The 56,894-nt window shown below is 73.2% G+C and carries 47 protein-coding genes (2 of these 47 cut by a window edge); 15 read left to right on the top strand and 32 right to left on the bottom strand.

Annotated elements, in window-relative coordinates; genetic code table 11:
• The 3 genes in view from crcB (AB0M16_RS07690) to crcB (AB0M16_RS07680) are tightly spaced (each overlapping or abutting the next) and all read right to left on the bottom strand, a layout consistent with a single transcriptional unit that may run on beyond the window.
• Positions 1-248, bottom strand: partial view of a fluoride efflux transporter CrcB gene (gene crcB / locus AB0M16_RS07690; protein WP_365339910.1) — the 5' portion only. It extends 100 nt beyond the left edge of the window; only the first 248 of its 348 coding nucleotides appear in the window; it begins with the start codon at positions 246-248; the stop codon falls past the left edge of the window.
• Entirely contained in the window at positions 245-595 is a 351-nt protein-coding gene (locus AB0M16_RS07685; protein ID WP_365339908.1) for a DUF190 domain-containing protein, read from the bottom strand. Before AB0M16_RS07685 ends, crcB (AB0M16_RS07690) begins: the two co-directional genes overlap by 4 nt.
• Positions 592-1,014, bottom strand: a complete 423-nt coding sequence (gene crcB, locus AB0M16_RS07680; protein ID WP_365339906.1) for a fluoride efflux transporter CrcB — start codon at positions 1,012-1,014, stop codon at positions 592-594. Before crcB (AB0M16_RS07680) ends, AB0M16_RS07685 begins: the two co-directional genes overlap by 4 nt.
• 461 nt (positions 1,015-1,475) lie before the next feature.
• Here crcB (AB0M16_RS07680) and AB0M16_RS07675 point away from each other — a divergent pair, with 461 nt between their 5' ends.
• Positions 1,476-2,687, top strand: coding sequence for a transposase (locus AB0M16_RS07675; protein ID WP_365339904.1), 1,212 nt, complete (start codon positions 1,476-1,478; stop codon positions 2,685-2,687).
• A 76-nt stretch (positions 2,688-2,763) separates the two neighbouring features.
• On the opposite strand, the gene AB0M16_RS07670 is transcribed toward AB0M16_RS07675, so the two are convergent.
• From AB0M16_RS07670 to AB0M16_RS07650, 5 genes are all read right to left on the bottom strand, one after another.
• The gene (locus tag AB0M16_RS07670; protein WP_365339902.1) at positions 2,764-4,794 is read right to left on the bottom strand and encodes a GAF domain-containing protein; all 2,031 of its coding nucleotides are present in this window, start codon (positions 4,792-4,794) and stop codon (positions 2,764-2,766) included.
• A gap of 348 nt (positions 4,795-5,142) precedes the next feature.
• Complete coding sequence (locus AB0M16_RS07665; RefSeq protein WP_365339900.1) at positions 5,143-6,042, bottom strand: AfsR/SARP family transcriptional regulator; 900 nt, start codon at positions 6,040-6,042, stop codon at positions 5,143-5,145.
• 380 nt (positions 6,043-6,422) lie between these two features.
• Positions 6,423-7,073, bottom strand: coding sequence for a ScbR family autoregulator-binding transcription factor (locus AB0M16_RS07660; protein WP_365339898.1), 651 nt, complete (start codon positions 7,071-7,073; stop codon positions 6,423-6,425).
• A gap of 279 nt (positions 7,074-7,352) precedes the next feature.
• Positions 7,353-7,826 (bottom strand): anthrone oxygenase family protein, encoded by a 474-nt coding sequence (locus tag AB0M16_RS07655; protein ID WP_365340233.1) that lies wholly within the window; start codon positions 7,824-7,826, stop codon positions 7,353-7,355.
• A gap of 18 nt (positions 7,827-7,844) precedes the next feature.
• Positions 7,845-9,356 (bottom strand): von Willebrand factor type A domain-containing protein, encoded by a 1,512-nt coding sequence (locus AB0M16_RS07650; protein ID WP_365339896.1) that lies wholly within the window; start codon positions 9,354-9,356, stop codon positions 7,845-7,847.
• A gap of 211 nt (positions 9,357-9,567) precedes the next feature.
• Here AB0M16_RS07650 and AB0M16_RS07645 point away from each other — a divergent pair, with 211 nt between their 5' ends.
• Complete coding sequence (locus AB0M16_RS07645; RefSeq protein WP_365339894.1) at positions 9,568-10,278, top strand: DNA-binding response regulator; 711 nt, start codon at positions 9,568-9,570, stop codon at positions 10,276-10,278.
• Between the two features lie 28 nt (positions 10,279-10,306).
• On the opposite strand, the gene AB0M16_RS07640 is transcribed toward AB0M16_RS07645, so the two are convergent.
• Positions 10,307-11,158: an ABC transporter permease gene (locus tag AB0M16_RS07640; protein WP_365339892.1), complete on the bottom strand. Its 852-nt coding sequence runs from the start codon at positions 11,156-11,158 to the stop codon at positions 10,307-10,309.
• Positions 11,155-13,809, bottom strand: coding sequence for an alpha/beta fold hydrolase (locus tag AB0M16_RS07635; RefSeq protein WP_365339890.1), 2,655 nt, complete (start codon positions 13,807-13,809; stop codon positions 11,155-11,157). The genes AB0M16_RS07640 and AB0M16_RS07635 overlap by 4 nt, the downstream gene beginning before the upstream one ends.
• Before the next feature lie 126 nt (positions 13,810-13,935).
• On the opposite strand from AB0M16_RS07635, the gene AB0M16_RS07630 reads away from it, so the two are divergent.
• On the top strand, positions 13,936-14,355 hold the full coding sequence (locus AB0M16_RS07630) for a GNAT family N-acetyltransferase (protein ID WP_365339888.1): 420 nt from the start codon (positions 13,936-13,938) through the stop codon (positions 14,353-14,355).
• A gap of 52 nt (positions 14,356-14,407) precedes the next feature.
• Entirely contained in the window at positions 14,408-14,908 is a 501-nt protein-coding gene (locus AB0M16_RS07625) for a hypothetical protein (RefSeq protein WP_365339886.1), read from the top strand.
• Here AB0M16_RS07625 and AB0M16_RS07620 read toward each other — a convergent pair.
• From AB0M16_RS07620 to iolC, 5 genes are read right to left on the bottom strand one after another with little or no spacing between them, the layout of a single operon-like run.
• Positions 14,898-15,536 (bottom strand): DUF4291 domain-containing protein, encoded by a 639-nt coding sequence (locus tag AB0M16_RS07620; RefSeq protein ID WP_365339884.1) that lies wholly within the window; start codon positions 15,534-15,536, stop codon positions 14,898-14,900. The two genes, AB0M16_RS07625 and AB0M16_RS07620, sit on opposite strands and share 11 nt — an antisense overlap.
• A gap of 52 nt (positions 15,537-15,588) precedes the next feature.
• Positions 15,589-17,091 carry a CoA-acylating methylmalonate-semialdehyde dehydrogenase gene (gene mmsA / locus AB0M16_RS07615; protein WP_365339882.1) on the bottom strand — a complete coding sequence of 501 codons (1,503 nt, stop codon included), beginning with the start codon at positions 17,089-17,091 and terminating at the stop codon, positions 15,589-15,591.
• An 11-nt stretch (positions 17,092-17,102) separates the two neighbouring features.
• Positions 17,103-18,971 (bottom strand): 3D-(3,5/4)-trihydroxycyclohexane-1,2-dione acylhydrolase (decyclizing), encoded by a 1,869-nt coding sequence (gene iolD / locus AB0M16_RS07610; RefSeq protein ID WP_365339879.1) that lies wholly within the window; start codon positions 18,969-18,971, stop codon positions 17,103-17,105.
• Positions 18,968-19,786 (bottom strand): 5-deoxy-glucuronate isomerase, encoded by an 819-nt coding sequence (iolB, locus tag AB0M16_RS07605; RefSeq protein ID WP_365339877.1) that lies wholly within the window; start codon positions 19,784-19,786, stop codon positions 18,968-18,970. The genes iolD and iolB overlap by 4 nt, the downstream gene beginning before the upstream one ends.
• Before the next feature lie 10 nt (positions 19,787-19,796).
• On the bottom strand, positions 19,797-20,810 hold the full coding sequence (iolC, locus tag AB0M16_RS07600; RefSeq protein ID WP_365339875.1) for a 5-dehydro-2-deoxygluconokinase: 1,014 nt from the start codon (positions 20,808-20,810) through the stop codon (positions 19,797-19,799).
• 155 nt (positions 20,811-20,965) lie between these two features.
• On the opposite strand from iolC, the gene AB0M16_RS07595 reads away from it, so the two are divergent.
• Together AB0M16_RS07595 and AB0M16_RS07590 are read left to right on the top strand one after the other, a co-directional pair.
• Positions 20,966-21,883, top strand: a complete 918-nt coding sequence (locus tag AB0M16_RS07595) for a sugar phosphate isomerase/epimerase (protein WP_365339873.1) — start codon at positions 20,966-20,968, stop codon at positions 21,881-21,883.
• A gap of 223 nt (positions 21,884-22,106) precedes the next feature.
• Positions 22,107-22,304: a MarR family transcriptional regulator gene (locus tag AB0M16_RS07590; RefSeq protein WP_365339871.1), complete on the top strand. Its 198-nt coding sequence runs from the start codon at positions 22,107-22,109 to the stop codon at positions 22,302-22,304.
• 86 nt (positions 22,305-22,390) lie between these two features.
• Here the strand turns inward: AB0M16_RS07590 and AB0M16_RS07585 are convergent, their stop codons facing one another.
• Entirely contained in the window at positions 22,391-24,643 is a 2,253-nt protein-coding gene (locus AB0M16_RS07585) for an MMPL family transporter (RefSeq protein ID WP_365339869.1), read from the bottom strand.
• Between the two features lie 165 nt (positions 24,644-24,808).
• Between AB0M16_RS07585 and AB0M16_RS07580 the strand changes: the two genes are divergently transcribed.
• The gene (locus tag AB0M16_RS07580) at positions 24,809-25,450 is read left to right on the top strand and encodes a TetR/AcrR family transcriptional regulator (protein ID WP_365339867.1); all 642 of its coding nucleotides are present in this window, start codon (positions 24,809-24,811) and stop codon (positions 25,448-25,450) included.
• Here the strand turns inward: AB0M16_RS07580 and AB0M16_RS07575 are convergent.
• Positions 25,428-26,690 (bottom strand): cation:proton antiporter, encoded by a 1,263-nt coding sequence (locus AB0M16_RS07575; protein WP_365339865.1) that lies wholly within the window; start codon positions 26,688-26,690, stop codon positions 25,428-25,430. The two genes, AB0M16_RS07580 and AB0M16_RS07575, sit on opposite strands and share 23 nt — an antisense overlap.
• Positions 26,691-26,928: 238 nt before the next feature.
• Between AB0M16_RS07575 and AB0M16_RS07570 the strand changes: the two genes are divergently transcribed.
• Both AB0M16_RS07570 and AB0M16_RS07565 read left to right on the top strand, forming a co-directional pair.
• Complete coding sequence (locus AB0M16_RS07570; protein ID WP_365339863.1) at positions 26,929-27,147, top strand: cation transporter; 219 nt, start codon at positions 26,929-26,931, stop codon at positions 27,145-27,147.
• A 66-nt stretch (positions 27,148-27,213) separates the two neighbouring features.
• On the top strand, positions 27,214-29,460 hold the full coding sequence (locus AB0M16_RS07565) for a heavy metal translocating P-type ATPase (RefSeq protein ID WP_365339861.1): 2,247 nt from the start codon (positions 27,214-27,216) through the stop codon (positions 29,458-29,460).
• A gap of 362 nt (positions 29,461-29,822) precedes the next feature.
• Here the strand turns inward: AB0M16_RS07565 and AB0M16_RS07560 are convergent, their stop codons facing one another.
• Positions 29,823-31,112, bottom strand: coding sequence for a citrate synthase (locus tag AB0M16_RS07560; RefSeq protein WP_365339859.1), 1,290 nt, complete (start codon positions 31,110-31,112; stop codon positions 29,823-29,825).
• 179 nt (positions 31,113-31,291) lie between these two features.
• A complete protein-coding gene (locus AB0M16_RS07555; RefSeq protein WP_365339857.1) occupies positions 31,292-33,505 on the bottom strand; it encodes an ATP-dependent RecD-like DNA helicase in 2,214 nt (737 codons plus the stop codon).
• Positions 33,506-33,646: 141 nt separating this feature from the next.
• Here AB0M16_RS07555 and AB0M16_RS07550 point away from each other — a divergent pair, with 141 nt between their 5' ends.
• The gene (locus AB0M16_RS07550; protein WP_365339855.1) at positions 33,647-34,120 is read left to right on the top strand and encodes a DUF937 domain-containing protein; all 474 of its coding nucleotides are present in this window, start codon (positions 33,647-33,649) and stop codon (positions 34,118-34,120) included.
• A 162-nt stretch (positions 34,121-34,282) separates the two neighbouring features.
• Here the strand turns inward: AB0M16_RS07550 and AB0M16_RS07545 are convergent, their stop codons facing one another.
• From AB0M16_RS07545 to AB0M16_RS07535, 3 genes are read right to left on the bottom strand one after another with little or no spacing between them, the layout of a single operon-like run.
• Positions 34,283-35,056 (bottom strand): sugar phosphate isomerase/epimerase family protein, encoded by a 774-nt coding sequence (locus AB0M16_RS07545; RefSeq protein ID WP_365340231.1) that lies wholly within the window; start codon positions 35,054-35,056, stop codon positions 34,283-34,285.
• Between the two features lie 26 nt (positions 35,057-35,082).
• Positions 35,083-36,246 (bottom strand): dihydrodipicolinate synthase family protein, encoded by a 1,164-nt coding sequence (locus AB0M16_RS07540; RefSeq protein WP_365339853.1) that lies wholly within the window; start codon positions 36,244-36,246, stop codon positions 35,083-35,085.
• A complete protein-coding gene (locus tag AB0M16_RS07535; RefSeq protein WP_365339851.1) occupies positions 36,243-37,394 on the bottom strand; it encodes a Gfo/Idh/MocA family oxidoreductase in 1,152 nt (383 codons plus the stop codon). Before AB0M16_RS07535 ends, AB0M16_RS07540 begins: the two co-directional genes overlap by 4 nt.
• Before the next feature lie 130 nt (positions 37,395-37,524).
• Between AB0M16_RS07535 and AB0M16_RS07530 the strand changes: the two genes are divergently transcribed.
• Positions 37,525-38,568, top strand: a complete 1,044-nt coding sequence (locus tag AB0M16_RS07530) for a LacI family DNA-binding transcriptional regulator (protein WP_365339849.1) — start codon at positions 37,525-37,527, stop codon at positions 38,566-38,568.
• 98 nt (positions 38,569-38,666) lie between these two features.
• Here the strand turns inward: AB0M16_RS07530 and AB0M16_RS07525 are convergent, their stop codons facing one another.
• From AB0M16_RS07525 to AB0M16_RS07515, 3 genes are read right to left on the bottom strand one after another with little or no spacing between them, the layout of a single operon-like run.
• Complete coding sequence (locus AB0M16_RS07525; protein ID WP_365339846.1) at positions 38,667-39,197, bottom strand: SAM-dependent methyltransferase; 531 nt, start codon at positions 39,195-39,197, stop codon at positions 38,667-38,669.
• A 57-nt stretch (positions 39,198-39,254) separates the two neighbouring features.
• Positions 39,255-39,827 (bottom strand): AAA family ATPase, encoded by a 573-nt coding sequence (locus AB0M16_RS07520; protein WP_365339844.1) that lies wholly within the window; start codon positions 39,825-39,827, stop codon positions 39,255-39,257.
• A complete protein-coding gene (locus tag AB0M16_RS07515) occupies positions 39,824-40,747 on the bottom strand; it encodes an EamA family transporter (RefSeq protein ID WP_365339842.1) in 924 nt (307 codons plus the stop codon). The genes AB0M16_RS07520 and AB0M16_RS07515 overlap by 4 nt, the downstream gene beginning before the upstream one ends.
• A 178-nt stretch (positions 40,748-40,925) precedes the next feature.
• Here AB0M16_RS07515 and AB0M16_RS07510 point away from each other — a divergent pair, with 178 nt between their 5' ends.
• Positions 40,926-41,837, top strand: a complete 912-nt coding sequence (locus AB0M16_RS07510) for a LysR family transcriptional regulator (RefSeq protein WP_365339840.1) — start codon at positions 40,926-40,928, stop codon at positions 41,835-41,837.
• Positions 41,838-42,145: 308 nt separating this feature from the next.
• Positions 42,146-43,918, top strand: a complete 1,773-nt coding sequence (locus AB0M16_RS07505; RefSeq protein WP_365339838.1) for a glycoside hydrolase family 3 protein — start codon at positions 42,146-42,148, stop codon at positions 43,916-43,918.
• Between the two features lie 71 nt (positions 43,919-43,989).
• Here AB0M16_RS07505 and AB0M16_RS07500 read toward each other — a convergent pair whose 3' ends face one another.
• The gene (locus AB0M16_RS07500) at positions 43,990-45,435 is read right to left on the bottom strand and encodes an aminopeptidase (protein WP_365339836.1); all 1,446 of its coding nucleotides are present in this window, start codon (positions 45,433-45,435) and stop codon (positions 43,990-43,992) included.
• Between the two features lie 87 nt (positions 45,436-45,522).
• Positions 45,523-45,915: a hypothetical protein gene (locus AB0M16_RS07495; RefSeq protein WP_365340229.1), complete on the bottom strand. Its 393-nt coding sequence runs from the start codon at positions 45,913-45,915 to the stop codon at positions 45,523-45,525.
• Positions 45,916-46,113: 198 nt separating this feature from the next.
• On the opposite strand from AB0M16_RS07495, the gene AB0M16_RS07490 reads away from it, so the two are divergent.
• Positions 46,114-48,741 (top strand): DUF6185 family protein, encoded by a 2,628-nt coding sequence (locus tag AB0M16_RS07490; RefSeq protein WP_365339834.1) that lies wholly within the window; start codon positions 46,114-46,116, stop codon positions 48,739-48,741.
• 13 nt (positions 48,742-48,754) lie between these two features.
• Here the strand turns inward: AB0M16_RS07490 and AB0M16_RS07485 are convergent, their stop codons facing one another.
• The 5 genes from AB0M16_RS07485 to speB form a co-directional block, all read right to left on the bottom strand.
• Positions 48,755-49,117 carry a hypothetical protein gene (locus tag AB0M16_RS07485; protein ID WP_365339832.1) on the bottom strand — a complete coding sequence of 121 codons (363 nt, stop codon included), beginning with the start codon at positions 49,115-49,117 and terminating at the stop codon, positions 48,755-48,757.
• 152 nt (positions 49,118-49,269) lie between these two features.
• Complete coding sequence (locus tag AB0M16_RS07480) at positions 49,270-53,022, bottom strand: ABC transporter ATP-binding protein (RefSeq protein ID WP_365339829.1); 3,753 nt, start codon at positions 53,020-53,022, stop codon at positions 49,270-49,272.
• Positions 53,023-53,166: 144 nt separating this feature from the next.
• A complete protein-coding gene (locus AB0M16_RS07475; RefSeq protein WP_365339827.1) occupies positions 53,167-53,592 on the bottom strand; it encodes a hypothetical protein in 426 nt (141 codons plus the stop codon).
• Positions 53,593-53,693: 101 nt separating this feature from the next.
• Positions 53,694-55,376 carry a thiamine pyrophosphate-binding protein gene (locus AB0M16_RS07470; RefSeq protein WP_365339825.1) on the bottom strand — a complete coding sequence of 561 codons (1,683 nt, stop codon included), beginning with the start codon at positions 55,374-55,376 and terminating at the stop codon, positions 53,694-53,696.
• Between the two features lie 103 nt (positions 55,377-55,479).
• On the bottom strand, positions 55,480-56,457 hold the full coding sequence (gene speB / locus AB0M16_RS07465) for an agmatinase (RefSeq protein WP_365339823.1): 978 nt from the start codon (positions 56,455-56,457) through the stop codon (positions 55,480-55,482).
• A gap of 119 nt (positions 56,458-56,576) precedes the next feature.
• Here speB and AB0M16_RS07460 point away from each other — a divergent pair, with 119 nt between their 5' ends.
• A protein-coding gene (locus tag AB0M16_RS07460) for a PucR family transcriptional regulator (protein ID WP_365339821.1) crosses the window boundary here: on the top strand, positions 56,577-56,894 show its start. The gene runs 1,152 nt beyond the window's last position; the window shows 318 of its 1,470 coding nt (coding positions 1-318); its start codon is at positions 56,577-56,579; the stop codon falls past the right edge of the window.

Below are 56,894 nucleotides of genomic sequence, written 5' to 3'. Positions count from 1 at the left end.
AGCTTCAGCGTCTCGTACGAGAAGGTCGAGTACGTGGTGAGCGCACCGCACAGGCCGGTGCCGAGGAGCAGTCCGAGGCGGGCGGAGGCGACGCCGGTGAGCAGGCCCAGCGCGAGCGAGCCGACGACGTTCACCACGAACGTGCCCCAGGGGAACACGGAGTCGTGCCGGGCCTGGACCGCGCGGTCCGTGAGATAGCGCAGCGGCGCGCCGACGGCGGCGCCCGCGACGACGAGCAGCCAGTTCACCCGCGTGGCTCCCCCGGCCCGTACCGGACGACCTCGCAGGCGTCGAGCAGCACCAGGCCGCCCTCCGCCGTGACCTCCTCCAGCTCCGGCAGGAAGGCCCGCACCCGCTCCTCCGTGTCCACGATCACGACCGCCACCGGCAGGTCCTCGCCGAGCGAGAGCAGCCGGGTGGTGTGGACGAGGGAGGAGGCTCCGAAGCCTTCGACGCCGCGGAAGACCGACGCGCCCGCGAGACCGGCGGTGTGCGCGCGGTGCACGATCTCCGTGTACACCGGACGGTGGTGCCAGGTGTCCTGCTCGCCCACGAACACCGTCAGGCGCAGTGCCCGCCCTTCGAGCCGGGTCATCGGGCCCTCCTCTCGGGGGCGGCCCGCAGGACGGCCCGGGTCGCCACGACGGCCGCCCAGACGGCGGCGAGGGCGGTGACCGCGGTCGCCGACAGGTAGAGCATGCCGCGCGTGACGTCACCGTCGGCCAACAGCCGCTGGGAGTCCAGCGCGTAGGTCGAGAAGGTGGTGAACCCGCCGCACACGCCGGTGCCGAGGAAGGGCCTCAGGAGCGGGTGGGGCGGGGTGACGGTCTCGGTCGCGAGGACCATGAGCACGCCGAGGACGGCACAGCCCGTCGCGTTCACGGTGAGGATCGTCCAGGGGAAGGCGCCGGCCGGGGTCGGCCAGGCGAGGGTCGCGGCGTAGCGGGCGGTGGCGCCGAGCGCGCCCCCGAGGGCGATCACCCCGACCACCGGCAGCTGCGTGCGGAATGCCATGGCACCAGGTTAGGACCTGTCCGGCGCCCGTTCCGCAGACGACCGGAGCCCGGCGCTGCCCGCACCCGCTCCGCGCGGACGAACCGGCCCGGCACTGTCCGGCGCCGAATCCCGCGGGCGCCCTGCCGGGCGCGCACGGGCCCGTGCGGACGGGCACGGGCCACGTGAGCGAGGCGCACAGGCACGGCCCCCGGCCTGGGGCATTAACCGGGGCCCGGCCCGTGCAGCCTCGAAACGATGGTCCGGGCCGGGCCGTGAGCGGGTCAAAGCCGGTCCGGCGAGTCTGTCAGATCCCCCCTGGGGTATCGGGGATCCCCGGAGGGATCCGCGGGGGGTTGTGGTCCGGCCACCATCAGGCGGCCGATACGGGTGCCGGGTACACCTCGTGCCGGGCGGCACGGAGGCGCGAACGTGGAGCGTGCAGCGGGAGGGAGCTGCGCAACCCGTAGGGCAGGAGTGTCGTGAGTACATCCGTCGCAACCAGGTTCAGGACCGTCGCCGCGCACCGTGACGCGGCCGGCGAGGACGTGTACGGCGAACTCTGCGCCGCGCTCTTCTCCGGATTCCCGCGCCGTGACCAGCGCCTGAAGGCAGAGCAGTACCTGCGCGGTCTGCTGACCGCGCAGGGCCGCAAGTCCATCCGCAACATCGCCGCGCAGATCGGCGGTCCCGCCGCCGAGCAGAGCCTGCACCACTTCATCTCCAGTTCCACGTGGGACTGGCGGCCGATGCGGGCCGAACTGGCCCGCTTCCTGCAGCAGAGCAGCTGCCCGCAGGCCTGGGTGGTCCGGCCGATGCCGATACCGAAGGCCGGCCAGCACTCGGTCGGCGTCGACCGGCGCTTCGACCCCGAGCGGGGCCAGGTCTTCCGCGGCCAGCAGGCCTTCGGCGTCTGGTTCGCCTCGGAGGACATCAGCGTCCCCGTCAACTGGCGCCTCTTCCTGCCCGACCCGTGGGTCAAGGACCGCACCCGGCGCGATCGTGCGGAAGTGCCCGAGGGCGCGGCCGAGGAGACGCTGGAGGAGTGCGCGGTCAACGCGGCCCTCGACGCCGCCCGCTGGCCGGACGTGGCCCGCAAGCCGCTGCTGCTCGACATCCGCGGCGGCACCGGACGGGCGGCCCTGCACCGGCTCGCCCTCGCCGGTGTCCCGGTGGTCGCCCAGATCGACCCGAGCTGCCGGCTGACCGTCGCGGACCGCTCACTGCCCGGCTTCGGCTCCGGACCGCTCACCGCGCTGCAGATCCTGGAGTCGCTGAAGGGCCTGCGCCGCCCGGTGAGCTGGGTGGACTCGGCGGCCGGGATCCGCACCTCGCGCACCTCGCTCGCCACCGCCGTCCGGGTCACCCTGCCCGTGCCGGCGGGCGAGCGGCAGCGGCCGCTGCTCCTGCTCGGCGAGTGGGACGACCCGCGGCGCTCCCCCGCCCGGCTGTGGATCACCGACCTGACGGGCTCGGCGGTCGGCCCGCTGCTGCGGCTGACCAAGCTGTCGCGCCGGGTGGAGCGGGACTTCCGCCAGGTCGGCGAGGGGGCGGGCCTGCGGGACTTCGTGGGGCGCTCCTTCCGCGGCTGGCACCGGCACATCACGCTGGCCTCCGCGGCCCACGCGGCGACCGTGCTGGCCGCCGACTGGGACACCTCGTACGGCTCCGTCCACGGCCGTTCGGCGGGCTGATCCCGGACTGGGGCCCGGAAGTTGGGGCTTCCGGGCCCCGTACGCACTCAGGCCACCCGCTCCGCTGCAGGGCGTCCTACGGGGCGTCCTGCAGCGGAGCGGGTGGTGCGGGCGGGCGCGTGTCGGCCACCAGGTCGGCGCGCCGACGGGCAAGGACGTCACGGGTGCGCTGGAGCCGGAGGGCCAGCTGCACCTCCAGGACCTGGCCGGGCTTCTGCCACTCCGCACCGAGGAGTTCACCGATCCGCTCCAGGCGCCGCGAGACCGTGTTGGGGTGCACGTGCAGTGCCTCGGCCGCGTTGGTCGGGCTGGCCCCGGACGCGAAGTACGCCTCCAGGGTGCGGGTGAGATCGGTGAACCGCTCGGCGTCGTAGTCGAGTACGGGCCCGATGGCCGACTCGATGAAACCGTCGACGTCGTGGTCGTCGGACAGCAGCAGCCCGAGGAAGCCCAGGTCGTCCATGGAGGCCGCCGCGCCCGTGCCCCCCAGCGCGCTCAACGCGTCCAGGCAGCGCATGGCCTCCTGATAGAGCCGGCCCACGCTGTCCGGGCTCCAGCCGGGACCGGCCGCGCCCACCGACACCGGGTGCCCGAGCAGCGGCGCCAGCTCGCCCGAGACGGCCTTCGCTGCCGCCGAGGCGTCCAGGCCGGGCAGCAGCAGCACGATGCAGCCGCCCTGGACGGTCTTCAGCCCGGCCATCCGGTACGCGTACGAGGACGCCCACACCACGGCGCGGCCCTGCTCGCCGCCCTCGGGCCTGGCGACGACGAGGACGTGCGGCTTGCGCAGGTCGATGCCGAGCCGGCGGGCGCGCTGGGCGATCTGCTGGGGGGCGTGCTGGGGCTCGGCGAGCAGGTCGTCGAGGAGTTCGTCGCGGACGGGGCCCTCGGCGACGGCGGTGGAGCGCTGCATGAGGAGCAGGAAGGCGACGGACTGGGCGGCGAGTTCGAGCAGCCGCTCGTCCTCGCCGGTGAGCGGGGTGGCGGCGCGCACGACGAGGACGCCCAGGTCCTCGGAGCCGGCGATGACGGGCGCGACCCAGGTCCGGTCGGCCTCGGGGCCCCCCTCGGGGGTGGGCTGCCCGGTCGCGCCCCCTGTGAGGACCGGGCGACGGCCGGCGTGGGCGTCGAGGGAGGCCTTGGCGACCGCCTCCTCGTCGAGTCCGGAGATCCCCCCGGTGGAGGCCAGCGCGCGGCCGCCCGGGTCGCGGATCAGCACGCAGGCGTCGAGGGCGTCCCCGGCCGCCTTGGCGACGTTGCCGAGGTCGCCGCCGGCCAGGATCAGGTTCATGATCCGGCTGTGCGCCTCGCCGATGTAGCGCATGCGGGTGAGTCGGGTGCGGGCCCGGGAGCTGTCCCGTTCGAGTTCGGTGACCTCGGCCCGGGTCTGGTCGAGCAGCCCGGCCTTCTCGGTGGCGACGGCGGCGAGGTCGGCGAGCGAGCCGACGAGTCCGAGCTCGCCGGCCGTGAAGCGGCGGGTGCGACGGTCGGCCCCGTAGAGCAGGCCGAGGCAGGTGTCGCCCGCGCGCAGCGGTACGGCGAGGAAGGCGCGCAGGCCCTCGCTCGCTACGAGCTCGTCGATCGCGGGCAGCCGGGCGAAGCGCTCGTCCGCGAGATGGTCCTCGGTCCAGACGGGCGCGCCGAGCGTGCGGGCGAGACCGCCGATGCCGTCCTCGTCCAGGGCGCCGGGCCAGCCGGCCGCCGGGTCGGGCGCGGCCAGGTCGCCCTCGGTGGCGTGCAGGACGCGCAGCCCGTGCGCGTCGCGCAGGGTCACGAAGGCGACGTCGAGGTCGAGGAGCCGCTCGGCCCGGCGGACGATGACCCGCAGCAGGCCGTCCAGGTCGTACGGGAGGGTCAGATCGCGGGCCGTGTCGGCGAGCGCGTCGAGGCCCGCGTCGCGCTGCTCGCGGCGGGCGAGCGCGTGACCGACCCCGGTCGCGAGCTGAACGGCCCTTTCCAGCTCGGCCCTTCGGGCTTCGGACAGGCCGTCCGCCCGGGCTCTGTCGAGGAGTTCGACGAACCGCTCCTGCGGTGCCTGCTGGGCGAGAAGCTCCAGCACGGCGAGCGCATCGGCGCCCCCGCCCCCGTCCGCGCCGTGGTGGGACATGACTCAACTCCCGCTGCTGAGCAGAACCGGGCGCCGCAGTGGAAACCCGTACCGCTGGCCGAACCTAAATCGGTCGTGGATGACGGTCAACGGTGAGATCGACCACTTCATTCCTGTTCGCTCCTCTTCGGCCCGTTCCGCTCCCCCGAAGGTGCCCGGACCACCTGTGCGGCCGTCGAGTGGTGTGCCACGCCCACCTTGCCGGGCCGTCGGCGGGCGGGTCACCGTGGGCCCATCGCGCCCGACGGAGCGTCAGGAGCGGGCGGGGCCGGGCGGGTCCGGGCACCCCGGGAGCGCCGACCCCGGGGTGCCCGGTCCGGTCGGCGGCCCGCCGGAGCGGACGCCGCGTCAGACCGGCGCACCGGCCGCGGCCGGTACACCGAGGCCGACGCCGACCCCCACGCTGACGCCCGCGCCCGCCGGCAGTCGGGCCCAGGAGCCCAGGGCCTGCGCCGGCACCCGGGGGCGGGTCGCCTCCCGGACCGTCAGGAGCGAGCGATGGAGCCGGCGCAGCCGCGCCGAGGGCTCCCGGCCGCCGTCCGCCTGGAGGCCGGCGCACAGCCGGCGGTAGGCCTCCAGGGCGTCGTCGGTGCGGCCGGAACGCAGCAGGGCGACCATGAACTGGGCGTGCAGCGACTCGTTGGCGGGGTGCCGGGCGGCGAGCACGGCGAGTTCGGGAACCATCTCGGCGTGCCGACCGAGGCCCAACTGGGCTTCCACCCACTGGTCGAGCACACTGAGCCGGGAGGCCTCCAGGCGCTCGATCTCGGCGCGCAGCCGCGGCCCGGCGTCGACGCCGGCGTACGGCTCACCACGCCAGAGCGCGAGGGCCTCGCCGAGGCGGAGCGCGGCGCGCGACAGGTCGCCCCCCTCCATGGCGCGGTATCCCGCTCCGGCCGCGCGCTCGAACTGCCAGACGTCGTGGGAGCCGCCGCCGGTGTCGAGACGGTAGCCGCCGGACTGGGCGGCCAGCACGGTCTCGGCGGTGCGGCCGGCCGCGTCCTTGCGGCCGCGGGGCAGCGCCGCGGCGATCAGGGACCTCAGCCCGTGGATGTGGGAGTGGAGTTCGGCGCGCGCTCCACGCGGGGCGCCGGACGGCCACACCTCCTCCATGAGGACGGAGACCGGGACGATCTGGTCGGCACCGGCGGCGAGCAGGGCGAGCAGTCGTCGCGGCGCGGCGGCGGTCGGGGTGATCGACACCCCGTTCTCGCCCACCGACAGTCCCCCCAGGATCCGGACGTCCACCTTGCCCCCTCAGTGTCTGCGCACGGGATGACCCTGGACGATTAGAAAAGAGACCGCGGTGCATGTCAATAAGAAACCGGGCGGTACGGAAACACTGGACCCTGAGGACTGGATTTTCGTCCCTTTTGCCACGACTTGCTCCCCTCAACAGTGCGTGAAGCCACAGGGAAACGTACCCGCGAATCCAGTTACTGGACCCACGGGTATGCTTTGAGGAAGGTTTTCAGGCATGAGCGCGGGTCGCTTCCAGCCAGGGCGTTCAACAAACCGCCAAGGCGGTTTTCTTTGAGGACCGACGTCGCCCATGATGCCGCGTGGAGCGGCTCACCAGAAGGGTGCCCGCGGTGAAGACTTGTGGCCGGGAGTCGACTCGTCGGCGGCTAGGAGGTGACGTCCTCGCCGAGGCCGAGGGCCCTCGCGCCGCGCCCGGGCTCCAGATCGAGCATGGTGAGGACGGACGGGACCACGATGCTCGGCAGTAAGTGGTGGTACAGCGACGACGCCCAGTGCTCCATCGAGGTGCGGTCGCCCTCCAGGGCGTGCGCCATCAGGTTGAGCCCCGCGTAGGCGCCCACGACCAGGGGGGCCACCTCCGCCGGATCGGCGTGCGGCAGCAGTTCACCGCGCTCCTTGGCCTCGTTGAGCAGGCCCAGGAGGATCTCGGTCCACTCCCGGTACGGGCCGCTGCGGTTGAGGTCGTGGCCGCCCTGGTCGAGGGTGAGCCGCACACTGCCGCTCAGCACCCGGTCCCGGGTCAGCCGGTGCGCGAACACCATGCCGACGTCCACGAACTCCTGCACCTTCGACAGCTGCGGTCGCGCCGTGGGCACGACCGACACCTGGGCGTCGATCACCGCGTGCGCGAGGTCTTCCTTGGAGTCGAAGTGGAAGTAGAGCGCGCCTTTGGTGACCTGGGCGCGCGCCAGGATGTCGGAGAGCTTGGCGGCCTCGTAGCCCCGCTCGTCGAAGACGGCGGCGGCCGCCTCCAGGATGGCCTTGCGAGTGCGGATCGCCCGATCCTGCTTCGCCATGGAGTCCCGTCCCTCTCCGTTGCCCGAACCGGCATCCCGGTGGCCCGAGAAAACAAACCTAGGGGTACCTTATTTTCCGGCGACTGGAAGATACCCGAAGGCCCGTGCGCCGGGAACCGGAGCATCGCGCCAGACCCGTCCACAAGCCTCTCACCTGGGACTTCACCGAGATGCCCGAGTACGAGAACGTCAGGTCGGGGCCACGGACCCGACCTGACGCCCCGTCGGTGATCGCCGCGCGTCACGCAGGGCGACGGGAAAACCGACCCTTCGGTCGCCTCAGCCGGTGACGACGGCCGAAGCGGTCAGCAGACCGAAGGCCGCCAGGATCAGCAGGGTGCGGACGACGTGGAAGGCGTTCCAGCGCTTCTCGAAGGCCACCCGCACGGCGGCGGCCGGCTCGCCGGTCCGCTCCGAGGCCGCCAGGGCGGTGTTGAGCGGGATGTTGCCGGCGACGGTGACCAGGTGGTTGGCCACCGCGCACACCAGTCCGGCGACCACCAGCCACTTCTGGGTAACGGTGCGCCCGTCGACCGGCACGAACAGGGCGGCGGCCGGGAAGACCACGACCCCGAGGAAGACCACCAGGAACACCGGCCTCGGCACGTACTCGTTGATCCGCCGCATGGCGGTGACGAACTCCTCGTCCGCCAGCCGGGCGAGCGCGGGCATCACACCCGTGCGGAAGATCAGCATGAATCCGGCGTAGAGGCCGGTGGACACGACGGCGAGGGCGAGCAGCAGGGCGGCCATGGGCATCATCATGACCGATCACCCCGCGTACGGGTCACCGGAACCGCCCAGTCCGTCGGCCTGCCGGATCGCCTCGGCCAGCTCGCGCACCGACGCCGAGCGCGCCCGCTCGGCCAGCGAGCCGGCCCGGGCGGCGAGGCTCGACAGGGACGGCGCGCCCGGCATCGTGCCGCCGCGCAGCCGGTCGGCGAAGTAGGCCGCGACGGCGGTCAGTTGGAGGCTGTCGTGGCCGTCGCCCCAGATCGGCGCGGTCAGCGCGGCGGTGTCCACCGCGCCGGAGCGCTCGTGCGGGGCCCGGGTGGCCGGGTCCAGCCAGCGCACGGTGGCGGTGGCGACCCTCCCGTGCGCCTCCGGCTTCAACTGGACCGCGTACAGGGCCGTCACCGTGTGCCCGGCCCCGACCTCGCCGCCGTCGACCCGGTCGTCGCGGAAGTCCTCGTCCGCGACCTTGCGGTTCTCGTAGCCCATCAGCCGGAAGCTCCGCACGGTCCTCGCGTCGAAGGCGACCTGCGCCTTGGCGTCGCGGGCGCGCAGCTCCACATGCCCCGGCAGCTGGTCGACGAAGACCTTGCGGGCCTGCTCGGGCGTGCCGACGTAGGTCGTGTGCCCGTCGCCCTTGTCGGCGAGCTTCTCCATGAAGGCGTCGCCGTACTCGCTGCCGACGCCGACGCCGAACAGGGTGATCCCGTACTTCCGGCGCTCCGTGTCGATGCGTTCCAGGATGCCCGCCGCGTCCGTGTCACCCGTGTTGGCGAGCGCGTCGGAGAGCAGCACGACCCGGTTGGTGGCGCCCTTGCGGTGCCCCTCGACGGCGACGTCGTAGCCGGTGCGGACGCCGGCCTCGACATTGGTGGACGAGCTGACCCGCAGCCCGTCGACGATGTCGTGGATCCGCTCGCGGTGGCCGCCGACCCGGGTCATGGGCAGCCGGGTCTCGGCCTCGTCGCTGAAGGTGACGAGAGCGAGGGAGTCGTCGTCGCGGAGCCGGTCGGCGAGCAGCCCGAGCGACTCCTTGACGAGGTCGAGCCGGCCGGGCTCGCCCATGGAGCCGGAGACGTCCACGACGAACGTGAGGTTGGCGGGCGGCCGTTCCCCGTCGCTCGGCCGGGTCGCGAGGCCGACCCGGACGAGCGCCCAGCCGTCGGCGTCCGAGCGGGCACCGTCGAGGGTGACGCTGAAGCCGTTGTCCTTCGGGCGCGGATAGTCGGGCCTGAAGCTGTTGACGAACTCCTCGGGCCGCACCTCCGCCGGGTCGGGCAGGCGCCCCTCGGCGAGCGAGCGCCGGGCGTACCCGTAGGAGGCGGTGTCCACGTCGAGCGCGAACGTGGACAGCCGCTCGGGCGCCTCGGGCGCGCCTGAGGGCGCCCCGGAACGCCGGGCGTCGGGCGCGGGCGCGCCCCGGTCCCTCGCCGCACCGTCGGCGCTGGTCCGCCCGCCTCCGCCTGAACCCGCCGAGCAGCCGGTCAACAGCAGCGCACCGCCGAGCAGTCCGGCGAGCGCGACGCGGAAGGCCTTCCTTGCCATGTCCATCTCCCCCCATTGCAGAGCCACTTGTGAATGTGACGTCCGAGGAGGCCGGACGGAGCAGACGAAGGAGTTGCGGAAGGATCTCAATGCGGCAACGGCGGCGGGGGCACACCGCAGTGGCAGGGACTCGCCAGCTTTGTCAACAGGGGTTGTCACCGTACGCAGTCACGTGCGTACATGGAGTGGCACACCGATCGGGCGGGGGTGGTCAGCGGTGGCAGAGACTGCGGGCTCCGTGATGCTCGCCCGTTCGGCGATGGGCCGTGCCGGCCCGGAGCTCCAACGCCCTCCCGGGCGCCCGGTGCGCGGCACGCGCCGGGTCAGCGCCGCGCTCGCGGGCCTGGCCGCCTCGGCGCGGCACGAGCTGCTGACCTTCGACGACCCGGCCGCCTCCGCCTCGCGTGCGATTCCCGAGCCGTTCCTGGAGTTGGCAGGAGCGTGCATGCGAGCGGCGGCGGAACGGGCCGGCGAGGTCCGCCGCATCGTCCCGCGACACGCCCTCCCCCAGGTCGCCGGCGCGATCCGGGTCCCGGGCCGGGCGAGGGTGGCGGACGCGATCCCGTTCAAGATGATCCTGGTGGACCGCACGGTCGCGGCCGTCCCCCTGGACCTGGAGCTCCACTACAACGGCCTGCTCCTGATCCGCGACCCCGTCGTCGTCCAGGCCCTGGTCCGCGCCCACCACATCTCCTGGGCCGCGGGCCAGGAACTGGCAGGCCTCACACCCCCGGCCCGCGAACTCCCCCCACAGCTCCGCCCGGTCCTCGAAGCCCTCCTCGCCGGCCTCACCGACGAAACGGCCGCGGCCCGCCTGGGCATGTCCCCCCGCACGTACAGCCGCCGCGTGGGCGAACTGATGGCCGCCCTGGGCACGACGAGCCGCTTCCGCGCGGGGGCGGAAGCGGCTCGTCGGGGGTGGGTGTGAGGACGACCGGGCGGCAGCGCCCGGTCGCCTACGACACGATGTCCTTCCGCGCGAACCCCCGGAACGCCAGCGCGAAGAGGATCACCGCGTACGTCACCGAGATCGACGCTCCCTTCGCCATGCCCGCCCACTCCAGTTGGGGCTGGAGGGCGTCGGCCCAGGCGAATTGCCAGTGGGCCGGGAGGAAGGCGCGCCAGTCGCCGAGGGCGGTGACGGCGTCGAGGACGTTGCCGACGATGGTGAGGCCGACGGCGCCGCCGACCGCGCCCAGGGGGGCGTCGGTGCGGGTGGAGAGCCAGAAGGCGAGGCCCGCCGTGACGAGTTGGGAGACGAAGACGAAGGCGACCGCCACGGCGAGGCGGAGCACGGCGTCGGAGGCGGGAAGGGCACCGCCGGTGGGGAGTTTCAGGGGGCCCCAGCCGTAGGCGACCGTGCCGGCGGCCAGGGCGACCAGCGGGAGGAGGAGCATCGCGGCCGCGCTGAAGGCCAGGGCCACCGTGAGTTTGGACCACAGGAGGCGGGCGCGCGGGACCGGGGCGGCGAGGAGGTAGCGCAGGGACGACCAGCCGGCTTCCGAGGCGACCGTGTCGCCGCAGAAGAGGGCGACCGGGATCACCAGGAGGAAGCCCGCGGAGACGAAGAGGCAGGTCGCCGCGAAGTTGGCGCCCGAGGCCGTCGCCGTGTCCATCAGGGTGATCCGGGTGTTGTCCGCGCCGTCCGGGCCGCCGCCGATGGCGAAGGCGGCGATCAGGATGAACGGGAGGGCGGCCAGGATCCCGGCCATGACCAGGGTGCGGCGGCGCTTGAGCTGGCGTACGGCCTCGACGCGCAGCGGCAGGGTGCGGCCGGGGGCGTAGCCGAGGGCGGCTGCGGTGGTCATGCGGTCTCTCCTCCGATCAGGGTCAGGAACGCGTCCTCCAGGCGCCGGTGCGGGCCGACCCCGGTCACCGGTACGTCCAGGCGGACGAGTTCGCCGACCAGGAAGGTGGCGGTCCGCCCGTTCAGGCGGACCAGCAGGCCCGCGTCGACCCGTACCGCGCCCAGCTTCTCCACCACCGCGTCCGGCACCTCGCCGTCCAGGGTGACGAGGAGGGTGTCGTCGGAGCCGGTGATCTCCTCGACCGGGCCGGCCTGGACCAGGCCGCCGCGGTCCATCACCACCAGGTGCGTGCAGGACTGTTCGACCTCGGCGAGGAGGTGGCTGGAGACGATCACCGTGCGGCCGGCGGCGGCGTAACGGATCATCACCTCGCGCATCTCGCGGATCTGCGGCGGGTCGAGGCCGTTCGTCGGCTCGTCCAGGATCAGCAGGTCCGGCAGGCCGAGCATGGCCTGGGCGATGGCGAGCCGCTGCCGCATGCCCTGCGAGTAGGTGCGGACGGCGCGCTCCAGGGCGCCGCCCAGGTTGGCGATGCGCAGGGCCTCGTCGATGTGGGCGTCCTCGGCGGGGCGGCCGGTGGCCCGCCAGTACAGGTCCAGGTTCTCGCGGCCCGACAGGTGCGGCAGGAAGCCCGCGCCCTCGACGAAGGCGCCGACCCGGGAGAGCACCGGGGCGCCGGGGCGGACGGCCTGTCCGAAGACGCGGATCTCCCCCTCGTCGGGGGTGATGAGGCCCATCAGCATGCGCAGGGTGGTCGTCTTGCCGGCGCCGTTGGGGCCCAGCAGGCCGAGGACCTGGCCCTGTTCGACGCGGAAGGACAGGTCGCGCACGCTGTAGCGGTCGCCGCCCGCGTACTTCTTCGACAGACCCGTGATCTGGAGGGGGACGTCGGCGAGTTCCCGGTCGGGCGGCGGGGCGGTCGTGCGGCGCCGTGCCGTGAGCAGGAGTGCGGCGGCGAGCACGACGCCGAGCAGCGGGAGGCCCCACACCCACCACGGCAGCCCCGCCGCCTCGGTCGCCACCGCCGGTGCGGTGGGCACCGTCAGCGGGCCCGCGACGGCGACCGTGTACGTGGCGGGGGCGGCCGGGGAGGCGTAGCCGAGGTCGGTGGCGGCGAGGACCAGTCGCAGCCGGTGCCCGGAGGCCACCTCGTGGTCGACCGCGGGGAGGGTGAGGTCCACGGTGCGGCCCTTGGCGGCGCCGTCGACCCGTACCGGCGTGACGAGCTGGGCGGGCAGCACCTGCTGTCGGCCGTCCGGCCCCACGTCGTACACCTTGGCGAAGAGGACCGCCGAGCCGTCGGGGGCGGTCGAGGTCACGCGGACCGTGACGGTCGGGGCGCCCGTGATCCGGATCGGCTGCGACTGCGGCCGGGCGTCGAAGGCCGCGAACTGGCCCGGGAAGTCGAGGGAGAGCCCCACCCCGAGGGAGGAGAGCTGGGAGAGGCCGCCGCCCAGGCCGGGGACGGCGGAGAGGGCGGGCGGGCCCGCGCCCGCCGGATTGGCGAAGGAGCGCTGCGGTCCGGAGAGGGCGACGGCCACGGGGCCGGCGCCGAGGCCGGGGTAGCGGTCGGCGGTGGCGCCGCGCAGGGTGGCGCGCCCGTCGGTGGAGTCGACGCCTCCGGTACGGCTGACGCGGAAGGCGGGCCCGGTGTCGACGGAGGTGTCCTGCTTCAGGTAGCGGTCGAACCAGCTGGTGATGCGGGCCTGGACGCGGCCGGTCTCGCGGTCGCCGCCGTCGTGGCCGCCGGCCGTCCAGTCGACGGCGACGGGGGCGCCGTTGGCGGCGACGGTCCGTGCCATGGCGTCGGACTGGGCGAGCGTGAAGAGGGAGTCGGCCCGGCCCTGCACGATCAGCGCGGGCACCTTGATGCGGGCGCCGACGGCGGAGGGGCTGCGGGCCTCCAGGAGGGCGCGGGCGGCGGCGTCCGGCTTCCCGGAGACGGCGACGCGCTGGTAGAGAGCGCAGACCTCGGGGCTGAAGCGCCCGCAGGGGTCGCCCCTGTCACCGCCCGTCGGGTCGCTGCCCGTCGAGAAGAAGATGCCGGCCCAGAGCTTCTTGAAGACGCCGTTCGGGAAGAGGGCGTCGGCGAGGTTCCAGTACGTGATCTGGGGCGCGACGGCGTCGACGCGCGGGTCGTACCCGGCGGCGAGCAGGGAGATCGCGCCGCCGTAGGAGGCGCCGGTGACGCCGACGCGCGGGTCGCCGGGCCGGTCGAGGAGCACCTCTGGGCGTGCGGCGAGCCAGTCGACGAGTCCGCGGACGTCCTTGACCTCGCGCTGCGGGTCGTTGAGGCCGATCTGTCCGGTGGAGGCGCCGAAGCCGCGGGCGGACCAGGTGAGGACGGCGTAGCCGTCGCGGGCGAGCTGTTCGGCCTGGGCGCGGACGTCGTCCTTGGAGCCGCCGAAGCCGTGGCCGAGGAGGACGGCGGGGCGGCGGCCGGCGGCGCCGGCGGTGAAGTACGAGGTGTCGAGGCGGACACCGTCGAGGTCGAGCGTCCGGTCGGCGCGGGTCACGGGCGCGGGTCCGTCGGAGGCGACGGCGTTCCAGGTGGCGCCGCCGCCCGCGAGCACGGCGAGGACGGCGGCGACCGCGGCCCACCGCGGCAGACCGGGTCGCGGAAGGCCCTTCCGGGGAAGTCGCAGCTGCATGGGTCGAGCCTAGGCGCCGCGGCGGGCGCGGCTCGGCTGCCCAGGGGCGGAGAGGCGCGGCCTCCTCAGGTCGTACGCCGTACGGTCCCGTACACCAGACGCGGTACGCGTGAGCGGGAGGTACGGGTGGAGATCCGGCGGGCGACGACGGTGGCGGAGCTGATGGCGGCGGGCCGGTTGTACGACGCGCCGCCCCGTGAGGAGTGGGCAGCCGGCTTCCTGGCGGCCCCGGGGCACGTGCTGCTGATCGCGTACGCGGCGGACGGCTTCCCGGCCGGCTTCGTGTCGGGGATCGAGATGCGGCACCCGGACAAGGGCGTGGAGATGTGCCTGTACGAGCTGTCGGTGGACGAGGGGCACCGACGCCGGGGCGTGGGGCGGGCGCTGACGGAGGCGCTGGCGGCGGAGGCGCGGGAGCGCGGCTGCTACGGGATGTGGGTGGGTGTGGACACGGACAACGAGGCGGCCCTGCGGACCTACGGGGCGGCGGGGGCGGCGGACGAAGGGGTGTTCGCGATGCGGGGGTGGACGTTCGGGGAGGATTGACGGACCGGTCGCCGAGCGCGGGCGCCGGATCGAGGCAAGGGAGGGGACGAAGTTGTCCGACCTGGAGTTCCACGCCCGTGTCGCCGCCCACGGCGACGTCCTGGGCGTGGGCATCGGCGCGCGACCCGAGGAGTGGGAGGCCCGGCTGGGCGCCGATTACGTCGACGACAGGAGCGGGGCGCTGTTGCGCCGGGACCACGGGCTGGTGGAGCTGACGTTCCAGGAGGAGCGCGGCTCCTGGTCGTGCCTCGGGTTCACCGTCCAGGTCCACCGGCTGCGGTGGGACCCCGGGTCCGCCGTGCCGGCGGCCCTGTGGGACGCGTACGGCGGCTTCGGCCGGTCCGTGCGTTTCGGCGACCTGACGGCCGCGGTCGCCGCCCTGGGCCGTACGGTCGAGCCGGACGACGACGGCACGGCCGCCGACTTCCGCCGCTACCGCGTTCCCGGGTCCGGCGTCCGCGTCCTGGTCCGCCTCGCTCCCGGCACGCCGGAGGCGGAGTGCCCGGTGGAGAAGCTCGACGTGTCCCCGGCCTGGTGGGGCGTCACGGGCTGACCGGGGCCGGGTGCCCGGGGCCCGCGGGTACGAGCCGGCCGAGGAGCTCGTCCCCCGCCGGGTACGGCCGCTCCTCGGGCAGCAGCCGCTCGGCTTCCGCCGAGCGCCCTTCGCGGACGAGGGCGTGGATCTCGTGCGCGAGGGGGGTCACGTCCCGGATGCCGGCGGTCCACTCGTCGGCGTAGCGGCGGGAGGCCTCGCCGGCGAGGCCGAGCTGGAGCGAGCGGTGGGGCAGCGGCCGGTGGTGCAGATCGCGCTCGGGGTCCCACTGGACGCGGGCCGGGGCGCTCTTCAGCTCCCGCTTCCAGGCGGTCCGGTCGGGGTGGAGCCCGCGGACGTAGTGGGACAGGCAGGCGTGCCGCAGGGCCCACTCGAAGCCCTCGCGGGTGATCTCGACGGCGAGGACGGTCTCCTGGCCCTCCTTCAGGCCCCAGCCGCAGCGGTAGGCCATCCACAGGAACGAGGGCTTGATCCAGGTCATCCGGTCCCGCTTCCACGCGGCCGGGAAGCGGCCGTCGCGGGCCGCCGGGAGGCCGATCGACGGGCGGTAGGCCTGGTAGACGGTCACCGTCGTGTCGGTGTGGGCGGCGCGGATCTGGTGCTTCGGGGGCTGAACGGGAACGGACATGGCCCCCAGGGTGCGTCGGGACGCACCGTGGGGGCCAGTGGATTTCCGGGGATCAGTGGTTGCGCGGGAAGCCCAGGTCCACGCCGGTCGGCGCCTCGGACGGGTCCGGCCAGCGGGTCGTGACGACCTTGCCGCGGGTGTAGAAGTGGACGCCGTCGTTGCCGTAGATGTGGTGGTCGCCGAAGAGCGAGTCCTTCCAGCCGCCGAAGGAGTGGTAGCCCACGGGGACCGGGATCGGGACGTTCACGCCGACCATGCCGGCCTGGATCTCCATCTGGAAGCGGCGGGCGGCGCCGCCGTCGCGGGTGAAGATCGCGGTGCCGTTGCCGAACGGCGAGGCGTTGATGAGGGCCACGCCCTCCTCGTAGGTCTCGGCGCGCAGCACGCACAGGACCGGGCCGAAGATCTCGTCCTGGTAGGCCTTGGCCGTGGTCGGCACGTGGTCCAGGAGGGACAGGCCGATCCAGTGCCCGTTCTCGTGGCCGTCGACGGTGTAGCCGGTGCCGTCGAGGACGACCTCGCAGCCCTCGGCCGCGGCGCCGTGCACGTACGAGGCGACCTTGTCGCGGTGGACGGCCGTGATGAGCGGGCCCATCTCGGAGGTCGGGTCGTTGCCGGGGCCGATCTTGATCTTCTCGGCGCGCTCGCGGATCTTCTGGACCAGCTCGTCGCCGACGGAGCCGACGGCCACGACCGCGGAGATCGCCATGCAGCGCTCGCCGGCCGAGCCGTACGCGGCCGAGACCGCCGCGTCGGCGGCCGCGTCGAGGTCGGCGTCGGGCAGCACCAGCATGTGGTTCTTGGCGCCGCCGAGCGCCTGGACGCGCTTGCCGTTGGCGGAGGCGGTGGTGTGGATGTGGCGGGCGATCGGGGTCGAGCCGACGAAGGAGATCGCGGAGACGTCCGGGTGCTCCAGGAGCCGGTCCACGGCCACCTTGTCACCGTGCAGGACGGTGAAGACGCCGTCCGGCAGGCCCGCCTCGGCGAGCAGCTCGGCGATCTTCAGGGACGGCGACGGGTCCTTCTCGCTCGGCTTGAGGATGAAGGTGTTGCCGCAGGCGATGGCGAGGGGGAACATCCACATCGGCACCATGGCCGGGAAGTTGAACGGGGTGATGCCGGCCACCACGCCCACCGGCTGGCGGATCGCGGCCACGTCCACCCGGTTGGAGACCTGGGTGGAGAGCTCGCCCTTCAGCTGGGTGGTGATGCCGCAGGCCAGGTCGACGATCTCCAGACCGCGGGCGACCTCGCCGAGCGCGTCCGAGTGCACCTTGCCGTGCTCGGCGACGATCAGCTCGGCGATCGCGTCGCGGTTGGCGTCGAGCAGCGCACGGAACTTGAACAGGATCGTGGTGCGCTGGGCCAGCGAGGAGGTGCCCCAGGTCTCGAAGGCGGCCTTGGCGGAGGCGACGGCCGCGTCGACCTCCTCGACGGAGGCGAGCGCCACCTGCGTGGTGACGGCGCCGGTGGCCGGGTCGGTGACCGGGCCCCAGTTGCCCGACGTGCCCTCGACGGTCTTGCCACCGATCCAGTGGTTGACGGTCTTCGTCATTACGTACTCCTTCAGAGATGGCGGCGTCGGGCGGTGACGTGCCGGTCGTACTCCTCGCGGGCCTTGACCGCCGACGGGCGGGTCGAGGTCTCGGCCACGGGCACATCCCACCACGCCTGGGCGGGGGGCGCGCCCGACACACTGTCTGCCGTTTCGGTCTCGACGTAGACACATGTGGGAACCGTCGCCCCGCGCGCTTCCGCGAGGGCTTCCCGCAGGTCACGCACGGTGCGGGCGCGCAGCACCCGCATGCCGAGGGAGGCGGCGTTGGCCGCCAGGTCGACCGGCAGCGGCGGACCGGTGAAGGAACCGTCGTCCGCCCGGAAGCGGTAGTCGGTGCCGTACCGCTCGGCGCCGACGGCCTCGGACAGGCCGCCGATCGACGCGTATCCGTGGTTCTGCAGGATGACCACCTTGACGGGCAGTCGCTGCTGCACGGCGGTGACGATCTCGGTGGGGTTCATCAGGTACGTCCCGTCGCCGACGAGCGCCCAGACGGGCCGGCCGGGCGCGGCGAGCGCGACGCCGACGGCCGCGGGGATCTCGTAGCCCATGCACGAGTACCCGTACTCGACGTGGTACTGGTCGGCGGACCGGGTCCGCCACAGCTTGTGGAGGTCGCCGGGGAGGGAGCCGGCCGCGTTGATCAGGATGTCGTCCCCGGTGCACAGGGTGTCGAGTACGCCGAGCACCTGGACCTGGGTGGGGCGGGCGGTCTCGTCGGGGACGGCGTGGGCGGCGCGGACCCGGGCCTCCCAGCGGAGCTTCTCCTCGGCGCACTCGTGCGCGTAGGGCGCGGTGACGTGGTGCTGCTCCAGCAGCGAGTGCAGCTGTTCCAGGCCCTCCCGGGCGTCCGCGACCAGCGGGAGCGCCGCCATTCTGTGGCTGTCGAAGGCCGCGACGTTGAGGTTGACGAACCGCACGCCGGGGTGGCCGAACAGGGTCGAGGACGCGGTGGTGAAGTCGCTCCAGCGGGTGCCGACCCCGATCACCAGGTCGGCCGTGCGGGCCAGGTGGTCGGCGGCGGCGGTGCCGGTGTGGCCGATGCCGCCCATGTCCTGGGGGTGGTCGTGGGGCAGCGCTCCCTTGCCGGCCTGGGTCGAGGCGACCGGGATGCCGGTCCGCCCGGCGAAGTCGGAGAGCGCCTCCTCGGCCCCGCTGTACTTGACGCCCCCGCCGGCGACGATCAGGGGACGGGCGGCCCGGCCCACGGCCTCCGCCGCCGCGCCCAGCTCGTCCTCGTCCGGCGCGGGGCGCCGCACCCGCCAGGTCCGCTCGGCGAAGAACCTCTCGGGCCAGTCGTATGCCTCGACCTGTACGTCCTGCGGGAGGGCGAGGGTGACGGCGCCGGTGTCCGCGGGGTCGGTGAGGACCCGCATCGCTTCGAGGGCGGCCGGGATCAGGGCCTCCGGGCGGACGATCCGGTCGAAGTACCGGGAGACGGGCCGCAGGCAGTCGTTGACGGAGACGTCGCCGGCGTACGGGACCTGGAGCTGCTGCAGGACGGGGTCGGCGGGGCGGGTGGCGAAGGCGTCGCCGGGCAGCAGCAGGACGGGCAGCCGGTTGATCGTGGCGAGGGCGGCGCCGGTGACGAGGTTGGTGGCGCCGGGGCCGATGGAGGTGGTGACGGCGTGCGCCCGGAGCCGGCGGGACTGGCGGGCGTGGCCGACGGCCGCGTGCACCATGGCCTGTTCGTTGCGCCCCTGGTGGTACGGCATGAGCTCGGCGTACTCGACGAGGGCCTGGCCGATCCCGGCGACGTTGCCGTGCCCGAAGATGCCCCAGGTGGCGGCGATCAGGCGCTGCCGTACGCCGTCGCGTTCGGTGTACTGCGCGGCGAGGAAGCGCACCAGGGCCTGGGCGACGGTCAGCCTCGTCACTGGTATCCCTCCGTGTGGTCGGGGTGGAAGCGGATCCGCCACTCCCGCTCGGGGCCCGGGCCGGCCATGACGTTCAGGTAGTACAGCGGGTGCTCGGGCCGGGCGACGGACGGACCGTGCCAGCCGTCCGGCACGAGGACGACGTCACCGGTGCGCACCTCGGCGAGCAGTTCGGCTCCGCCGGGCCGGGAGGGAGTGATCCGCTGGTAGGCGTAGCCGTGCGGGCCCGCGACCTCGTAGTAGTAGATCTCCTCCAGGAGGGACTCCTCGCCGGGGAGGTGCTCGTCGTGCTTGTGCGGCGGGTAGGAGGACCAGTTGCCGCCGGGGGTGACGACCTCGACGGCGATCAGCCGGTCGCAGGCGAAGGCGTCGGCCGCGGCGAAGTTCCGCACCTCGCGGGTGCGGTTGCCACTGCCCCGGGTCTCGACGGGAACCTCCGGCGCGGGGCCGTAGCGGGCGGGGAGTCGTCGCTCGCACTTCGCTCCTGCCAAAGCGAAGCGGCCTCCCGCACCGGAGGCGATCTGGGCGTGTGCGTCCCTGGGCACATAGGCGAAGTCCGAGACCCCGTCGAACGCGCTGGCGCGGCCCACGAGTTCGAGGATTTCCCCGTCGACGCGCACCGTACCGCCCCCGGACAGCGGAAGCACCACCCATTCGCTGTTCCCGGTCTCGAACGTGTGGGTCCCGCCGGGCGGAAGGTCGAGGACGCGCAGCGCGCTGTGCGTCCAGCCGGCCCCCTCGGGGTCGATGTCGACGGCGTACGGGCCGCGTGCGGCCGTGCCGGCGGGGAGGTGCAGATCGAGCGTGGGGTCCATGGGCATGTCCCTACCCGTTGTCCGGCGCGCTCACCGGGATCGAGCCGGTGCCGGTGTCGAGTGCGCGGGCGATCTCCTGGTCGTAGGGCATCGCGGGCGAGCAGGCGAGGCGGCCGGCGACGATCGCGCCCGCCGCGTTGGCGTAGCGCAGGACCCGTTCCAGGTCCCAGCCGGCGAGCAGCCCGTGGGCGAGCGCGCCGCCGAACGCGTCGCCGGCGCCGAGCCCGTTGACCACCTCCACCGGCAGCGGCGGCACCTCGGCCACGGTGCCGTCGGCGGACAGGGCGAGGACGCCCTTGGGTCCCTGTTTGACGACGGCGAGCCGGGCGCCCGCGGCGAGCAGGGCGCGGGCCGCGGAGTGCGGCTCGCGCTCGCCGGTCGCGACCTCGCACTCGTCGACGTTGCCGACGGCGACCGTGGCGTATCGCAGCGCCTCCCGGTAGAGCGGGCGGGCCTCGTCGGCGGTGCCGTCCCACAGGCCGGGGCGCCAGTCGAGGTCGAGGACGGTGAGCGCGCCGGGGCCGGCAGCGGCGGCCCGCTCCCGCAGGGCGCCGAGGGTCGCGGTGCGGCTGGGGTCGGCGCTCAGACCGGTGCCGGTCACCCAGAGGGCGCGGGCGGTCCGGAGCGCGGGCAGGTCGAGTTCGTGCGGGTGGATCTCCAGGTCGGGGGCCTTGGGGCGGCGGTAGAAGTGGATCGGGAAGTGGTCGGGCGGGAAGATCTCGCAGAAGGTGATCGGGGTGGGGAGGTCCGTCACCTCGGTGACCCAGCGGTCGTCCACGCCGAACGCGCGCAGCTCGCGGTGCAGGTACACGCCGAACGGGTCGGCCCCGGTCCGGCTGACCAGCGCGACGCTGCGCCCCAGGCGCGCGGCGGCGACGGCGACGTTGGCCGGGGAGCCGCCGAGGAACTTCCCGAAGGTCTCGACCCGGGCGAGCTCGACACCGCTCTGCAGCGGGTAGAGGTCCACACCGATGCGGCCCATCGTGATCAGGTCGTACGGCCGGTCGTACGGCTCCGCCGTCATGCCACGTCACCTCTCGCCACGGCCCCGCCGGGCCCACGCACCCCACCCAGGTCTATCCACGGCCCAGGGCGCTGTCAACGACATGTCCTGACATTCGGACCTGCGTCCGGACGACGTCTTGACGCTCCTCCGAGACCGCCGCCAAGGTGGCATGCATGACGAACCCGACGAACCGGGCACCGCTGTCCCGTATCCGCATCGGTTCCGCCCCCGACTCCTGGGGCGTCTGGTTTCCCGACGATCCCCGGCAGGTCCCGTGGCAGCGGTTCCTCGACGAGGTGTCGGGGGCCGGTTACGCCTGGATCGAGCTCGGCCCGTACGGCTACCTGCCGACCGATCCGGCGGTGCTCGCCGAGGAGACCGCCCGCCGAGGCCTGAGGGTCTCCGCGGCGACCGTGTTCACCGGGCTGCACCGCGGGCCGGAGGTGTGGGAGCGGACCTGGGCGCACGTGGCCGAGAACGCGGCCCTCGCGCAGGCGATGGGCGCCGAGCACCTGGTCGTCATCCCCTCCTTCTGGCGGGACGACCGCACGGGCGAGGTCCTGGAGGACCGCTCCCTCACGGCCGGGCAGTGGCGGTCGCTGACCGGTCTGACCGAGCGTCTCGGCCGCGAGGTCCGGGAGCGCTACGGGCTGCGGATCGTGGTCCATCCGCACGCCGACACCCACATCGACAGCGAGGAGAACGTCACCCGTTTCCTGGACGCCACCGATCCGGACCTGGTCGCGCTCTGCCTGGACACCGGGCACTACGCCTACTGCGGCGGCGACAGCGTCAAGCTGATCGAGACCTACGGCGAGCGGATCGGCTATCTGCATCTGAAGCAGGTCGACCCGGCGGTGCTCGCCCGGGTGGTCGCCGACGAGGTGCCGTTCGGCCCGGCGGTGGCGCAGGGGGTGATGTGCGAGCCGCCGGCCGGGGTGCCGGCCCTCGAACCGGTGCTGGCCGCCGCGCGGGCCTTGGACGTGGAGCTCTTCGCCATCGTCGAGCAGGACATGTACCCGTGCGAGCCCGACCGGCCCTACCCGATCGCGATGCGCACCCGGCGCTTCCTCCGCTCCTGCGGCGTCTGATGGCATTGCGTCACTTACGTGACGTCCATCGCCGCTTCGTCACGCATGTCTCCGTTACGCGAGGCTTCCGTCACAGGCGTTCGACAAGCGCTCCCGTCCCGTCGGGGGGCGCCGTTCACCGGGCACAGGCTCGGTGATCGCGAGTGATCACCAGTGACGCCCGGCTGCTCCCCCGACGGCAACCCCCGCCGCCGCTGCCGGGCACGCAGGAGAGGTGCCACGCATGACGGACAGAAGGCTCTGGTCCTACAAGGACATCGCCGCGCACATCAAGGTGCAGCCGGACACGGTCCGCTCCTACCGGAAGCACGGGCTGCTCCCGGCGCCCGACCACGTCGAGTCGGGCAAGCCCTACTGGTACCCGGACACCATCCACTCCTGGGTCGCGAACCGCCCCGGGAACCGGGGCCGCCGGGCCTGATCCCTCCCCCGCCGCCCTCGCAGGGCCCCGCAGCGCGCATCCGCGGCGCGGGGCCCTCGACCGTGGCCCGCGGGAGGGGCGGGGCGTCAGCCCACCTTCTCCCGCACCGGCTCCCGCTCCGGCGGCCCGGACACGCGGTCCTCGTCCCCGCCGCCCTCGCTGATGCCGAAGCGGTCGTGGAGGCGGCGCAGCGGTCCCGGCGCCCACCAGGTGAGGCGCCCGGTCAGCTTCATCACGGACGGCACGAGCAGGCTGCGCACCACCATCGCGTCCATGAGGACGGCGAGGGCGACCCCGAGGCCCAGCATCTTGGTGTTGGTGACCCGGGAGGTGCCGATCGCCACCATGACGACGGCCAGGATGACGGCGGCGGCGGTGATCAGGCCGCCGGTGCGGCGCAGCCCGAAGCGGACGGCGTGCTCGTGGTCGCCGGTGGCGTCGTACTCCTCCTTGATCCTGGAGAGCAGGAACACCCCGTAGTCCATGGAGAGCCCGAAGGCCACGCAGAACATCAGGACGGGCAGGGTGGTCTCGATGTCGCCGGTGGGGGTGAAGCCGAGGAGTCCGGAGAGGTGCCCCTCCTGGAAGACCCAGACGACGGCGCCGAACATCGCGGTGAGGCTCAGCGCGTTGAGCACGACGGCCTGGAGGGGGACGACGACGCTGCCGGTGAGCAGGAAGACCAGGATCAGGGTGACGACGACGATGATGCCGGCCGCCCAGGGCAGCCGCTCGCCTATGGCGTCCTTGGAGTCGACGAGGACGGCCGCGGCGCCGGTGACGGACGTGTCGAACGGCGCCTGCTCGGCGCGCAGTTCGCCGACCGCCCGCTGGGCCCCGGCGCCGACGCCCTCGCCCTCGGCGACGACGGTGAAGTAGGCGTGGGTGCGCTCGCCGGTGCCGGAGGTCACCGGCCCGTCGACCCGGGTGATCCCGTCGAGCTTCGCGATGCGCTCCCGGTAGTCGGCGTACTGCGCGGGTGTCGCCTCGCCCTCGGCGAGCACGGTGAGCGCGCCGCCGGGGCTGCCCGGGAAGCCCCCGCGCAGCTGGTCCTGGACGACCCGGGACTCGGCGGTCGACGGGAGCTGGCGGTCGTCGGCGGTGCCGAACTTCACGCCCAGGAAGGGCAGTCCGAGCAGCACGAGTCCGGCGGCCGTGGCGACGGCGAACAGCGGTGCCCGTCGCATGACGAGGGCGGCGACCCGCCCCCAGCCGGCCCCTCCGGCCGCCTCGGCGCCGGTCTCCGTGGCGCGCCCCCGGCCTCCGCGGCGCAGCAGCCTGCGCAGGTCCAGGGCGTTGACCCGGTCGCCGAGCAGGACGAGCGCGGCCGGCAGCAGGGTCAGGGCCGCCGCGGCGGCGAGCAGGACGACGGCGATGCCGGCGTAGGCGAAGGAGCGCAGGAAGTACTGCGGGAAGACGAGCATCGCGGCGAGCGAGACGGCGACGGTGAGGGCGGAGAAGAGCACGGTCCGCCCGGCGGTGCGCAGGGTGGTGGCGACGGCGGTCCGGGCGTCGGCGCCGGTGGCCAGCTCCTCGCGGAAGCGCCGGACCACGAACAGGGCGTAGTCGATGGCGAGCCCGAGGCCGAGGGCGGTGGTGAGGTTCTGCGCGAAGACGGAGACGTCGGTGAACTCGGTGATGCCGCGCAGCACGGCGTTGGTGCCGAGGATGGCGACGATGCCGATGCCGAGCGGGAGCAGCGCGGCGACGGCGCTGCCGAAGACCATGACGAGCAGCACGAGGGTGATGGGCAGGGCGATCATCTCGGCCCTGAGCAGGTCCTCCTGGATGATCGTCTGCATCTCGTGGCGGACCGCGAGGGGGCCGCCGACGGAGACTTCCACGGGGCCGTGGGTGCCGCGGAACTCGGGGGCGAGGCGCTGGAGGACCTCGCCCGCGGCCTTCTCCTCGCCGTCGATCCGGGCGGCGATCAGGGCCTGGTGCCCGTCCTTCGACCGCAGCGCGGGCGAGCCCGTCTGCCAGTACGAGCCGACGCCGTCGACGCCCGGCTGGGCGTCGAGGCGCTCGGCCAGCCGGCGGGCCTCGGCGGCCACGTCCGGCGAGTCGACCGCGGCGTCGCCCGCGTCGACGAGCAGCAGCAGATTGGGTTGGGAGGCGGGGAACTCCCGCTCCAGGACCTCGATCGCGTAGGTCGACTCGGCGTCCGGGGCCTCCCAGCCGCCGCTGCCCATGCGGTCGGCGACGCCGCCGCCGGCGAGGACCGCCAGCGCGGTCAGCACGAGGGCGAGCAAGAGGGAGAGGCGCGGTCTGGCGGTCACGAGTCGCGTCCAGCCGCCGGGCCCACCCCCCGTAGGCAGCGCTTTCTTGACTTCGGCCATGACGCGGTGTCCCCTTCACCGTGGCCCGTGCGCTCGCTTGCCGGCAGGCCGCACGGGTCGTCCAATTGCCCATAGACTGGCAAACACGAGTGATCACTCGCGTTTCTCAAGAATGCGAGCGACCTCTCGTGTTTGTCAATCGCGTTCAGAGAGCTGGGGACAGCCATGCCCGAGGAACCGAAGCCGCGCCGCCGCCAGGCCCGCGGCGAGCGCCGCATCGCACAGCTGCTCCAGGCCGCCGCGAACGTCTTCTGCACCAACGGCTACACAGCGACCAGCACCAACGCGATCGCCCGCGAGGCGAGCGTCTCCCCCGGCACGCTCTACCAGTACTTCCCGAACAAGGAGGCCATCGCCCTCGAACTGGGCGACCGCCTGCTCGCCCAGATGCGGGAGTACCACGGCCAGGCCTTCACACCCGCGAACCTCGCCCTGCCCCTGCCCCAGCTGCTCGACGCGGTCCTCGACCCGCTGATCGACTTCAACTGCCAGAACCCGGTCTTCCTCGCCCTCATGCACGGCTCCGAGATCCCCGGCCGGATCGCCGAGGAGCACGACGCGCTGCACGCCTCGCTGCTCGCCCGGGTCGGCGATCTGCTCGGCCACTACCTGCCGGGCAGCGAGGCCGCCCAGCGCACCCGGATCGCCGACATGGTCTTCGCCATCGTGAAGGCAGGGCTCGCCCTGATCCTCGCCGCGCCCGAGGGGCCGGAGCGGGACGCCGTGATCGTCGAGACGAAGACGGTGCTGCTGCGCTACCTCGACCCGGTCATCGGCGAGGCGCTCACCACGATTCCGAGCCCGTGACCTGCCCGGCGGCCGCGCCCTCCCGGCCGGTCACCGCCCCGGCGCCCTCCCCCGCACCCTTCCCCGCGCCGGCACCACCGCGCGCCCGGAGCCTCAGCGCGAGCAGCGGGAAGGCGAGCACCGAGACCATCCCGGCCCCCACGAGGGCCGCCGCCTCGCCCGCCGTCAGCACCTTGTCGTCGACCCCCATGGTGGTGATGGCGACGACCAGCGGCAGCGCCGTGGAGCCGTAGAGGACCAGCGCGCCCCGGTCGCGCCGGCCGAGGTCGCGTGGCGCGAGGAACCACACCGGGCCGCCGCGTACCACCAGGAAGAGGACCAGGAAGAGCGGCAGGAGCAGCAGCGCACGGCCGCCCGAGAGCAGCGAGTCGAGGTCGAACTCGATGCCGGTGACGACGAAGAAGACCGGGACGAGGAAGCCGAAGCCGACGCCCTCGACCTTCTCCAGGATCTCGTGTCCGGACTCCGGGGCGGCCCCCGTGAGCACCAGCCGCGTGATGAGACCGGCCGCGAAGGCGCCGAGCAGCACGTCGAGCCCGAGCGCCTGCGAGGCGCCCAGCATCAGGGCGAGCAGCAGGAAGACGAAGCGGACCGCGAACTGGGCGCTGGTGTGCAGGGTCCGGGCGATGACCCGGGAGAACCACGGCGGGCGGGGCCGCAGCGCCCACAGGACGCCGCCGGCCGTGAGCGCCGCGAAGACGGCGAGCAGGACGGTCGACTCGGCCGGTTTGCGGCCGCTCAGGAGCAGCGCCATGGCGATGATGGGCCCGAACTCCCCGACGGCGCCGAAGGCCATGACCACCGAGCCGAAGCGGCCGCGCAGGGCGCCTGCGTCGCGGAGCACCGGAAGGACGGTGCCGAGGGCGGTACTGGTGAGCGCGACACCGATGAAGACGCCCTTGTCGTAGCCGCCGCCGAGCAGCACGCCGACGCCGAGGCCGAGCGCGAGGGCGCACACCCAGGCCCACACCGAGCGCTTGAGGGTGTCGCCGCGGACCGTGCCGAACTCGATCTCGTAGCCGGCGAGGAAGATCAGCATGGTGAGACCGAGCTGCGAGAGCCCGTCGACGAGGGCGTCGGGCTTCGCCCAGCCCAGGACGTCGGGCCCGATGACGATGCCGAGCACGATCTCGAAGATGACGAGGGGTACGGGGAGCCGGCGGCCGACCCCGTAGGCGAGCAACGGCGCCAGGACGGCGATCGCCATGATCAGGATCAACGTGGTCCCCGAATGCGACATATCGGGTATCTATCACAAGCCCCGACCGGCCGCCCTGAGGCCGCAGGGGGGACTCGGGGCATTCCGGCGTGCGGTCGGCACGGCGGCCGGACCGCTGTGGCCGCGCTCACCCGCGCGACGTGACACGGCCACCCACCAATCGATACCCCCTAGGGGTACAGTAGGTGGTAGGAACGCCGTACGGCTCCGCGACCAGTGGGCCACCCCGCACCGCAGCACCCCTGAAGAGGAGAACACCATGGCCGTCACCGTCACCTACCAGGTCAACGGAATGTCCTGCGGACACTGCGAGGGTGCGATCTCCGGCGAGATCTCCGAGATCGCGGGGGTCTCCGAGGTCAAGGCCGTCGCCGCCACCGGCCTGGTCACCGTGACGTCCGCCGCGCCGCTCGACGAGGAGGCCGTCCGCGCCGCCGTCGACGAGGCCGGCTACGAACTGGTCGGTCCGGCCGCCTGAGCCCCGCCGCACCGCCGCAGGGCCGTACGGTGACCGTATGGCCCTGCTCCCGTTTGGAAACCGCCGATGACCTCCACGATCACCGAGCTGACGATCGGCGGGATGACCTGCGCCTCCTGCGCGGCCCGCGTCGAGAAGAAGCTCAACCGCATGGACGGGGTCACGGCGACCGTCAACTACGCCACGGAGAAGGCGCGCGTCGAACACGCCACGGAGGTCACGGTCGACGCGCTCATCGCCACCGTCGTCAGGACCGGCTACACCGCCGAGGAACCCCCGCCGCCCGAGCCGGAGCCGGAGACCGGGCCGCAGACCGGGCCGGAGGCCATCGGGGACGGGGCGCGGGAGCGTGAGGACCCCGAGCTCGCCTCGCTCCGGCAGCGGCTCACCGTCTCCGCCGTCCTCTCCCTGCCCGTCGTGCTCCTCGCGATGGTGCCGTCCCTCCAGTTCGACAACTGGCAGTGGCTCTCCCTGACGCTCGCGTCCCCCGTGGTCGTCTGGGGCGGACTGCCCTTCCACCGCGCCGCCTGGACCAATCTGCGGCACGGCAACGCCACCATGGACACGCTCGTCTCGGTCGGCACCCTCGCGGCCTTCGGCTGGTCGCTCTGGGCGCTCTTCCTCGGCGACGCCGGCATGCCCGGCATGCGGCACGACTTCAGCCTCACCGTCGCTCGCGACCACGCCTCCTCCGCCGTCTACCTGGAGGTCGCCGCCGGAGTCGTCACCTTCATCCTCCTCGGCCGCTACCTGGAGGCCCGCGCCAAGCGGAAGGCCGGCGCCGCCCTGCACGCCCTGCTGCGGCTCGGCGCCAAGGACGTGGCCGTCCTGCGCGGCGGCTCCGAGGTGCGGGTCCCGGTGACCGCGCTGCGGGTCGGCGACCGCTTCGTGGTACGCCCCGGGGAGAAGATCGCCACCGACGGCACCGCGACCGAGGGCGCCTCCGCCGTCGACGCGTCCATGCTCACCGGCGAGTCCGTGCCCGTCGAGGTGACCCCCGGCGACCCCGTCACCGGGGGCTGCGTCAACGCCTCAGGACGGCTCGTCGTCGAGGCCACCCGGGTCGGCGCCGACACCCAGCTGGCCCGGATGGCCAGGCTCGTCGAGGACGCCCAGAACGGCAAGGCCGAGGTGCAGCGGCTCGCCGACCGGATCTCCGCCGTCTTCGTGCCCGTCGTGCTCCTCGTCGCCCTCGGCACCCTGGTCGCCTGGCTCCTCGTGACCAGCGACACCACCGCCGCCTTCACGGCCGCCGTGGCCGTCCTGATCATCGCCTGCCCCTGCGCCCTCGGCCTCGCGACCCCGACCGCCCTCATGGTGGGCACGGGCCGCGGCGCCCAGCTCGGCATCCTGATCAAGGGCCCCGAGGTCCTGGAGTCCACCCGCCGCGTCGACACCGTCGTCCTCGACAAGACCGGCACGGTCACCACCGGCCGCATGGAGCTGACCGGGGTGCACGTGTACGGCGGCGCGTACGGCGCCGGCCGCGCCGACGAGACCGAGCTGCTGCGGCTCGCGGGCGCCCTGGAGCACTCCTCCGAGCACCCGGTCGCCCGCGCCGTCGCGGCCGGCGCCGCCGCGCGCGTGGGCGAGCTGCCCGTACCGAAGTCCTTCGAGAACGTGCCCGGGCTCGGCGTGCGCGGCTCGGTCGACGGGCACCTGGTCCTGGTCGGGCGCGCCGCCCTGCTCGCCGCCGAGGAGATCGAGGTGCCCGGCGGGACGGACCCCGGGGTCGTCCACGTCGCCTGGGACGGGCGGGCCCGCGGCACCCTCACGGTCGCCGACGCGGTCAAGGAGACCAGCCCCGAGGCGGTCGCCCGGCTGCGCGGCCTGGGCCTGCGGCCCGTGCTGCTCACCGGCGACGGCCGGGCCGTGGCGGAGCGGGTGGCGGCCGAGGTCGGCATCGACGAGGTGATCGCCGAGGTGTTGCCGCAGGACAAGGTGGCCGTGATCCGGCGGCTGCAGGCCGAGGGGCGCACGGTGGCCATGGTCGGCGACGGGGTGAACGACGCGGCGGCCCTGGCGACGGCCGACCTGGGCCTGGCGATGGGCACCGGCACGGACGCGGCCATCGAGGCGAGCGACCTCACCCTGGTCCGCGGCGACCTGCGGGTCGCTGCGGACGCCATCCGGCTGTCGCGGCGCACCCTGGCCACGATCAAGGGCAACCTGGGCTGGGCCTTCAGCTACAACGTGGCCGCGCTGCCCCTGGCCGCGGCGGGGCTGCTCAACCCGATGATCGCCGGGCTCGCTATGGCCTTTTCGTCCGTTTTCGTGGTGACCAACAGTCTGCGGCTGCGGCGATTCCGCTGACCGATCATGTGAATTCACCTACACGTGACGCACAGGACCTTCACAAAGAGATCTAGATCACAGATATTTGGGGGTAACCATCTGGGCTGTTCGCGAGTCTAAGTGGGCGATGCCGAGAACGTCTTGGGGGACGTTCATGGGATGTCTTGGGGGACGTCCCAGGCAAGCGCGGCCGGGGCACGTGCACCGGGGAGCTTTGAGCGGCCCTCCCGTACGTACCCCGGCAGACCGCGCGAGCAGACGCCCGGCCCGGATCCCGTGGGGGGAATCCGCACCGGGGATATGGGAAGCGCCCCGTTCGCCGACCCGTGGGGGGATCGGCGGCGGGGCGCTTTCGCTGGCGCGGTGCCGGCGGCCTGCGGTCAGCGGGCCTCGACCGGGACGAAGTCGCGGAGGACCTCGCCGGTGTAGATCTGGCGCGGGCGGCCGATGCGGGAGCCCGGCTCCTTGATCATCTCGTGCCACTGGGCGATCCAGCCCGGAAGGCGGCCGAGGGCGAAGAGCACGGTGAACATCTCGGTCGGGAAGCCCATCGCGCGGTAGATGAGGCCCGTGTAGAAGTCCACGTTCGGGTAGAGGTTGCGCGAGACGAAGTAGTCGTCGGAGAGCGCGTGCTCCTCCAGCTTGAGCGCGATGTCGAGCAGCTCGTCGGACTTGCCGAGAGCCGACAGGACGTCGTGCGCCGCCGCCTTGATGATCTTGGCGCGCGGGTCGAAGGACTTGTACACCCGGTGGCCGAAGCCCATCAGGCGGACGCCGTCCTCCTTGTTCTTCACCTTGTTGATGAAGGAGTCGACATCGCCGCCGTTGGCCTGGATGCCCTCGAGCATCTCCAGGACGGACTGGTTGGCGCCACCGTGGAGCGGGCCCCACAGGGCCGAGATGCCGGCGGAGATCGAGGCGAACATGTTCGCCTGCGAGGAGCCGACCAGGCGGACGGTGGAGGTCGAACAGTTCTGCTCGTGGTCCGCGTGCAGGATCAGAAGCTTGTCGAGCGCCGACACCACGACCGGGTCGAGGTCGTAGTCCTGGGCCGGGACCGAGAAGGTCATGCGCAGGAAGTTCTCGACGTACCCGAGGTCGTTACGCGGGTAGACGAACGGGTGTCCGACCGACTTCTTGTACGCGTAGGCCGCGATGGTCGGCAGCTTGGCGAGCAGCCGGATCGTCGACAGGTGGCGCTGCTTCTCGTCGAACGGGTTGTGGCTGTCCTGGTAGAAGGTGGACAGCGCGGAGACCACGGACGACAGCATCGCCATCGGGTGGGCGTCCCGCGGGAAGCCGCGGAAGAAGTTCTTGACGTCCTCGTGGACCAGCGTGTGCTGGGTGATCTCGTTCTGGAACGTCGTGAGCTCGTCCGCCGTCGGCAGCTCGCCGTTGATCAGCAGGTACGCCACCTCAAGGAAGGTGGACTGCTCGGCCAGCTGCTCGATCGGGTAGCCGCGGTACCGCAGGATGCCCTTCTCGCCGTCCAGGTAGGTGATGGCGGATTTGTAGGCGGCGGTGTTGCCGTATCCGCTGTCCAGGGTGACCAGACCGGTCTGGGCTCGGAGCTTCCCGATGTCGAAGCCCTTGTCGCCGACGGTGCTCTCGACCACCGGGTAGGTGTATTCACCGTCCGCGTACCGCAGTACTACAGAGTTGTCGCTCACGTCATCCCTCACCGACGTAGTGCCTCTTCTTCGAGGTGCCCTGACTGTCTCTACCATCCCCCATTTGGCTCAGGAGAGTGCACTCGGGGTCGACCATTGGGCCAATCGGCGGCACTCAGTGCCGCCAACCTGCTTATCCTGCCCCCTTCGCCCCGGTTCCGGAAGTCCTCCGTGATCTTTCACACGACAGTGGCCCCTGTGAGGCGATGGGCGAGTGCGGTAAAGCGGCGACCGGCTGAAACCGTGCGCACCGCCTGGGCGATCGCCTTGCGGGAACCGACCAGGACGACGAGCTTCCGGGCCCGGGTGACGGCCGTGTAGAGCAGATTCCGCTGGAGCATCATCCAGGCGCTGGTGGTGACCGGGATCACCACTGCCGGATACTCGCTGCCCTGGGATCGGTGGATGGTCACAGCGTAGGCATGGGCCAGCTCGTCCAGCTCGTCGAAGTCGTACGGCACCTCCTCGTCCTCGTCCGTGCGCACGACGAGCCGCTGCTCGACGGGGTCGAGGGAGGTCACGACGCCGACGGTGCCGTTGAAGACGCCGTTGGCGCCCTTCTCGTAGTTGTTGCGGATCTGGGTGACCTTGTCGCCGACGCGGAAGACCCGGCCGCCGAAGCGCTTCTCGGGCAGGTCCGGGCGGGCCGGGGTGATCGCCTGCTGGAGCAGCCCGTTGAGCGAGCCGGCTCCGGCGGGGCCCCGGTGCATGGGCGCGAGCACCTGCACGTCGCGGCGCGGGTCCAGGCCGAACTTGGCGGGAATCCGGCGGGCCGCGACGTCCACGGCCACCCGGGCGGCGTCCTCGGTCTCCTCCTCGGCGAACAGGAAGAAGTCCGGCAGGCCGGTCGTGACGGGCGGGAGCCCCTCGTTGATCCGGTGCGCGTTGGTGACCACCCCGGACTGCTGGGCCTGTCGGAAGATCCGGGTGAGCCGGACGGCGGGGACCGGGCTGCCCGGGGCGAGCAGATCGCCGAGGACCTCGCCGGCGCCGACCGAGGGCAGCTGGTCGACGTCCCCCACCAGGAGCAGATGGGCACCCGGCGCCACGGCCTTGACCAGCTTGTTCGCGAGCAGCAGGTCCAGCATGGAGGCCTCGTCGACCACGACCAGATCGGCGTCGAGCGGCCGGTCCCGGTCGTAGGCGGCGTCGCCGCCCGGCTTCAGTTCCAGGAGCCGGTGCACGGTCGAGGCCTCGGCCCCGGTCAGCTCGGCCAGCCGCTTGGCCGCCCGCCCGGTGGGCGCGGCGAGCACCACCTTGGCCCGCTTGGCCCGGGCCAGCTCCACGATGGAGCGGACCGTGAACGACTTGCCGCAGCCGGGGCCGCCGGTCAGCACGGCGACCTTACGGGTCAGGGCGAGCCGCACGGCCTCCTCCTGCTCGGGCGCGAGCGAGGCCCCCGTGCGGTCGGCGAGCCAGGCCAGGGCCCGGTCCCAGGCGACGTCCCGGAAGGCCGGCATCCGGTCCCCCTCGGCGGACAGCAGCCGCCGCACCTGCCCGGCGAGGGACAGCTCGGCCCGGTGGAACGGAATCAGGAACACCCCCGTGACGGGCAGGCCCTCGGGTCCCGGCACCTTCTCCCGCACGACCCCTTCGGGGTCCTCGGCGAGCTCACCGAGGCACTCGATGACGAGCCCGGTGTCGACCTGGAGCAGCTTCACCGCGTCCGAGATGAGCCGCTCCTCGGGCAGGAAGCAGTGCCCCTGGTCGGCGGACTGCGACAGCGCGTACTGCAGCCCCGCCTTGACCCGGTCGGGGCTGTCGTGGGGGATGCCGACCGCCTGGGCGATCCGGTCGGCGGTGAGGAAGCCGATGCCCCAGACGTCGGCGGCGAGCCGGTAGGGCTGGTTCCTCACCACGGAGATCGAGGAGTCGCCGTACTTCTTGTAGATGCGTACGGCGATCGAGGTGGAGACGCCGACGCCCTGCAGGAAGACCATCACCTCCTTGATGGCCCTCTGTTCCTCCCAGGCCGCGGCGATGTTCTTCGTGCGCTTGGGGCCCAGGCCCGGGACCTCGATCAGGCGCTTGGGCGACTCCTCCAGGATCTGCAGGGTGTCCAGGCCGAAGTGCGTCGTGATGCGGTCGGCGAAGACGGGCCCGATGCCCTTGACGAGGCCCGAGCCGAGATAGCGGCGGATGCCCTGGATGGTGGCCGGCAGGACGGTCGTGTAGTTCTCGACGGTGAACTGGCGCCCGTACTGCGGGTGGGAGCCCCAGCGGCCCTCCATCCGCAGGGACTCCCCCGGCTGGGCGCCGAGCAGCGACCCCACGACCGTCAGCAGGTCACCGGAGCCGCGGCCGGTGTCGACACGGGCGACCGTGTACCCGTTCTCCTCGTTGGCGTAGGTGATCCGCTCCAGGACCCCTTCGACCACTGCGGGATTGGACATGGTCCGACGGTAGCGAAACCCTCGGACAACCGGGCCCGGCTGTGGACGGACGACGGTCCGGTGACGGCGCCCAGGCCGGCGGGTCCCCCTGGCCGCCCTCCCGGCATGCCGACGAAAGGGGCGGACCGTAGCGTTTCCGGTATGAGTGAAACCGCGCGTGAGTCCTCGTTCGAGGACGACGTCCTTCAGGAACTCGGCGACGACAGGCTCCAGGAGATCTCCGGGCTGCTCGGCACGGACGCCCCCGAGGCACGGCGGCTCGTGCGCAGTTCGGTGTCCGAGCTCTCCGGCGAACTTCGCTCGGCCGCCGCCGAGCCGGTCAGCGCCGACGAGGTACGCGCCGCCGTCGCCGAGGTCTCCACCGCCGAACCGCCGCTCCAGGGCGTCGCCACGTTCGGCGGCCTGGTGGGCGGCGGGCTGATGGCCGGCGTCCTGAGCAAGCTGGCCGAGCCCGCGGCCGGCGCGGTCGCGAAGAAGACCGGCCTGCCGGCGCCGACCGTGCGGCGGGCGGTCGACCTGCTCGTCCCGGTCGTCCTGGCCGTGCTGACCCGGCGGGCCGCGGGACAGCGGGGCGGCGGGCTCGGGGACATGCTGAGCGGCGGGGCCCGGAAGTAGCGCCCCGCCCCCTCCGTCGACTCCGTGCGGGCGATCGTCCCGCAGGGCGGGACGGGTGGGCACACGGGACGTCAGCCCCCGCGGGGCCGGGCTCACTGCGCTCTGACGCCTGCCGCCACCGCGCCGCGTCGAACCCCCGTGGGCCTCCCCGCCCTCGTCGCCTCACACCGCCAGGAACGCCTCCACCGTCTCCTCCAGGACCGTCACCCCGTCCCTCCCCCACAGCTCCTCGTTGAAGAGCTCCACCTCGACCGGCCCGGCGTAGCCCGCCTTCTCGACCAGGGCGGCCCAGGCCTTCAGGTCGATCGTGCCCGTGCCCAACTGCGCGCGTCCGTCGAGGACTCCGGCCGGGAGCGGTGTGGCCCAGTCCGCGAGCTGGAAGGAGTGGATGCGGCCGCCCTCGCCCGCGCGGGCCACGGCGGCCGGGGCGCGGTCGTCCCACCACAGGTGGTAGGTGTCGACGACCACGCCGACCTGCTCGGCCGGGAAGTGCTCGGCGATGTCCAGCGCCTGGTCCAGGGTGGAGATCGCGCACCGGTCGGAGGCGTACATGGGGTGGAGGGGCTCGATGGCGAGCCGGACGCCCCGCCGACCCGCGTACGGGGCGAGGGTGCCGATCGCGGCGGCGATGCGGGCGCGGGCCCCGGGCAGGTCGCGGCTGCCGGGCGGCAGGCCGCCGGAGACGAGCACGAGGGTGTCGGTGCCGAGGGCCACGCACTCGTCGATCGCGGCGCGGTTGGCCGCCTCCCAGCCGTCGGTCGTGAAGAAGCCGCCCCGACAGAGGGTCGTGACGGTCAGTCCGGCGTCGCGGACGAGCGCGGCGGCGGCCTCGATCCCGTACTCCTGGACGGGTTCGCGCCACAGGCCGACGCCGGGGATGCCCAGGCGCACGCAGTGCGCGACGAGGTCCGGGAGCGGGAGCTGCCGGACCGTCATCTGGTTGAGACTGAAGCGGTCGAGGTTCACCGGGGCACCCCGTACACGTCGAGCAGGGACCTCAACCGGGACTCCGCCAGCAGCGGGTCGGGGAACAGGCCGAGGCCGTCGGCGAGCTCGTAGGCGCGGGCGAGGTGCGGGAGCGAGCGGGCGGACTGCAGGCCGCCGATCATCGCGAAGTGGTCCTGGTGCCCGGCCAGCCAGGCGAGGAGCACCACGCCCGTCTTGTAGAAGCGGGTCGGGGCCCGGAAGAGGTGGCGGGAGAGTTCGACGGTCGGGTCGAGGAGCGTGCGGAAGCCATCCGTGTCACCCGTGTCGAGGACCCGGACGGCCTCCGCGGCCAGCGGGCCGAGCGGGTCGAAGACGCCCAGCAGCGCGTGGCTGAAACGCCCTCCCGCCGAGGGCTCCTCGCCCGCGATCAGTTCCGGGTAGTGGAAGTCGTCGCCCGTGTAGCAGCGGACCCCGTCGGGGAGGCGGCGGCGCAGCTCGACCTCGCGCCGGGCGTCCAGGAGCGAGACCTTGATGCCGTCGACCTTGTCGGGGTGGGCCGCGATCAGCTCCAGGAAGGTCTCCGTCGCCGCGTCCAGGTCCGCCGAGCCCCAGTAGCCCTCCAGGGCCGGGTCGAACATCGGGCCCAGCCAGTGCAGGACGACCGGGTCCGCGGCCTGGCGGAGCACCTGGCCGTACACCTCCGCGTAGTCCTCCGGGCCCCGGGCCGTGGCCGCGAGCGCGCGGGAGGCCATCACGACGGCCTGGGCACCGGCCTCCTCGACGACCGCGAGCTGTTCCTCGTAGGCCGCGCGGACTGCCGGAAGGCCGGCGGTGCCGGTGAGCTGGTCGGTGCCGACGCCGCAGGCGATCCGACCGCCGACGGCCCGCGCCTCCGCGGCGCTGCGGCGGATCAGCTCGGCCGCCCCGGCCCAGTCGAGGCCCATGCCGCGCTGGGCGGTGTCCATCGCCTCGGCGACGCCGAGGCCGTGGGACCACAGGTGGCGGCGGAAGGCGAGGGTGGCGTCCCAGTCGACGGCTGCGGGGGTGTCCGGGGTCGTGTCCGCGTACGGGTCGGCGACGACGTGCGCGGCGGCGAGGACCGTACGGGAGACCAACGGCCCGCCGGCCGTGAACGCGAGGGGTTCGGTGCGCGGCTCGTACGCCCGCAGCGTCCCGTCCGCCCCGGGCAGCCGGATCACAGGGTCACCTCCGGGACCTCCAGGCGGCGGCCCTCGGCGGCGGAGCGCAGGCCCAGCTCGGCGAGCTGGACGCCGCGCGCGCCCGCGAGCAGGTCCCAGCGGTAGGGCTCGCCGAGGGCGACATGGCGCAGGAAGAGTTCCCACTGGGCCTTGAAGCCGTTGTCGAACTCGGCGTTGTCGGGGACGTCCTGCCACTGCTCGCGGAAGGCCTCGGCGGCCGGTACGTCCGGGTTCCACACCGGCTTCGGGGTGGCGGAGCGGTGCTGGACACGGCAGTCGCGCAGGCCGGCGACGGCGGAGCCGTGGGTGCCGTCGACCTGGAACTCCACCAGTTCGTCGCGGTGCACGCGGACCGCCCAGGAGGAGTTGATCTGGGCGACGGCGCCGCCCTCCAGCTGGAAGATGCCGTACGCGGCGTCGTCGGCGGTCGCCTCGTACGGCTTGCCCCGCTCGTCCCAGCGGCGCGGCACGTGGGTGGCGACGTGGGCGGTCACTGAGGTGACCCGGCCGAAGAGCTCGTGGAGCACGTACTCCCAGTGCGGGAACATGTCGACGACGATGCCGCCGCCGTCCTCGGCGCGGTAGTTCCAGCTGGGGCGTTGGGCCTCCTGCCAGTCGCCCTCGAAGACCCAGTAGCCGAACTCGCCGCGTACGGACAGGATCTCGCCGAAGAAGCCGCCGTCGATCAGCCGCTTCAGCTTGCGCAGGCCGGGAAGGAAGAGCTTGTCCTGGACGACGCCGTGCCGGACGCCCTTCTCCCGGGCCAGCCGGGCGAGTTCGAGGGCGCCGGCGAGGTCGGCGGCGGTCGGCTTCTCGGTGTAGACGTGCTTGCCCGCCGCGATCGCCTTGGTGAGCGCGGCGACGCGGGCGGAGGTCACCTGCGCGTCGAAGTAGACGTCGACGGTGTCGTCGGCGAGGACGGCGTCCAGGTCGGTGGACCACTCGGTCAGCCCGTGGCGCTCGGCGAGGGCGCGCAGCGCGGGCTCGCGGCGGCCGACGAGGACCGGCTCGGGCCACAGGGTCTCGCCGTCGCCGAGGTCGAGTCCGCCCTGCTCGCGCAGCGCGAGGACCGAGCGGACGAGGTGCTGGCGGTAGCCCATGCGTCCGGTGACGCCGTTCATGGCGATGCGGACCGTTCTGCGTGTCACGAAGGTGTTCCTCTCCTCGGGCGAGCCGTACGTCACGCTGACGGAAAGCACGGATAGAAAGCGCTTTCTATCGCGCATGACGCTAGCCTGCCGACATCACCGCCGACAAGGCCCTGGAGGTACGCACGCGATGACCGTCACCCTGGCGGACGTGGCCGCCCGCGCACGGGTCTCCCCCGCGACCGTCTCCCGCGTCCTCAACGGCAACTACCCGGTCGCCGCCGCCACCCGCGAACGGGTCATGCGCGCGGTCGACGAGCTGGACTACGTCCCCAACGGCCCCGCGAGCTCGCTCGCCGCCGCGACCTCCGACCTGGTGGGCGTCCTCGTCAACGACATCGCCGACCCCTTCTTCGGGATCATGGCCGGGGCCGCGCAGGGCGCCATCGGCGAGACCGGGGCGGGCCGCGCCGGCGGCGAGAAGCTGGCCGTCGTCTGCAACACCGGCGGCTCCCCCGAGCGCGAGCTCACCTATCTCACCCTGCTGCAGCGGCAGCGGGCCGCCGCCGTGATCCTCACCGGCGGCTCCCTGGAGGACCCCGAGCACCTGGCGGCGGTGACGGCCAAGCTGACGAAGCTCACGGACGCCGGCACCCGGGTCGTGCTGTGCGGGCGGCCCCCGCTCGCCGACCTGACCGCCGCGACCCTCGCCTTCGACAACCGGGCGGGCGCGCGCCGGCTCACCGAGCACCTGCTGGCGCTCGGCCACCGGCGGATCGGCTACGTGGCGGGGCCGGCCGGCCGCACCACGACCCGGCACCGGCTGGAGGGCCACCGTGAGGCGCTGCGCGAGGCCGGGCTCGCCGAGGGGCCCACGGTGCACGGCCCGTACGACCGCGCGTCCGGCTACGACGCCACCGTCGAACTCCTGCGCCTCGCCCCGGACCTGACGGCCGTCGTCGCCGCCAACGACACCGTCGCGCTCGGCGTCTGCGCGGCGCTGCGCGAGAGGGGCATGAGCATCCCCGGCGACGTCTCGGTGGCCGGCTTCGACGACCTGCCGTTCTCGGTCGACGTGGTACCCGCGCTGACCACCGTACGTCTGCCGCTGCACGAGGCGGGCGCCCGCGCGGGACGCCTCGCCCTCGGCGCGGAGGAGGCACCGCCGGGCGGGCTGGCGACCATTGTGGCGGAGCTCGTGGTACGGGGGTCGACGGGGCGCCCGCGAGCCTGAGGGGGCGGGCGGCTCCGCGGGGTCCGGGCCGCGCGCCGCGCCCGCCCGGGTCCGGGCGACCGCTCGGTGACCGTGCGGCCCCGGGCGGGCCGAGCGCGTCAGTAGTAGCGGCTCATGATCTCGGTGGACCAGCCGGGCTGGTCGACCGGGCCCTGCGGGCCGAACTCGGCCATGTACGGCTTGATGTCGAGCACCGGGGTGCCGTCGACCGCGTCCAGGCCCTGGACGTGGACGTCGAGGCCGTCCGTGCGCAGCAGGCGGCAGCGGGAGACGCCGAGGCGGTTGGGGCGGTTCTTGCCGCGCTGGGCGAAGATGCCGACGAGCGGCCAGTCGGTGTTGCCGCGGGGGTGGCGGGCGCCGGTCTCCACGGCGTCCTCCGCCACCCGGTCGAAGTGGTAGACCACCTCCAGGTGGGAGAAGGCGTCGAGGCCGGCCAGCGCCTCCGGCCCGAACCGGGCGGCGTCGAGCCGGACGACGGCCGTGACCTCGCCCCACTCGTCGTCACGCACGTCGGCACGGCCGCCGACGACCCGGCCGATCGGATGGGTGACCACGGGCTCGGCGACGACGGGCTCGGTGACCACGGGCTCGGCGACGACGGGCTCGGTGACGACGGGCTGTCGGGTCATGGGCGGTCTCCTCCTGGTGCGGGCGGCTGGTGCTCGGGCAGGCGGGTACGGATCTCGTCAGACGGGGCGGGCGTCGCCGTCCAGGCCGACGGCCGACAGCACCGCCGCCACCGTCTCCTCGACCGTCTGCTCCGCGTTGTCGATCCACACGCCCTCGCCCGACAGTTCGGCGCGCATCGCCTCGTCGAGGAAGGCCCAGTTGGTCGTCAGGCGCTTGTGGCGGGCGTTGTTGCGCTCCCACGCCTTGTCGGGGCCGGGCGCCAGGACGACCACGTGGAGCGGCCCCGCCTTCACCTGGGAGCGGTAGAAGTCGAGGTGGGCGCGGCGGACCACCACGTCGTCCAGGACCGGCAGGAAGCCGGCCGTGACGAAACTGTCCGCCAGGAGGCAGGCGTTGCGGGCACGCAGCAGGATCTGCCGGTCGGCCTCCGGGTCGCCGTCGGGGGTGGGCCAGTGGCAGCCCTCGACGATGAGTTCCTGGAGCTTGTCGACCTCGATGTGCGCGGAGCGGGCGAACCGGGCCGCGAGGGCCGCCGCGACGGTGCTCTTGCCGCTGCCGGGGATGCCGACGAGGAGGACGGTGCCGGGGGCGGGTTCGGGGCTGTCGACGGTGACGTTCTCGAAGGTCATGCACGCTCGTTCACGGTGAGAGGGACAGGGCCGGTCGGAACCGTAGCCGCTTCCGCCGCCGGGCGCCTGCGAATTGTCAGCGAGGTCAGCGCCACTCCCCCGACCAGGAGGGCGGCCGCGCCCCAGCGCAGCGGGCTGACCGGTTCGCCGAGGACGAGCGCGGCGGAGGACATGCCGAAGACGGGCACGAGGAGCGAGAACGGGGCCACCGAGGAGGCCGGGTGACGGCGCAGCAGCCAGCCCCAGGCGCCGAAGCCGAAGACGGTGGTGATCCAGGCGACGTAGACGATGACGCCGGCACCGGTCCAGTCGAGCGCGCGCAGGGCGTCGAGGTCCCGTTGCGGCCCTTCGAGCAGCAGGGAGAGGGCGAGCAGCGGCAGGACGGGCACGGTGCTGACCCAGACCATGAAGTTGAGCGGGTCCGGCGGGGCGGCCTTGCGGGTGAGGACGTTGGAGACGCCCCAGCAGACGGCGGCGGTGACGACCAGGGCGAAGCCGGTCATGGAGCTCGACGCACCCTCGTCGAGGGCGGCGAGACCGATGCCGGCGAGGGCGACGCCCATGCCGAGGAGCTTGATCCTGTCGGGGCGCTCGCCGAGGGCGAGGAAGGCGAAGAGGGCGGTGAACACGGCCTGGACCTGGAGGACCAGGGAGGACAGGCCTGCCGGGGCGCCGAGGCTCATGCCGGTGAACAGGAGGCCGAACTTGGCCACGCCCAGCGCCAGGCCGACGCCCACGATCCACTTCCAGGCGACCTTGGGACGGCCGACGAGGAAGACGGCCGGCAGGGCGGCGACGAGGAAGCGGAGGGCGGAGAAGAGCAGCGGCGGGAAGTGGTCGAGGCCGATCTCGATGACGACGAAGTTGACTCCCCAGACGGCGGCGACCAGGGCGGCGAGGGCGATGTGGGCGGGGCGCATACCGACGAGGATCGCCCGTCCGGAACATGTAGCACCAGCGCGGATTCCTACATGGTTGGATGAAGCATCGCTACATCCAAACATCCACGCATCCACCATCCACACATCCACGCATCCACACAGCCACACAGCCACACAGCCACACAGCCACACAGCCACAGCATCCCGGGAGGATCGCGTGCTGGATCTCGGACGTCTGCGGGCGCTGCACGCCGTCGCCGTGCACGGCACGGTCGGCGCCGCCGCCACCGCCCTCGGCTACACCCCCTCCGCCGTCTCCCAGCAGATCGCCAAGCTGGAACGGGAGACCCGCACGACGCTGCTCGAACGCAGCGGCCGGGGCGTGCGTCTCACCGACGACGCCCGTCAGCTCGCCGACACCGCCGAGCGGCTGTTGTCCCTGGTGGAGGAGGCCGAGGTGCGCCTGGAGGAGCGGCGCGGCCTACCGGCCGGCCGGCTGCGGATCGGCTGCTTCCCGAGCGCGGCGCGCGGACTGATGCCGCGGGTGCTCGCGGACCTGGCGGTTCGTCACCCGGCGCTCGACGCCCGCCTGTCGGAGGTGGACCCGCACCTGTCCGTGGACCTGGTGGCGCGGGGCGTCCTCGACCTGGCCGTGGCGCACGACTGGGACATCGCCCCGCTGCCCGTACCGCCGGGTGTGGAGCAGGCGGTGATCGGCGACGACCTCTGCGACATCCTCGTCCCCCGGGAGCACCCGCTGGCGGAGCGGGACGTGGTGCGGCGCGAGGAGCTCAGCCAGGAGCGGTGGATCACCCAGCCGCCGGGGACGGTGTGCCACGACTGGCTGATGCGGACGCTGCGGGCGACCGGGTACGAGCCGTTGATCGCCCATCAGGCGGAGGAGAACCACACGCAGGTGGCCCTGGTGGCGGCCGGGTTGGGGATCGCCCTCGTACCGCGGCTGGGACGCGGGGCCCTGCCGCCGGAGGTGGCGCCGCTGCGGCTGGACCCGATCCCGACGCGGCGGCTGCGAGCGCTGTGGCGGACCGGGGCGGCCCGCAGGCCGGCGATCACCGAGACGGTCCGCACGCTCCAGGACCTGTGGCCCGAGGTCGCGGCGGCGGAGTGAACCGACCGGGCGCGGGGCGCGGCGGCGGAGTGAGGTACCGGGTGCGGCGGCGGAGTGGGCCGGCCGGGCCCGAGGTCGCGGCGGCGGAGTGAACCGACCGGGCGCGGGGCGCGGCGACCGGGTGACGCCCCGGCGCCAGGCCGCGTTTCTTGCGCGGATCCTTGACCTGGCAGTTACTTTCCGGCTATCCGTGACTCCTTGGAAGTTTCCTTCACCGCTTCCTCCCCTCACACCCCGCACGGCCGGAAGGAGCACCAGTGCACCACCGCGCCCCCTCGCCCGCCCCGTCCCGACGGACCGTTCTCACGGTGAGCGCCGCGGCCGCGGCGGCCGCCGTCACCGGCGTGACCGCCCCGGTCGCCCACGCGGAATCCGAGGTCGCCGTCCGCCGGATCCTCGCCGGCATGTCCCTGGAGGAGAAGGTCGGCCAGCTGTTCGTCACGCGCGTCTACGGCCACTCCGCGACCGCCCCCGACCAGGCCGACATCGACGCCAACCTCAAGGAGCTCGGCGTCCGCACCGCGGCCGAGCTTGTCGAGCGCTACCACGTCGGCGGCGTCATCTACTTCGCCTGGGCGCACAACACCCGCGACCCGCACCAGATCGCCGGCCTCTCCAACGGCATCCAGCGGGCCGCCCTCGCCAAGGCCACCCCCATCCCGGTGCTGACCTCCGTCGACCAGGAGCACGGCGTCGTCGCCCGGGTCGGCAGGCCCGCCACCCTCATGCCCGGCGCGATGGCGCTCGGCGCGGGCGGCTCGTACGCCGACGCGCGCAAGGTGGCGCAGATCGCGGGCACCGAGCTGGCGGCCATCGGCATCCGGCAGGACTACGCCCCGGTCGCCGACGTCAACGTGAACCCGGCCAACCCGGTCATCGGCGTGCGTTCCTTCGGCGCCGACCCCGAGGCGGTCGCCACCCTGGTCTCGGCCCAGGTCAAGGGCTACCAGCAGGCCGGGGTCGCGGCGACCGCCAAGCACTTCCCCGGGCACGGCGACACCGCCGTCGACAGCCACACCGGCCTGCCCGTCATCGCCCACACCCGGGAGCAGTGGTCCACGCTCGACGCCCCGCCGTTCCGGGCCGCGATCGCCGCGGGCATCGACTCGATCATGACCGCGCACATCGTGGTGCCCGCCCTCGATCCGAGCGGCGACCCGGCGACCCTGTCCCGGCCCATCCTCACCGGCATCCTGCGCGAGCAGCTCGGCTTCGACGGGGTGGTGGTCACCGATTCGCTGAGCATGGAGGGCGTGCGGACCAAGTACGGCGACGAGCGCGTTCCCGTGCTCGCCCTCCTGGCGGGGGTGGACCAGCTGCTCAACCCGCCGAACCTGGACCTCGCCTGGAAGGCGGTCCTCAAGGCCGTCAAGGACGGCGAGCTGACCGAGGAGCGGCTCGACACGTCGGTCTTCCGGATCCTGAAGCTGAAGGCGAAGCTGGGCCTGTTCACCCACCCGTACGTCACCGACGACGGCGTGGACCGGGCGGTCGGCACCGCCGCGCACCTCGCCCACGCCGACCGGATCGCCGAGCAGACCACGACCCTGCTGGTCAACGAGGGCGGCCTGCTGCCGGTCAGCCGGCTCAGCCACCCCAAGGTGCTCGTGGTCGGCGCCGACCCGGCCTCGCCGTCGTCCACCACGGGGCCGCCGACCGCCACCCTGGCCGGCGCCCTCACGGAACTCGGCTTCACCGCCCGGGCCCTGTCGACCGGCTCCGCCCCCACCGCCGCGAAGATCGCGGAGGCGGTGGCCGCCGCGGCCGGCCAGGACCTGGTCGTGGTGGGCACGTACAACGTGTCGGCGACGAGCACGCAGCGCACCCTGGTCGCCCGTCTGGTCGAGACGGGCGTGCCGGTGGTGACGATCACCCTGCGCAATCCGTACGACGTCGCCCGCCTCAGCGGACAGCGGGCCACGCTCGTCACCTACTCCTGGACGGACGTCGAACTGCGCGCCGCCGTGCGGGTGCTCGCGGGCCGCGCCGTGCCACGCGGCCGGCTGCCCGTCCCCGTGCAGAGCGCGGACGACCCGGCGACGGTGCTGTACCCGATCGGCTTCGGCCTGACGTACGCCTGACCGGACGACGATGAGCCGGCCCCCCTCGGAGGGGGGCCGGCTCATGTCACGCGCGGGCTGGGGGCAGGGGCCTACGGGCGCAGGCCGTGCTCCCGGGTGGCGTCCTCGTCGACCGGCCGGTCGAGGCGGGCGTCGAAGCGCGCCAGCGGCTGCGCGGCCTGCACGGCGGGGGCGTCGACCCCGGCCCAAGCGAGGATGCGGGCGGTGGCGTTGGCCTTCTCGGCCTCGACGAGACCGGCCACGTTGGCGCCGTGGTTGGCGCCCGGCGCGACGTACACGTAGCTGTCGCGGGCACCCTTGCCGAGGCGGAACTGCTCGGCACCCCACGGGTCGTTGCCGCCGTAGACGAACAGCATGTGGTTCGCGTTGTGGCGGACCCAGGTGTCGACGTCCCGCATGACCCACGGCTTGAACTTCATCGGGATCTCACGCGGCACGAAGGAGCTGGCCGGCTGGTAGCCGTAGCGGCTCAGGCCCGCCAGGTGCGGCTGCTTGATGGTGGGCGAGCCGAGCTCGGTCGCCGCCTGGTAGTAGTACGGCGTGTACCCCTCCAGGCCCTGGTCGGTGTAGGCGGACCAGCCGGAGTAGGCGTCGATCGTCTCGTAGACGGTGTCGTCGCTCGCAGTCGCCGCGTCCGGGATCTGGTCGCAGACGTCCTGGCCGTAGTACTGCCAGAAGCCCCACACGAAGTCGAGGACGACGGCCTCGTACGCCTTGTCGAGCGAGCCGACCGTGTTGAAGGTGGCGCCCTCCGACTCGGCCCAGGCCTGGTACTTCTTCTCCAGCGGCTCGCGGCGCACGAGGGCCTCGCGCTGCATGGCGTTCAGGCGGTCGCGGCACTCCTTGGTGCCGACCGTCTCGAAGAACCGGTCGTAGGCCGAGTCCTCCTTGTTGACCACGTCGTTGGGCGCCACGTAGGCGACGACGCCGTCCATGTCCTTCGGGTAGAAGCGCTCGTAGTAGGTGGCCGTCATACCGCCCTTGGAGGCGCCGGTGGAGAGCCACTTCTTGCCGTAGACCGCCTTGAGCGCGGTGAAGATGCGGTGCTGGTCGCTCGCGGCCTGCCAGATGTCCAGCTTCGACCAGTCGGCCGGCTGCGGCCGGGACGGGGTGAAGAAGCGGTACTCCATGGAGATCTGGTTGCCGTCCACGATCCGGGTCGGCTCGCTGCGGCTCGGGGTGGTGCTCAGCCCGTAGCCGCTGGTGCGGAAGACGGTGGGGCGGTTCGTGTCCTTGTGGAGGACCGAGATCCGCTGCTGGAACGTGCCCGCCCACGGGCGGCGGTGGTCGATCGGCTGTTCGTAGTTCAGGACGAAGTAGCGGTAGCCGGCGTACGGCTTCTCCTCGATCAGGCTCATCCCGGGGATCGCCAGGATGCGGTCCTTGATGTCCGTGCTCTGCGAGTCGGCGACGGACGTGCTGCCGGTCTCCGAGTCCGCGGCGGTAGCCACGCCGGTCGAGCCGGCGGTGCCTATGAGCACCGAAAGCGACAGCGCCCATATCAGCGACTTGCGCATTCACCCTCCCCTTGGTTCACAACGGTGTCGTGAACCTAGCGGGGCGAACGTGCGGGCCGCCAGACCTGGTTGGGACTTACCTATGCATCAGCACAGGATCCAGCCCGTGGCCGTGCCGCGCCCCGCGATGCTCGCGGACGCCCGTACGCAGCGGTTGAGCGCGTGCACGGTGACCGGCCCGGCCTGCCGCCCGAACCGCCCGGCGCTGACGGCGGCCCGGCCGCCGCGCGGCTGCAGCGACACCGACATGGGCCGCGGCGCGCCGGGCCCCTTCGCCACGGCGAGCGCGCAGACGTAGTGCCGGGTGCGGTAGAGCCGCAGCTCCCCGGTGGCGAAACCGATGGTGCGGGTGGGCCGCCCGGTGCACACCGAGGCGGCGTCGGCGCTCCCGGTGGCGGGTCCGGCCAGGACGAGCGTGCCGACGGCGAGGGCCAGGGCGAGCACGTGGGCGAAGGGCCGCCGGGTCACTCTCGCCACCATCGCACCGAACACGCGCACGCCTCCCCCGCTCCTGTCGTATGTGCATACGACGCAGCCGACCGCCGTTTGGTTGCCCCTCTCCGACCCCTGGGGCGCCGCGTCGATCTTCGGTACGCTGCCGGGCCGGATCAGGGGGACGGGTGGGGGTTCCGAGTGACGCATTCCCGGGCGGGGTCATTACCGGCTGCCGTGCTGACGGTGCTGGTGTCCGTTCTGCTGCTCGCGCTGGGCAGCGGCACCGCGGCGGCCGCGGACGAACCGCCCGACAACGTGTGCGTCAGGCGCACGCTGAAGGGCGCCGAGGTGACCGCCTCCGTGCGTCTGGCGCACGAGGGCCAGGACTCGACCCAGGTGAGCTCCGAGCTCGACATCAAAGTTCCCAGGACCTGGATGTGGGCCCCGTACCTCCTCCTCAACGAGGACACGGAGGAGTACCGCACCGCCATGCGGTGCCTGCTGCGCCCCTCGGACGTGCCGATGCAGTACCGCGACACCGAGTGGCAGTACCGCAAGCCGCAGGTCTCCGCCGACAAGGCCTGGATCACGGTGCGGCAGCGGACCCTGACCTGGGTGTCCGTCACGGGCGACCGCGACGTCGGGCCCTGGCACATCGAGGCCGGCGAGCGCTACTGGGCCCTGGCGCTCGTACCGCCCGACGCGCTGGCCGGCGCCCGCTGGTCCGAGATCCGGGTCGATCTCGGCGGCGAGCCGGCGCGGTCCGTCACGCCGACCCCGACGGTCGGCACCGCCACCACCCTGACCTGGACCACACAGGAGAAGACCGCCGGGCCTCCTCCCCAGGTGAGGCTGCTGCTCCAGCCACCCGCCACAAAGGCCAACTCCGCACGCTGGTCCAGCTATCCGTGGGACATGGCCAACACGCTGACCTGGATCACCTGGGACCTCGCGGTCGCCGCGCTGTCACTGGCCCTGGTCCGCACCCTCGCCCACCGGCCGCCGCTGGCGCTCCCCACCGCTGCCGAGGAGGCCACCAGGAGGAACCTGCGGCGTCTCGTTCTCGCATGGCTGCTGATCACCCTCGTCCACGCCGTGGACGACCACGTCTTCAGCGCGCTGGCTCGGCAGGTCGGAGACGGGGTCGGGGACGGGGACGGCGGAAGATGGTTCACGGACCACTGGGAGGCACTTGTCCTGGGGGTGTCGACCGCCCTTGGCCTGATGCTCTGCCGCATCGGCCGGCCTGGCCGGGCCGCCACGGCGGCGGTGGCGCTCGCCGCGGGATACATCGCAGTCGTGGTCGGACGGCCCGCACTCTTCGGACTGCCGCGGCACATGTTCCTGTACTGGGTGGACGACCCCGCGGGGGTCGCGGCCTTCGAGGACGCGGGTGGGGCGTACTGGTTCGCGCTCGCGTGCGCCGCCCTCATCTTCGTCTGGCTGGTCGGCCTGGTGAGCACCTGCCTGCGGCTGTGGAGGGACTCGAACCCGTCGACGACCGGCGGCCCGCCGCCTTCCGGCCGCTTCCCCCACGCCGTGCTCGCCGCCCTGGCGTCGGCATCCTGCGCGCTGCCCGCGGCCGGCATGCTGGCGGCGGAGAGCTGGTGGGACCGCGTGTCATGGCTGGCCGACCAGAGCGAAGGGACGGCCTATCCCGTGTTCCACACGGCCGTCGTCTTCAACGACCAGCGCTGGTTCCCCTCCAACTTCCTCGACTGGATCCCCGGTTACGTCTGGTGGTGGACCACCGGTCTCGCGCTGGCCGCCGTGGCCCGCGCCTGGCGTACGGCGCCCGGCCACACGGGCGAGACGCTGCTGCCGCGCGAACTGGACTTCCTCAAAGTGTTCTTCGTCGTTGCGGTGGCCCCTGTCGTCGGCTGGTACGGCGGGGTCCCGCTGACGCTCATCTCGCTGGCCGTCCTCTGGTTCGCACTGACCGCCCTGCTGGCGATCGGCAGACGCGGCGCCGTCCTCTCCCGGGAACTCGTCCACGGGGTCCCGCTCCACCAGGTCGTCGGAGAACGTCACCGGACCCGGTTGATGAACATGGCCCGTCAGCACCGCGAGCGACATGCCGAGTTGCGTCGCCTGGAGCAGGGGCAGGCCGAGGTGGAGCGCGCCGCCGTCGAGCGGAAGCTGGACCGGCTGCACCGCTGGACCCCGCCGAACCCGCGGCACCCGCACGAGCGCGTGCCGCTGCCGCACTCCGTCGGCCCCGTGGAACTGGCCCTCGCCTGGGGTCCGCGGGCCGACTGGTGGGACAACGCCTGCCGAGCGGCGGTGGTTGCCGCGGTGGTCGGGCTACCCGCCAACGGCGTGCTGTTCTGGATGAACCACGTCCGCGGCACCGCGTGGACCGACAAGTTCAGCCAGCGCTTCGGCTTCGTCGAGGTCGCGATGAACGTGGCCAGCGCGGAGCTGATATACGCGGGGGCCGGTTTCACCCTGGGCGCGTTGTGGCGGGTCCTGCCCGGGCGCCGCGGACCCGGCCGCGGCTGCGGTGTGGGGCTCGTCTACGCGCTCCCGCTTCTCGTCGACCAGCTCGGGAACACCCTCGCCGGGCAGCCGGGCAACAACGAGGTGCTCGACGCCGCGTTCACGACCCTCGTCCTCACCGTGACGGGCATGGTCCTCGACATCGACACGTTCCGGCGGGAACGCCGCTACTGGCCCACCCGGGCGGGCCTGCTGCTGTCGCTCTACCAGATGCGCAGCGCCTCCGCGCAGATCGCGCTGTTCGTCGCCCAGCTCGTGGCCCTGGTGACCATCTGGCAGCAGCTCAGCTCCGATCCGCCGGTGGTCCTCATCGACCACCAGGGACCGAGCGGCATCAGCGTGCCCGGCGCCGACGGCGCCTCGGGGCACTGAGCGCGGAGCCCGCTCAGCCGGCGAAGTGCGCCGCGACGAGGGAGAGGAACAGGAGGCCGGCAGCCAGGAGCACCGCCAGGCCGGCCTTGCGGGCCGGGGCGGGCGGGGCGCCGTCCGGGGTGGTCTGCGTCCAGACCAGCGCGCCCGATGCCACGGCGAGGGTGGAGAGGTAGAGCCAGCCCGGGAAGCTGCGGCAGGTCCCCCGCATGACGCAGGCCGTGCCGGTCTCGGAGGCGAGGGCGAGGACCACGACCAGGAGGGTGGCCGGGATCAGCAGCAGCCCGGCCCACAGGGACAGGACCCGGAAGCGGCGGGCCTCGCTCGGGCCCGGGGACGGAGCGCGCGGAGCGGGCAGGGACGGCAGGTGGTCGTTCATGGGAGCGATCCAACCCGTCCCCGCCGTCGCCGACATGAGCGGTCGTACTCAGACGCGCCGCCGGACCGCTCAGACCGCTCGGACCGCCTCGACGCCGACCGCACGGCCGGACCGCTCGGACCGCATCGACGCCTGACGCGCCGCTGGAGCCCTCAGACCGCCTCGACGCCCGCCGGTTCCGCCTCGCCGATGAACGTGCGCCACAGCGCCGCGTACTGCCCGTCGCGGGCGAGCAGTTCGTCGTGGGTGCCGTCCTCGGCGACCCGGCCGTGGTCCATCACGATCACCCGGTCGGCGCGGGCGGCCGTGGTGAGGCGGTGGGCGACGACGAGGGTCGTGCGCCGGCCGGCGAGACGGTCGGTGGCCGCGTTGACCTGGGCCTCGGTGGCCAGGTCGAGGGCGGCGGTGGCCTCGTCGAGGAGCAGCACGTCGGGGTCGACCAGCTCGGCGCGGGCCAGGGCGATCAGCTGCCGCTGCCCCGCAGAGAGGTTCCGTCCGCGCTCGGCGACCTCGTGGAGGTAGCCGCCGTCGAGGGTGGCGATCATGTCGTGCGCGCCGACCGCGCGGGCCGCGGCCTCGACCTCGGCGTCGCTCGCCTCCGGGCGCCCGTACGCGATGGCGTCGCGGACGGTCCCGGCGAACAGGTACGCCTCCTGCGGCACGACGCCGAGCCGATGGCGGTACGCCGTGAGGTCGAGCTCGCGCAGGTCGGTGCCGTCGGCGGTGACCCGGCCGTCCGTGGGGTCGTAGAACCGGGCGACCAGCTTGACCAGGGTCGACTTGCCCGCCCCGGTCTCGCCGACGAAGGCGACGGTCTGCCCTGCCGGGATGCGCAGGTCGATGCCGGTCAGCGCGGCGCCCTCCGCGTCGTCGGCGTCGCTCCCGTAGGCGAAGGACACGTTCTCGAAGGCGATGTCGCCGCGCAGTCCGGGGACCTCGCGCGGGGCGTCCGCGGCGGCGGTGGAGGTGGGCTCCTGGAGGAGCTCCTGCATCCGCTTCAGCGAGACGGCGGCCTGCTGGTAGCCGTCGAAGACCTGGGAGAGCTGTTGCACGGGCGCGAAGAACAGGTCGATGTAGAGCAGGTAGGCGACCAGCGCGCCGGTGGTGAGCGTCCGGTCCTCGATGCGGTGCGCGCCGACGATCAGGACGGCCGCGGCGGCCACGGAGGACAGCAGCGTGACGAAGGGGAAGTAGACCGAGATCAGCCACTGTCCGCGGACGCGGGCCTCGCGGTACTCCTCGCTGCGCGCCGTGAAGCGCTCGGCGCCCGCCCGCTCGCGCCGGAAGGCCTGCACGATCCGCAGGCCAGCGACCGACTCCTGCAGATCGGCGTTGACCACGCTGATCCGCTCACGGGCCAGCTCGTACGCCTTCACGCTGGAGCGGCGGAAGAAGTACGTGGCGACGGCGAGCACCGGCAGGGTCGCGAACACGACCAGGGCGAGCTGGAGGTCGAGCACGAGCAGCGCGCCCATGATGCCGAAGAAGGTGACGACGGAGACGAAGGCCGTGACCAGACCGGTCTGCAGGAAGGTCGACAGGGCGTCGACGTCCGTGGTCATCCGGGTCATGATGCGGCCGGTGAGCTCGCGCTCGTAGTAGTCCAGACCGAGCCGCTGGAGCTGGGCGAAGATCTTCAGGCGCAGCGCGTACAGGATCCGCTCGCCGGTGCGGCCGGTCATGCGGGTCTCGGCGGTCTGCGCGGCCCACTGGACGAGCACGGTCACCAGGGCGAGCGCGGAGGCGGCCCAGACGGCGCCGATGGCGAGCCGGTTGACGCCCTCGTCGATGCCGTGCCGGATCAGGATCGGCAGCAGCAGGCCCGCGCCCGCGTCCAGGGCGACCAGGCCCAGGCTGATCAGCAGCGGCAGTCCGAAGCCGCGGAGGAGACGGCGCAGCCCGTACGACTCCTCGGGCGAGACGGCCCGGGTCTCGTCGACGTCCGGGGTGTCGACGGCGGGCGGCAGGGCGTCGACGGCGGCGAGCAGCTCGGGGGTGGCCCCGGGCTCCCGGGGCTCGCCGTCCTCGTTCTCGTCGCGTACCCACAGGGTCGGGGTGATCCCCCGCTCGGCGTCGAACTCGGCGTCCAGCTCGGCCCGCAGCGTGCGGTCCTCGGGCACGTCGATCGGGGCGAGGTGGCCGGGCGAGACGCCGCCGAGCTCGTCGGGGTCGGTGAGGAGCCGCCGGTAGAGCGCGGAGCGTCGCTCCAGCTCCTCGTGGGTGCCGATGGCGGCCAGCCGGCCGCCGTCGAGGACGGCGATCCGGTCGGCGAGGCCGAGGGTGGAGCGGCGGTGCGCGATGAGCAGCGTGGTGCGGCCCGCCATGACGGACTTCAGGGCCTCGTGGATCTCGTGCTCGACCTTGGCGTCGACGGCGGAGGTGGCATCGTCGAGGAGCAGCAGCCGGGGGTCGGTGAGGATCGCGCGGGCCAGCGCGATGCGCTGGCGCTGGCCGCCGGAGAGGGTGAGGCCGTGCTCGCCGACCTTGGTGTCGTAGCCGTCCGGGAGCTCGGTGATGAATCGATCCGCCTGGGCGGCGCGGGCCGCCGCCTCGATCTGCTCCTGGGTGGCGTCGGGCAGGCCGTAGGCGATGTTGGCGCGGACGGTGTCGGAGAAGAGGAAGGAGTCCTCGGGCACGAGCCCGATCGCGGCGCGCAGCGAGTCGAGGGTGAGCTCGCGGACGTCGTGGCCGCCGACGAGGACGGCGCCGTGGGTCACGTCGTAGAAGCGGGGCAGCAGCAGCGAGACGGTCGACTTGCCGGAGCCGGACGAGCCGACGACGGCGACGGTCTCGCCGGGCCGGATCTCCAACGAGAAGCCCTGGAGAACGGGGCTGCCGTCCTCGTAGGCGAAGGAGACGTCGTCGAACTCGACCGTCGCGGGGGCGTCCGCCGGGAGCTCCTTCGTGCCGTCCCGCAGGGTCGGCTCGGTGTCGATGAGCTCCAGGACCCGCTCGACGCCGGCGCGGGCCTGCTGGCCGACGGTGAGGACCATGGCGAGCATCCGGACCGGGCCGACGAGGGAGGCGAGGTAGGAGGAGAACGCGACGAAGGTGCCGAGGGTGATCTGCTGCTGGTAGGCGAGCCAGCCGCCGAGGGCCAGGACGGCGACCTGACCGAGCGCGGGCACGGCCTGCAGCGCGGGGGTGTACTTCGCGTTGAGCCGGACGGTGCGCAGCCGGCCCGCGAAGAGCTTCCGGCCGGCCTCGCGGATCTTCCCGGTCTCCTGCCCCTCCTGCCCGAAGCCCTTCACGACCCGTACGCCGGTCACGGCTCCGTCGACGACCCCGGCGACGGCGGCGGCCTGCTGCTGGGCGTACCAGGTGCTTGGGTGCAGACGGGTGCGGCTGCGCCGGGCGATCCACCAGAGGGCGGGCGCGACGGCGAGCGCGACGAGGGTGAGCGGCAGGGAGAGGGCGGCCATCACGCCGAGCGAGATGAAGAAGAGGAGGAAGTTCCCGATGGTCATCGGGAGCATGAAGAGCAGCCCCTGGATGAGCTGCAGGTCGCTGGTGGCCCGCCCGACGACCTGCCCGGTGGACAGCTCGTCCTGCCGGCGTCCGTCGAGCCGGGTGAGGGTCCCGAACATCTCGGTGCGCAGATCGTGCTGCACGTCGAGGGCGAGCCGTCCGCCGTAGTAGCGGCGGACGTAGGTGAGGGCGTAGACGGCGAGGGCGGAGGCGACGAGGAGGCCCGTCCACAGGCCGAGGGATCCGGTCTTCGCGCCGATGACGTCGTCGATGACCACCTTGGTGATCAGCGGGACGAGCGCCATCACGGCCATGCCGCCGAGCGAGGACCCCAGCGCGAGCAACACGTTCGCCTTGTAGCGCCAGGCGTACGCCCAGAGTCTGCGCGCCCAGCCCTGCTGCCGCGTCCCCGTCTGTTTCTGCCCCACCGCCGCCACGTGGCGCCTCCCGTCCGTCCTGCTCTACCGGAAGCCGCAACGCGGTCGACGTGCGATTTCATCCCGCCGCAACAAACCCGGGCCCGACGACGGACGGGAACGGGTCCCGGGTCCTAGGACCCGGGACCGCGGGACGGGCACGGATCAGAACGGACCGGGCAGGGTCACGGAGATGCCGTTGCCGGTGTCCGTGATGACCACGTTGCTCCAGACCAGGCTCATCGGAGGACTGCACTTGGGCTGGAACGTGGCGGTGACGGTCACGCTGAAGTTGGCCTTGCCGTTCTGGACGGGGAAGGTTCCGCCGCCGCCGGTGGACTGCTTGTTGCCGGCCTGGGGGTCGTTGCCGCCCTTGTTGACGCACTGGGCGTCGGCGGTGACGGAGATGTTCACGGACTGCTGGTTGCCGAGGCCTGCCTCTTTGCCCTTCACGGTCAGGCTGCTGCCGGAGGCGGTCGCGGTCGGGGTACCGACGAAGTGGGCGCTCACGGCTCCGGCGGTCGGAGCGAGGAAGCCCACGAGGCCGAGTGCCACCGAGGCGGGCAGGAGGAACACGGATTGGCGTCGCATGACGTTTCACCTCATCGGGGGGACGAACGCCGTGTTGCTGCGGACGCGCCACTTCCGCACGTGACCCAGAATATGCCTCCTGGGGACGTCCGGCAGGTCGGTCAGAGGTGCGTCGGCTCGAACATCCTCAGGAGGGCCGGGAGGACGACCACCGACGGGCCCGGGGTCCTCAGGGCCGCCGCGAGGTCCTCGGCCAGCGTGTCCGGGGTGGTGAGGGCCGCCGGGACGCCGAAGGACTCGGCGAGCGCGACGAAGTCCGGGCGGGACAGTTCGGTCCCCGTGGCCTCGCCGAAGGCGTCCGTCATGTACTCGCGCAGGATGCCGTAGCCACCGTCGTCGACGATCAGCCAGGTGACGTCGAAGCCGTACTGCTTCGCCGTCGCCAGCTCCGCGATCGAGTACATGGCGCCGCCGTCGCCGGACACCGCGAGCACCGGGCGGGTCGGGTCGGCCGCGGCCGCGCCGAGGGCGGCCGGGAAGCCGTAGCCGAGGCCGCCGGCGCCCTGCGCCGAGTGCATGGTGTTGGGGCGGCGGGCGTCGAACGCGGACCAGGCCCAGTACGCCAGGATCGTCATGTCCCAGAAGCTCGGTGCCCGGTCGGGCAGCGCCTCGCGCACGGCGGCGACGACCCGCTGCTCCAGGTCGAGGTCCTGGGCCCGGAGGCGGTCTCCGACCTTCGTCAGGACGGCCTTCACCCGCTGAGGGGCGCCGGCGTCCTGCCGGACCTGCACCGTCTCCAGCAGCGCCTGCAGCGCCAGCCGGGCGTCGGCGTGGATGCCGAGCGCGGGGTGGTTCGACTCCAGCTTCCCGGCGTCGGCCTCGATCTGGACGACCCGGCCCCGCGGGGCGAACGTGTGGTAGTTCGAGGACAGCTCGCCGAGGCCCGAGCCGACCACGAGGAGGACGTCCGCGTCCTCCAGGAAGTCGGTGGTGTGCCGGTCCTCCAGCCAGGACTGCAGCGACAGCGGGTGCTCCCACGGGAAGGCGCCCTTGCCGCCGAAGGTGGTGACGACGGGGGCGTTGATCCGCTCGGCGAGCGCGAGCAGCTTGCCGGAGGCGTCGGAGCGGACGACGCCTCCGCCCGCGATGATCGCCGGGCGTTCGGCGTTCGCCAGGAGGTGGGCGGCCACCGCGGTCAGCTCGGGGCGCGGCACGACCTCCTCCGGGGTCGCGTCCACGGCCGTGACCACGGGCAGCGTCGTCCCGGCGAGCAGCACGTCCTGCGGGATCTCCACCCACACCGGCCCGTGCGGGGCGGTGAGCGCCGACTTCCACGCGGCGGCGATCGCGGAGGGGATCTGCGACTGCGTACGGACGGTGTGCACGGACTTCACGACGTCGCGGAACGAGGCCTGCTGGTCGCGCAGCTCGTGCAGGTAGCCGTGCCGTCCGCCGCCGAGCCCGGCCGCCGGGACCTGGCTGCCGATCGCGAGGACCGGCGCGGAGGCGGCGGCCGCCTCCTGGAGCGCGGCGAGCGACATGAGCGCTCCGGGGCCGGTGGAGAGCAGCAGGGGGGCCACCTCGCCGGTGATCCGGCCGTACGCGTCGGCGGCGAAGCCGGCGTTGTTCTCGACGCGGAGTCCGACGTAGCGCAGGGTGGAGCGGCGCAGGGCGTCGAACATGCCGAGGGCGTGCTGGCCGGGGAGGCCGAAGACGGTGGTCGCGCCGAGGCCGGAGAGGGACTCGACGACGAGGTCGCCGCCGGTCCGCCCGGCGGGCGGGTTGAGCGCGGCCTCCGTCTGGGCGGCGGTGGGCCGCAGCACGAGGTCGTGGTCGTGGGTCATGGGGTCCCCTGGCTTGTCGGTCGGCTGCGGCCCGGTCGGTGGCCGGGGGCGTGCCCGGGCCGTTCCGCGCCGGCGGAACGGTCGGGCACACCCCCGGGGCGTCCTACTGTGCCGTGCGCGACGCGGCGATCTGGCGGGACATGATCGTCGTCAGTTCGTACGCCGTGTGGGAGGCGGCGACGGCCGTGATCTCGGCGTGGTCGTAGGCGGGGGCGACCTCGACGACGTCGGCGCCGACGAGGTTGCAGGAGGCGAGGCCGCGGAGGATCTCCAGGAGCTCGCGGGAGGTCATGCCGCCCGCCTCGGGGGTGCCGGTGCCCGGGGCGTGGGCCGGGTCGAGGCAGTCGATGTCGATGGAGATGTACAGCGGGCGGTCGCCGATGCGCTGGCGGAGCTGGTCGGCGACCTCGTCGGCGCCGCGGCGGTAGATGTCCGCGGAGGTGACGATGCCGAAGCCCATCTTCTCGTCGTCGGTCAGGTCCTGCTTGCCGTAGAGCGGGCCGCGGGTGCCGACGTGCGACAGGGCGGAGGTGTCGAGGATGCCTTCCTCGACGGCGCGGCGGAACGGGGTGCCGTGGGTGTACTCGGCGCCGAAGTAGGTGTCCCAGGTGTCGAGGTGGGCGTCGAAGTGGAGCAGGGCGACCGGGCCGTGCTTCTTCGCGACCGAGCGCAGCAGCGGCAGGGCGACGGTGTGGTCGCCGCCGAGGGTCATCATGCGGGCGCCGGTGGCGAGCATGTCGTCGGCGGCGGCCTCGATGGTCTCGACGGCCTCGTTGATGTTGAACGGGTTGACCGCGATGTCACCGGCGTCGGCGACCTGGGCGAGCGCGAACGGGGAGGCGTCCTGCGCCGGGTTGTAGGGGCGCAGCAGGCGGGAGGCCTCGCGGATGGCGTTGCCGCCGAAGCGGGCGCCGGGGCGGTAGGAGACGCCGCTGTCGAAGGGGATGCCGACCACGGCGACGTCGGCGGTGCCGACCTCGTCCAGGCGCGGCAGCCGGGCGAACGTCGCGGGACCGGCGTACCGCGGGATGCGGGACGAGTCGATCGGGCCGCGCGGGGTGTTCTGGTCGCTGCTGCTCATGGTCGGGTCCTCCTGGGGTGTATCGACGGGTCCGGCTCGACCGTAAGTCGCCCGAAAGAGACATTGAAGTGTACGTTTCCTCCACTGTATGGGCGTGTGATGTACGAAGGGTCCTGATCATGGCCGCAACGGTGGAGACCGCCCCCGCTCCCCCCGCCCCGCCGGTCCCGCTCGCCGCGCTGCTCGCCCGCGCGGACCTGGGCCTGCGGCTGCTCGCGGGCCCGGACGACGTGGCGCTGCACTGGGTGCACACCTCGGAGATGGCCGACCCCTATCCGTACCTCCTCGGCGGCGAGCTCCTGATGACGGCGGGCGTGCAGCTCACGGATCCGGCGCGGTACGTGGCGCGGGTGGTGGAGGCGGGGGCGGCGGCGCTCGGCTTCGGCGTGACCCCGGTGTACGACACGGTGCCGGCCCCGCTCGTCACCGCCTGCGAG

The sequence above is a fragment of the Streptomyces sp. NPDC051921 genome (assembly GCF_040680975.1).
GTDB lineage: Bacteria > Actinomycetota > Actinomycetes > Streptomycetales > Streptomycetaceae > Streptomyces.
The sequence above is the reverse complement of the archived record's forward strand: the minus strand, read 5'-3'. Positions and strand labels throughout refer to the sequence as shown.

Excerpts from the sequence above, each read along its gene's own strand:
- AB0M16_RS07660 (WP_365339898.1), bottom strand. The coding sequence starts at position 7,073 with ATGGCGAAGCAGGATCGGGCGATCCGCACTCGCAAGGCCATCCTGGAG.
- iolB (WP_365339877.1), bottom strand. The coding sequence starts at position 19,786 with ATGGACCCCACGCTCGATCTGCACCTCCCCGCCGGCACGGCCGCACGC.
- AB0M16_RS07590 (WP_365339871.1), top strand. The coding sequence starts at position 22,107 with ATGACGGACAGAAGGCTCTGGTCCTACAAGGACATCGCCGCGCACATC.
- AB0M16_RS07530 (WP_365339849.1), top strand. The coding sequence starts at position 37,525 with ATGACCGTCACCCTGGCGGACGTGGCCGCCCGCGCACGGGTCTCCCCC.
- AB0M16_RS07500 (WP_365339836.1), bottom strand. The coding sequence starts at position 45,435 with ATGCGCAAGTCGCTGATATGGGCGCTGTCGCTTTCGGTGCTCATAGGC.
- iolC (WP_365339875.1), bottom strand. The coding sequence starts at position 20,810 with ATGACGGCGGAGCCGTACGACCGGCCGTACGACCTGATCACGATGGGC.
- AB0M16_RS07515 (WP_365339842.1), bottom strand. The coding sequence starts at position 40,747 with ATGCGCCCCGCCCACATCGCCCTCGCCGCCCTGGTCGCCGCCGTCTGG.
- AB0M16_RS07640 (WP_365339892.1), bottom strand. The coding sequence starts at position 11,158 with ATGACCACCGCAGCCGCCCTCGGCTACGCCCCCGGCCGCACCCTGCCG.
- AB0M16_RS07595 (WP_365339873.1), top strand. The coding sequence starts at position 20,966 with ATGACGAACCCGACGAACCGGGCACCGCTGTCCCGTATCCGCATCGGT.
- AB0M16_RS07525 (WP_365339846.1), bottom strand. The coding sequence starts at position 39,197 with ATGACCCGACAGCCCGTCGTCACCGAGCCCGTCGTCGCCGAGCCCGTG.
- mmsA (WP_365339882.1), bottom strand. The coding sequence starts at position 17,091 with ATGACGAAGACCGTCAACCACTGGATCGGTGGCAAGACCGTCGAGGGC.
- AB0M16_RS07575 (WP_365339865.1), bottom strand. The coding sequence starts at position 26,690 with ATGTCGCATTCGGGGACCACGTTGATCCTGATCATGGCGATCGCCGTC.
- AB0M16_RS07685 (WP_365339908.1), bottom strand. The coding sequence starts at position 595 with ATGACCCGGCTCGAAGGGCGGGCACTGCGCCTGACGGTGTTCGTGGGC.
- speB (WP_365339823.1), bottom strand. The coding sequence starts at position 56,457 with ATGAGCAGCAGCGACCAGAACACCCCGCGCGGCCCGATCGACTCGTCC.
- AB0M16_RS07550 (WP_365339855.1), top strand. The coding sequence starts at position 33,647 with ATGAGTGAAACCGCGCGTGAGTCCTCGTTCGAGGACGACGTCCTTCAG.
- AB0M16_RS07620 (WP_365339884.1), bottom strand. The coding sequence starts at position 15,536 with ATGTCCGTTCCCGTTCAGCCCCCGAAGCACCAGATCCGCGCCGCCCAC.
- AB0M16_RS07670 (WP_365339902.1), bottom strand. The coding sequence starts at position 4,794 with ATGTCCCACCACGGCGCGGACGGGGGCGGGGGCGCCGATGCGCTCGCC.
- AB0M16_RS07580 (WP_365339867.1), top strand. The coding sequence starts at position 24,809 with ATGCCCGAGGAACCGAAGCCGCGCCGCCGCCAGGCCCGCGGCGAGCGC.
- AB0M16_RS07545 (WP_365340231.1), bottom strand. The coding sequence starts at position 35,056 with ATGACGGTCCGGCAGCTCCCGCTCCCGGACCTCGTCGCGCACTGCGTG.
- AB0M16_RS07570 (WP_365339863.1), top strand. The coding sequence starts at position 26,929 with ATGGCCGTCACCGTCACCTACCAGGTCAACGGAATGTCCTGCGGACAC.
- AB0M16_RS07520 (WP_365339844.1), bottom strand. The coding sequence starts at position 39,827 with ATGACCTTCGAGAACGTCACCGTCGACAGCCCCGAACCCGCCCCCGGC.
- AB0M16_RS07475 (WP_365339827.1), bottom strand. The coding sequence starts at position 53,592 with ATGCGACGCCAATCCGTGTTCCTCCTGCCCGCCTCGGTGGCACTCGGC.
- AB0M16_RS07585 (WP_365339869.1), bottom strand. The coding sequence starts at position 24,643 with ATGGCCGAAGTCAAGAAAGCGCTGCCTACGGGGGGTGGGCCCGGCGGC.
- AB0M16_RS07655 (WP_365340233.1), bottom strand. The coding sequence starts at position 7,826 with ATGGCCGCCCTGCTGCTCGCCCTCGCCGTCGTGTCCACCGGCCTCTAC.
- AB0M16_RS07495 (WP_365340229.1), bottom strand. The coding sequence starts at position 45,915 with ATGGTGGCGAGAGTGACCCGGCGGCCCTTCGCCCACGTGCTCGCCCTG.
- AB0M16_RS07555 (WP_365339857.1), bottom strand. The coding sequence starts at position 33,505 with ATGTCCAATCCCGCAGTGGTCGAAGGGGTCCTGGAGCGGATCACCTAC.
- AB0M16_RS07470 (WP_365339825.1), bottom strand. The coding sequence starts at position 55,376 with ATGACCCACGACCACGACCTCGTGCTGCGGCCCACCGCCGCCCAGACG.
- crcB (WP_365339906.1), bottom strand. The coding sequence starts at position 1,014 with ATGGCATTCCGCACGCAGCTGCCGGTGGTCGGGGTGATCGCCCTCGGG.
- AB0M16_RS07635 (WP_365339890.1), bottom strand. The coding sequence starts at position 13,809 with ATGCAGCTGCGACTTCCCCGGAAGGGCCTTCCGCGACCCGGTCTGCCG.
- AB0M16_RS07650 (WP_365339896.1), bottom strand. The coding sequence starts at position 9,356 with ATGGACATGGCAAGGAAGGCCTTCCGCGTCGCGCTCGCCGGACTGCTC.
- AB0M16_RS07485 (WP_365339832.1), bottom strand. The coding sequence starts at position 49,117 with ATGAACGACCACCTGCCGTCCCTGCCCGCTCCGCGCGCTCCGTCCCCG.
- AB0M16_RS07565 (WP_365339861.1), top strand. The coding sequence starts at position 27,214 with ATGACCTCCACGATCACCGAGCTGACGATCGGCGGGATGACCTGCGCC.